Genomic DNA, 49,710 nt, shown 5'->3' on the forward strand with positions numbered 1-49,710 from the left:
CGTCGGCGCCCGAGCCGGACGTGCCCGTGGAGTACGACAGCATCGCGACCTTCGGGTCCACGCCGAACTGCGAGGCCGTGGCCGACGACGAGATGGCGATGTCGGCGAGCTGCTCCGCCGTCGGGTCCGGGATCACCGCGCAGTCGCCGTACACGAGCACCCGGTCGGTGAGGCACATGAGGAACACGGACGACACCACGGAGACGCCGGGCTGGGTCTTGACGATCTCGAACGACGGCCGGATGGTGTGCGCCGTCGTGTGCGCGGCGCCCGAGACCATCCCGTCGGCGAGGCCGAGGTGCACCATCATCGTGCCGAAGTACGACACGTCGGTGACGATCTCGCGGGCCCGCTCCACCGTCATGCCCTTGTGCGCGCGCAGTCGCGCGTACTCGGCGGAGAACTTCGTCACGTGCTCGGGGTCGGTGGGGGAGAGCACCGTGGCCGCCGCGATGTCGAGGCCGAGCTCGGCGGCGCGCGCCCGGATCGTCGTCTCGTCGCCGAGGATCACGAGGTCCGCGATGCCGCGGGCCAGCACGGTCGACGCGGCGCGCAGGATGCGGTCGTCGTCGCCCTCGGGCAGCACGACGCGGCGCCGGTCGGCGCGGGCGCGCTCGACGAGCTCGTACTCGAACATCAGCGGCGTCACGACGCGGGTGCGCGGCAGGTCGAGGCGCGCCAGCAGCGCGGCGCCGTCCACGTGCTGCTCGAACAGGGCCCGCGCCACGTCGACCTTGCGGGTCGAGGAGACGGTGACGTAGCCGTGCGTCTCGGCCGCGCGCCGGGCGGCGTGGAAGGTGTCCAGCCGCGTCGCGACCACCGGCACGCGAGGGCCGAGCGCCGCCAGGAGCTGCGCGATCACGCCGCGCGGCACGTACCCGCCGGTCAGCACGATGCCCGCCAGCGACGGGAACGTCGCCGCGGCGTGCGCGGACAGCAGCCCGAGGAGCACGTCCGAGCGGTCGCCCGGCAGGATGACGACCGCGCCGTCGGACAGGTGGTCGAGCACGTGCTCGAACGACATCGCCCCGACGATGACCTCCAGCGCCTCGCGGCCCAGCAGGTCGCGGTCGCCGAGCATGAGGGTGCCCTCGACCGCCTCGGCGAGCCGGCCCACCGTGGGCGCGTGCAGGAACGGCTCCTCGGGGATCGTCCACACGGGCAGGTCCAGGTCGCCGACCAGCGCCGTCGCGCCCGCGGCGAGGACCGCCGGGGTGCTCCGGTTCACGACGACCCCCACCGGCTGCGCGTGGTTGGCGCGCAGCTCGGCGACGCTGATCCGGACCAGGGCGCGCACGTCCTCCGACGAGCGGCCCCGCCCGGACGCCACGAGCAGCACCGGGGCGCCGAGGTTGGCCGCGACGCGGGCGTTGAACGCCAGCTCGGTGGCGCCCGCGACGTCCGTGTAGTCCGTGCCGACCACGACCACGGCGTCGCACCGCTCCGCCACCGCGTGGTAGCGGTCGAGGATCTTGGCCAGGGCGGCCTCGGGGTCGGCGTGCACGTCGTCGTACGTGACGCCGACCGCGTCCTCGTAGAACAGGTCCACGCCGTCGTGCTGGAGCAGCATCTCCAGCACGTGGTCCCGCGGGGCGTCGCCCCCCGCGTCCGACGCCGGCGGCGACGGCACGCGGGAGACGGCGCGGAACACCCCGACGCGGGAGACCTGCCGGACCAGCAGGTCCAGCACGCCCAGCGCGACCGTCGACTTGCCGGTCTCGCCCTCGGGGGAGGCGATGTAGATCGAGCGGGAGGAGCCGGTCACGCGAGGTCACCCGTCATTCGTGCGTCGCTGGTCATTCGTCGTCGCCTGTCATTCGTTGTCGCCGCCCGTCGCCGCCGAGGCGTCGTACTGCGGGCCGCCCTGCGCGGTGGCGGTGTCGCCCGCGTCCGGCCACACCCAGTCGCGCACCTCGGGGATGTCCTCGCCGTGCTCGCGGGTGTACTGCCGGGCCGTGAGCCGTGCGTCGACCATCTCCTGGCGCAGGCCCGCGTACCTCGAGCGCAGCGACGGCACCCGGTCGATGACGTCGATCACGAGGTGGAAGCGGTCGATGTCGTTGAGCATCGCCATGTCGAAGGGCGTCGTCGTCGTGCCCTCCTCCTTGTAGCCGCGCACGTGGATGTTGGCGTGGTTGGTGCGCCGGTAGGTCAGCCGGTGGATCAGCCACGGGTACCCGTGGTAGTTGAAGATCACCGGCCGGTCGGCCGTGAACAGGGTGTCGAAGTCCTTGTCCGACAGGCCGTGCGGGTGCTCCTTCTCGTCCTGCATCCGCATGAGGTCGACCACGTTCACCACGCGGATCTTGAGGCCGGGGATGCGGCGGCGCAGGATGTCGGCCGCCGCGAGCACCTCGAGCGTCGGGACGTCGCCCGCCGCGCCCAGCACGACGTCGGGCTCCGTGCCCTCCTCCTCCGTGCCCGCCCAGTCCCAGATGCCCAGGCCGCGCGTGCAGTGCGCGATCGCCTGCTCCATCGTGAGGAACTGCGGCGCCGGCTGCTTGCCCGCCACCACGACGTTCACGTACTGGCGGCTCTGCAGGCAGTGGCTGTAGGTGCTCAGCAGGGTGTTGGCGTCCGGCGGGAGGTAGACCCGGACGATCTCGGCCTTCTTGTTCACGACGTGGTCGATGAAGCCCGGGTCCTGGTGGCTGAAGCCGTTGTGGTCCTGGCGCCACACGTGGCTCGAGAGCAGGTAGTTGAGGCTCGCGACCGGCCGCCGCCACGGGATGTGGTTGGTGACCTTGAGCCACTTGGCGTGCTGGTTGAACATCGAGTCGACGATGTGGATGAAGGCCTCGTAGCTGGTGAACAGGCCGTGGCGCCCGGTGAGGAGGTAGCCCTCCAGCCAGCCCTGGCACTGGTGCTCGCTCAGCATCTCCATCACGCGGCCGGCGCGGGCGAGGTGCTCGTCGACGTCGGGCCCGTAGAACTCGGCGTTCCACTGCTTGTCCGTGACCTCGTACACCGCCTGGAGGCGGTTGGACGCCGTCTCGTCCGGGCCGAAGATCCGGAAGTTGTCCGGGTTGAGGCGCACCACGTCGGTGAGCCACAGACCGAGGACGCGCGTCGCCTCGGCGACCGAGCCGCCGGGGGCCGCGACCTCCACGGCGTAGTCGCGGAAGTCGGGCAGCCGCAGGTCCTTGAGCAGCAGGCCGCCGTTGGTGTGCGGGTTGCCGCTCATGCGCAGCTCGCCCTCGGGCGCCTGCTCGGCGATCTCCGGCAGCAGCCGGCCCTCGGTGTCGAACAGCTCGTGCGCCCGGTACGACTCCAGCCAGCCGCGCAGCACCTCCAGGTGCTCCGGGGTGTCGCGCGCGCTCGCGAGCGGCACCTGGTGGGCGCGCCACGAGTCCTCGGTCTTCTTGCCGTCGATGACGGGCGGGCAGGTCCAGCCCTTCGGCGTGCGGAAGACGATCATCGGCCAGGCCGGCCGCTCGTCGTTGCCCGCCGCGGCCTCGGCCTTGATCCGGGCGATGTGGTCCAGCACCTCGTCCAGGAGCGCCGCGAACCGGCGGTGCACCTCCGCGTGGTCCTCGCCGTCGAACCCGCCGACGAAGAAGTACGGGGTGTGGCCGTAGCCGATCATGAGGTCGCGCAGCTCGTCGTCGCTGATGCGCGACAGCACCGTCGGGTTCGCGATCTTGTACCCGTTGAGGTGCAGGATCGGCAGCACGACCCCGTCGTTGAGCGGGTTGACGAACTTGTTCGAGTGCCAGCTCGTGGCGAGCGGGCCGGTCTCGGCCTCGCCGTCGCCGACCACCGTCGCGACCAGGAGGTCCGGGTTGTCGAACGCCGCGCCGTACGCGTGGCTCAGCGCGTAGCCCAGCTCGCCGCCCTCGTGGATGGAGCCCGGCGTCTCCGGCGCCACGTGCGAGGGGATGCCGCCGGGGAACGAGAACTGGCGGAACAGGCGACGCAGCCCCTCGTCGTCCTCGGTGATGTCCGAGTACGTCTCGGAGTACGTGCCCTCCAGGTACGAGTTCGCGACGAGCCCGGGTCCGCCGTGGCCGGGGCCCGCGACGTAGATGGTGGACTGCTCGCGCTCCTTGATCGCCCGGTTGAGGTGCGCGTAGAGGAAGTTGAGGCCGGGCGTCGTGCCCCAGTGGCCCAGCAGGCGCGGCTTCACGTGGTCGCGCGTCAGCGGCTCGCGCAGCAGGGGGTTGTCCAGCAGGTAGATCTGGCCGACGGACAGGTAGTTCGCCGCTCGCCACCACCGGTCGATCCGGTCGATCGAGTCGGCCGAGAGCTCGGTGCCGTCGCCGGCGCGCCAAGGCGTGGGGCGGACGGACGGGGTGGTCGTGGTGCTCATCACACGCTCCTGTGGCTCGGGGGTAGGCCAGCGCCTTCATTCCACCGCACCCGGTGCCCGAATGCAGCACGACCGGCGAGGTCAGAGGGCGTGACGTCGATCTGGCGGGGTGTCAGGTGCTCCCGGCGCACGGATTCCTGGCGGGGGCCCCGGTCCGATTACGGTGGTGCCGTGCCCAGCCCGCAGCCCGCCCGCAGGTCGTTCTGGGCGGTGGCCCTCCAGCCCCGCATGATCGGGATCCTGCTCCTCTTCCTGCTCGCCGCCGCCGTCTGCGGCCGGCTCGGCGTGTGGCAGCTCGACCGCGCCTACCAGCGCGCCGCGGTCGCCGCACAGCAGGAGGCCGCGGAGAAGGCGGCCCACGGCCCGGAGGCGCTCGGCGACCTCCTGGAGCCGCAGACGTCGTTCCCGGGCGAGCTGGTCGGCACCGAGGCGTGGGTCACCGGCACGTACGAGCCGGAGGACCAGGTGCTCGTCGCCGGGCGCGCGCTCGACGGCCGCACCGGCTACCTCGTGCTCACGCCGCTGCGGGTCACCGACGACGGCACCGGCGGCGCGTCCTGGGCCGACCTGTCCGGCCCGCCCGTCCTGCCCGTCGTCCGCGGCTGGGTGGACTCGGCGACCCCCGACGCCGCCGCCCTCGACGTGCCCGAGGGCGAGGTGCGCCTCACCGGGTGGCTGCAGGCGTCGGAGTCCCTGCAGGAGGGCGGCGCGCCGCTGCCGGACAACCCGGACGGACCGCCGCTGGTGGACTCCATCTCCACCGGGTCGCTGGTCAACACCTGGGGCGGGCCCATCTACTCCGGGTACGTCGTGCTCACGACGTCCGACCCGGCGCAGGCGACAGCCGCCGAGGGCGGGCCCGCGCCGCTGCCGCGCCCCGTGCTCGAGGGCAGCGACGGCGTCAACCTGCAGAACCTGTTCTACGCGCTCCAGTGGTGGGTCTTCGGCCTGTTCGCCGTGCTGCTGTGGGTGCGCCTCGTCCGCGACGAGGCCGCCGGCACGCGCCGAGGCCGCACGCACGACGACTCCGACGACCCCGTGGGCACCGGTATCGCCGGCCTGCCCGGCTGACGGGTCGAGCCGCCTGTCGGTGGCCGCCGCCACCATGGGCGGATGGCGAGCATCGACCTCAAGCGCGAGCTGGGCGAGCAGTACCGCGCGACGACGACGCCGGCCCTCGTGACGGTGCCGTCGCGGCCGTTCCTCATGGTCGACGGCGCCGGCGACCCGAACACGGAGCCCGCGTACCGCGAGGCGGTCGAGACGCTCTACCCGCTCGCGTACGCGGTGCGGGCCGCGGTGAAGCGGGCCACCGGCGACGCCTACACCGTGCTGCCGCTCGAGGGCCTGTGGTGGGCGGACGACCTGAGCCGGTTCAGCGTGGACGCCAAGGACCGGTGGCGCTGGACGATGATGATCGGCCTGCCCGACGCCGTCCAGCACGTCGACGCCCCGGCGCTCGCCTCCCGCGTCGCGCGGGAGAAGGACCTGCCCGCCGGCCACCTCGTCCGCCTCGAGCACTACGGCGACGGCGACGCGGCGCAGGTGCTGCACGTCGGGCCCTTCGCCACCGAGGGGCCCACCGTCGCCGCGCTGCACGCGTTCATCGCCCAGCAAGGTCGTGAGCTGGCCGGCACGCACCACGAGGTCTACCTGTCCGACGCCCGCCGCGTCGACCCGTCCAGGTGGCGCACGATCGTCCGCCAGCCCGTCGCCCCCTGACCGCCAGATCGAGGTAGCCGTCGTCAGGTCGACCTTCGGTGGGTCGATCTCATGACAGGTCCCTCGATCTCGGAGGGCGTGATCGCAGCGCCGACCGGATGCGGGCGGTCAGGAGCTCGGGATGCAGCAGGTCCTCCCAGACGACGCGGAGGACGAGCCACCCGGCCTCCGCCAAGGCATCGTGCCTGAGCTTCTCGTCGAAGAGGCGCTGGGCCGGGTCGCCGTACTCGCCCCCGGAGTACTTCACGGCGCCGTCGAACTCGAGCGCCACCTTGCGGTCTGGCCACGCCAGGTCGAGCCAGAGGTCGCCGCGCCGGGTCGTGACGCGGTGCCCGGTCTCCGCGGCGGGCAGGCCGGCGTCGTGGACGATCCAGCGGAGCAGCGACTCGCCCGGTGACTCGGAACGTGGGTCGGCGAGCCCGATGACCTCGCGGGCCCGCCGGACGCCGCGCCCGCCCCTGGACTCGTCGAGGATCGCGTCGATCAGCGTGAGGTCGGCACCTCCTCGCAGCGCGGAGTCGGCGATCACGAGGCCTTGGTCGGGGGGCAGCGTCCGTGCACAGTCGACCACCGTCCGCTCGAGGCACGTGACGGGCAGTCCGTCCAGGTCGGTCCGGTCGCGCTCTGGTAGAGCGGCCCAGTGACGGCGGAGGTCCCGCTCGCGGGTCTGGTCGGCATTGGGCGGCCGCAGCTGGGTGACGTGGACCGTAGGGGAGAGCCGGACCGTCCAGCACCCGTGCAGCAGTGCCGCGGTCGCGTGCGAGTACCAGAACGCCGTCGAGAGCCGGACCTCGACGGCGCGGACCTGCCGGAGGATCTCGGCGTGCCTCGTGCGCGCCGGCCCCTCCGCCGCGACGGGTGCGAGGTAGACGCCCTTACGGACGCGCTCCAGCGCGCCACGCGCCGCCATGCCCGCGATCTCGCCGCGGCGGGCCTCGCTGAACAGAATGGCGGGTGGGACGGCCGGCGCGGTGAGCTCGCGACGGTCGCCGGGCCGCGGGGGCAGCGTCGTCATGCCGAGCGAGCGTGTCAGAAGCGGGCACCGCGCGGAGGGGACGTTGTGGACAACCCCACGAGATCGAGGCACCCGGCACGAGATCGACCTTGGGTGGGTCGACTTCGCAACGGGTGCCTCGATCTCGGCGGGCGGGCTACTCGTGCTGCCAGCTGTGCCAGAGCTTGGCGTAGTCGCCGCCGGCGGCGACGAGGTCGTCGTGCGGGCCGATCTCGGTGATGCGGCCGCCGTCGACGACGGCGACACGGTCGGCGTCGTGCGCCGTGTGCAGGCGGTGCGCGATGGCGACCACCGTGCGGCCGGTGAGCACGGCGTTGAGCGACCGCTCGAGGTGGCGGGCGGCGCGCGGGTCCAGCAGCGACGTCGCCTCGTCGAGGACGAGCGTGTGCGGGTCGAGCAGCACCAGCCGCGCGAGCGCGATCTGCTGCGCCTGCGCCGGGGTGAGGGTGTGCCCGCCCGACCCGACGGCCGTCTCGAGGCCCTCGGGGAGCGCGGCGGCCCAGCTCGCGGCGTCGACGGCGCCCAGCGCGCCCCACAGGGCGTCGTCGGTCGCCGACGTGTCCGCGAGCCGCAGGTTCTCCGCCAGCGACCCGACGAACACGTGGTGCTCCTGCGTCACCAGCGCGACGTGGTGGCGCAGGTCCTCCAGCGGCAGCTCGACGAGCGGCACGCCGCCCACGGTGACCGACCCGCCGGTGGGCGGGTGGATGCCCGCGAGCATGCGGCCCAGGGTCGACTTGCCCGCGCCCGACGGCCCGACCACGGCCAGCCGTTCGCCGGGCGCGAGGTCGAGGTCGATGCCGTGCAGCACGTCGTGCCCCTCGCGGTACGCGTACCGCACGGCACGGGCGCGCACGTCCTCCGACGTCGGCACCGCGATGCCGGCCGTGCGGTCCGGGCCGACGAGGCCGACGCCGACGACGCGGGCCAGCGCGACGGCCGCGACCTGCAGCTCGTCGAGCCAGAACACGAGGTCGAACACCGGGCCGCCCATCTGGTGCCCGTACATCGCGATCGTGGCGACCGTGCCCACCGTGGTGAGGTCCTGCGAGACGAGCCAGCCGCCCCACAGGATGACGACGATCGGCGCGATCGCGACCGCGGCGTCGAGCGACGGGATGAGCCGCAGCCGCAGGCCGAGGGTGTACGACTCGGCGTCGAACGCCTCGCGCAGGTCGCGGTCGATCCGCCGGCGCACGCGCCCGCCGAGGTGCAGGGCGTCGGTGGTGCGCGCGCCCTCGACGGCCTCGGTGATGGAGCCGTTGATGGTGGCGTAGGCCGCCGACTCGCGCAGGTAGCCCGGCGTGGCCCGCTTGAGGTACCAGCGGGTGGCCACGACGATCAGCGGCACGCCCGTCAGCAGGCCGATCGCGACCAGCGGGCTCGCGAGGAACGACGCGACCAGGGTCAGCGCGATCGTCACCACGCAGACCAGCACGCGGGGCACGCCGAACCGCACGGCGTGCTGCAGCTTGTTCACGTCGTTGGTGGTGCGCGCGACGAGGTCGCCGGTGCCGGCCTTCTCCACCGTGGACAGCGGCAGCCGCGTCACGGCGTCCATGAACTCCTCGCGCAGGTCCGCGAAGACCCGCTCGCCGAAGACCATGGACAGCCGCTGCGCGTACCGCGTGACGACGGCCTGCACGACGACGGCGCCGACGAGCACCATGGCGAGCGAGTCGACGGCCTCCAGGGTGGTGCCGGCGGCGACCTTGTCGATGATCCGGCCCAGGAGGAACGGACCGGCCAGGCCGGCCAGGGCGGCGAGCGTGTGCAGCACGGCGACGCCGCCGAGCTGGCCGCGGTGGCGCCGGAACAGGCGGCCCACGGTGCGGTTCACCTCGGCGCTGTCGGCGATCGGCAGCAGGTTCGGGTTGGCCGCGGGTGCGGCGGGGGCGCTCATCGCGCGGCTCCTTCCAGGTCGATCTCGTCGGTACCGAGCTCGTCGGTCTCCTCGTCCTCGGCCATGCTGCGGCCGACGACGGCGCGGTACGCCGCGCCGTGGGCGTCGCCACGGGCGAGCAGCTCGGCGTGCGTGCCGCTGGCGGCCACGGTCGCGTCGGCGTCCAGCAGGACGACCTCGTCGACGTGGTCGAGCACGAGCGGGCTCGCGGTGACCACCAGGGTGGTGCGGCCGCGGCGGACCTCGCTCACGCGCTCGGCGATCCGCGCCTCGGTGTGGGCGTCCACCGCGCTGGTGGGCTCCACGAGCACGAGGATCTCCGGCTCGGTGAGCAGGGCGCGTGCCAGCGCGACGCGCTGCCGCTGCCCGCCCGACAGGGAGCGTCCCTTCTCCGGCAGCTCGCCGGCGAGGCCGCCGGGCACGCTGTCGAGCACGTCGTGCGCGTCCGCGGTGACCATGGCGGCCAGCAGGTCGGCCTCGGTGGCGCGGCCGCGGGCGTCGAGCGCCTCGCCGAGCACGCCGGAGAACAGGTGCGGGGTCGCCTCGGAGACGACCACGCGGTGCCGCAGCGCCTCCTTGTCGAGGTCGGCCAGCAGCACCCCGCCGAGCCGGACCGGCGTGCCGGCCTCCGCCTCGTCGTCGAGCCGCCCGAGCCGCGTCGCGACCCGCGCCGAGGCGTCCGGGTCGGCGCTGACGAGGCCCACGACGCGGCCGTCGCGCAGCACGAGGCCGCTGGTCTCGTCGACCAGGTCGACGCCGGCGTCGGGCGCGTCGGCGGGAGCCTCGGCGGACGGCGTCGCCTCGGTGACCCGCAGCACGTCGAGGATCTTGCGCGACGAGATCACGGCCCGGATGACCATCTGCAGCATCTGCGTGGCCATCTGCACCGGCCAGGCGAGGAACGCGGCGTACCCGTAGAACGTCACGAGCTGCCCGCTGGTGATCTCGCCCCGGACGGCGGCGCGCGCGCCGAGCCACAGCACGAGCGCGGCGAGCAGGCCCGGCAGCAGCACCTGCAGCCCGTCGAGCACCGACTGCAGCACGGCCACGCGCACGCCCTGGTGGCGCACGTCCTGCGACTGGCGCGCGTACCGGGCGGCGAACTCGTCCTCGCCGCCGATGCCGCGCAGGATGCGCAGTCCGGAGACGGTGTCCGCGCCGAGCGACGTGAGCCGGCCGGTGGCCTCGCGCTGCGTGGTCTGGCGCGACTGCAGCGGCTTGACCAGCAGGCCGAGCACGACGGCGACCGCGGGGATGCCGAGCGCCAGGACCAGCCCGAGCTGCGCGTGCTGGGACAGCATGATCGCGACGACCACGACGTACGCGATCACGCCGCCGGTGAACCGGCCGGCCATGGAGAACATGTCGCCCACGCGGAGGGCGTCGTTCGCCACGGCGGACACCACCTCGCCGGTGGGGAGCTTGCGTGTGATCGCGTGCCCCGCGCGCGACGCCTTGTAGCCGACGAGCTGGGAGAACGACAGCGACGCCCGCACCCAGTTCTCGACGTCCCAGATGTGGTTGAAGATGCCGGCGACGACGATGACGAGCGCGGCGCCCAGCATCGCGCCGCACCACAGGAACAGCGGGCCGCCGAAGCCCTGCGACAGGCCCTCGTCGATGGCGCGACCGATCAGCAGCGGGGCCGCGGCCGACGCGAGCATCGCCACCACGCCCGCCACCAGGGACTTCGCCAGCACGTCGCGCTGGCGCCACCCCTGCCAGGCGAGGAGCTTGGCGGGGGACGTCAGAGGGGGGTTGCCCACGTCGGGGAGGGGGAGGGGTCGCACGGGGATCAAGCGTACGGAGCCGTACCGACACCGGGCGACGGAATAACGCGCGGGCGGGCGGGCCGTCGAGGTCCGAACCCCGCCTACGATGCTGGGGTGAGCACGCCGCAGCAGACCCCCGCCGCCAGCCAGGCCCAGGCCGAGACCGCCATCCGCAAGGCCCGCGGAGCCCTGAAGCGCTACCGGTTCATGGCGATCCTCACCGGTGTGATGCTGCTGATCCTGTGCTTCGAGCTGTTCTTCAAGTACGTGGTGAAGGTCGACGTCGTCGTCGACTACCTGGGCTGGGTGCCGTTCGCGCACGGCTGGATCTACGTGGTCTACCTCGTGAGCGTCCTCGACCTGTGGTCCAAGATGCGCTGGGGCTTCGGGCGGCTCGCCACGATGGTCTTCGCCGGCGTCGTCCCGGTGATGTCGTTCATCCTCGAGAAGCGCGTGCACGCCGGCGCGGACGCCAAGCTCGCCGCGCTCGCGGAGCGGTACTCGGCATGAGCGACCCGGCCGCCGTCGCCCTCGCCCCGCTCGTCGCGCCCGGCCCGGCGCTCGACGCCGCACGCCTCGCCCGGTACGCCCGGCACCTGCCGCTGCCGGGCGTCGGCGCGGAGGGGCAGCGGCGGCTCGCCGCGGCGCGCGTGCTGGTCGTGGGCGCGGGCGGCCTGGGCAGCCCGGCCCTGCAGTACCTCGCGGCGGCCGGGGTGGGCACGCTCGGCGTCGTGGACGACGACGTCGTGGACGTCTCCAACCTGCAGCGCCAGGTGGTGCACGGCACCGCCGACGTCGGTCGGCCCAAGGTCGACTCGGCCCGGGACCGCCTCGCGGACCTGGCGCCCGACGTCGCCGTCGTCGCCCACGCGGAGCGCCTGACCCCCGAGAACGTCCTCGACATCCTGCGCGGGTACGACCTCGTGCTCGACGGGGCCGACAACTTCCCGACGCGCTACCTCGTGTCGGACGCCGCGGAGGTCCTCGGCGTGCCGGTCGTGTGGGGCGCGATCCACCAGTTCGACGGGCAGGTGAGCGTCTTCTGGGGCGCGCCGCGGTCGGCCGACGGCTCCCGCGAGCGCGGCGCCACCTACCGCGACGTCTTCCCCGTGCCCCCGCCGCCCGGCACCGTGCCGGACTGCGCCACCGGCGGCGTGCTGGGCGCGCTGTGCGGCACCGTCGGGTCGGTCATGGCCACCGAGGCCGTCAAGCTGATCACCGGCGCGGGCACCACGCTGCTCGGCCGCATCGCGGTCTACGACGCCCTCGACCTCACGTGGCGGCAGCTCGCCGTCCGCCCGGACCCCACGCGCGAGCCCGTCACCGCCCTGCTCGCCGACGACGCCGCGTACGCGGCGTTCTGCGGCCTGCCCGCGCCGTCGGGCGGCGCCGCCGACGCGGGCATGGGCCCGGCGAGCGTCACCGCGCGCGAGGCGGCCGCGCTGCTCGCGGGCGACGCCCCCGTGGCGCTCGTCGACGTCCGCGAGGACTGGGAGGCGCAGGCCCTGCCCGTCGCCGGGTCGCGGCTCGTGCCGAGCGGCGTGTTCCTCGGGCCCGACGGCGCGGACGTGGCGCGCGCGGAGCTGCCCGTCGACCGCCCCGTGCTGCTGGTGTGCGCGGCCGGCGCCCGCTCGGCCCGCGTCGCCGACGTCGCCCGCGCGGCCGGGGTCGACGCCCGGTCCGTCGAGGGCGGCGCGCCCGCGCTCCTCCTCGCCGTCTGACGCCGAGGGGGTCCGCACACCTCGCGAGGTCGCTCGAGCACGGGCCCACCACGGCATGGTGCGGACCCTCGCACCGGGCGGGCGGGGCGGTCAGAGGGCGAGGTCGAGGCGGCCGTCGGGCGTCGAGCTGGCGAGGGCGCCCTCGCGCCGCGGGATGCGGCCAGCGCCGGCGGCGAGCCGGCCGGCCTGGACGGCCAGGCGCATGGCGTGCGCCATCCGGACGGGGTCCGCGGCCCGCGTGACGGCGGTGGCGAGCAGGACGCCGGCGCAGCCGAGCTCCATCGCGAGGGCCGCGTCGGACGCCGTGCCCACGCCCGCGTCGAGGATGACGGGGACCCGCGCGGCGGCGGCGATCGCCTCGATGTTGCGCGGGTTGAGCACGCCCAGGCCGGTGCCGATCGGAGCGCCCAGCGGCATGACGGCGGCGCAGCCGACGTCCTCCAGGCGGCGGGCCAGGATCGGGTCGTCGTTGGTGTACGGCAGCACGACGAACCCGTCGCGCACGAGCTCCTCGGCGGCCTCGACGAGGCCGAACGGGTCGGGCAGGAGGGTGACGTCGTCGGCGATCACCTCGAGCTTCACCCAGTCGGTGCCGCACGCCTCGCGGGCGAGCCGCGCGGTGAGCACCGCCTCGCGGGCCGAGAAGCAGCCGGCGGTGTTGGGCAGGGCGCGGATCCCGAGGCGCTCGAGCAGGCCCCAGATGCCACCGTCCTCAGCGCCCGCCCCGCCGGGCCGCACTGCGACGCGCCGCATCGCCACGGTGGTGAGCCCGGTGCCGGACGCGACCAGCGCGTCCTCGAGCGTCATGAGGTTGGCCGCCCCGCCCGTGCCCATGACGAGGCGCGAGCCGATCGTGGTGCCGGCGATCTCGAGCGGGTCGGCGAGGGTCGCGGTGCTGGTCATGGTTCCTCCTCAGCCGCCCTGGACGGCGGTGACGATCTCGACCCGGTCGCCGGGCGCGATCCGGGTGCCGGCCCACAGGCCGCGGGGGACGACGGCGTCGTTGACGGCGACGGCGATGCCCTGCACCGTGCCGTCGGCCACGAACGCGGGCACGAGGCCGGCGACGAGCGCCTCGACGCCGTCGCCGTGCGGCCCGTCGAGCGGGTAGGGCTCGCCGTTCACGACGGCGGTGGGGGCGGGGGGCGCGGCGGTCATCGGACGGCTCCTTCGGTACGGCGGGCGGGGGAGGGGGCGAAGCGCCGCGGGTCGGCGGCGGCCAGCGCGGGGTCGGGGGCGGGCGCGCCGGTGAGCGCGGCGACGACGGCGTCCGCGGTGAGCGGCGCGAGCAGCACGCCGTTGCGCCCGTGGCCGACGGCGGCCAGCAGACCGGGGGCCGCGGTGGCGCCGACCAGGGGCAGGTTGTCGGGGGTGGCCGGGCGGGCGCGCGGCGTGACGTCGACGAGCGCGGCCTCGTCGATGCCGGGCACGAGGGCGCGCGCGTCGCGCAGGAGGGCGAAGACGCCGCCGGCCTCGGCCCGGCGGTCGTCGGGTCGCTCCTCGCTGGTGGCGCCGACCACGACCTCGCGGTGCGCGGGCCCGCCGCCGGGGCCGGTCCCGGTGCCGGGCGCGCGCGGCACGAGGTACACCGGCCGTCCCTGCACGGTGCCGCGCACCACGTGCTCGAGGGCGAGCCCGGGGCCGGCGTCGAGCCGCAGGGTGATCCCCTTGACGGGCCGGACGGGCACGGGCGCCTCCGGGACGGCGTCGAGCAGCGCGGCCGCGGGGACGGCGCCCGTGGCCAGCACCACGGCGCCCGCGGCGTGGCGCGCGCCGGCGTCGTCCTGCACCGCGACGACCCGGCCCGCGCGGTCGCGCTCCAGCCGCACGGCGGCACGGGGGACCAGGGCGTCGCCGAGCGCGGCGCGCAGCGCGGCGTGGGCCCCGCGCGGGTCGACGGCGAGGTCGCCCTCGACCGCCGCCGCGCCCGCCAGGCGCGGGCCGAGGTACGGCTCGCGGCGGCGGGCGTCGGCCACGGTGAGCTCGGCCGAGCCGAGCCCCCATCCGCGGTGCAGCGTCAGGACGCGGCGGAGCAGGGCGAGGTCGTCGGCGTCGTACGCGACGGCGAGGGAGCCGGCCCGCTGCAGGGGGACCTCGCGGCCCGACGCGGCGGCGAGGTCGGCGGCGAAGCCCGGCCAGCGCGCGGCGGACGCGAGGTTGAGCCGCGTCAGCTCGTGCTCGCCGAAGTCGGCCTCCGCGACGGCGGCCAGCATGCCCGCGGCCGCGCGGGTCGCGCCGTCGCCGGGGGCGGGGTCGAGCACCGTGACGGACATCCCGGACGCGGCGGCGCGCCACGCGACGGCGAGGCCGACGATGCCGCCGCCCACCACGACGACGTCGCGGGGGGACGGAGGGACGGACGTGGGCATGTGCGCTCCCTTCGCTGGCATGACCCAGATCAGGTTCGACGGTCGGCTCCTGCGCCCTCTCAGCCCCGAGCGGGGCTCCCGTGCGCCGTCACTGTAACCCGGGCCGTGGTTACCCTGACCGGCGTGACCACGACCAGCGCCGCTCCCGGCACGACGCGCGCCCGCCTCGCCGCCGCCCGCCTGTACCTCTGCACCGACGCCCGCGAGGACCGCGGCGACCTCGAGGACTTCCTGCACGCGGCGCTCGCGGGCGGGGTCGACGTCGTGCAGCTGCGCGACAAGACCCTCGACGTGGCGCGCGAGCTCGAGCTGCAGGAGGTCGTGGCCCGCGTCGCGGCCGAGCACGGCGCGCTGTGGGCGGTGAACGACCGGGCCGACGTGGCGGCGGTGACGGGGGCGCCCGTGGTGCACATGGGGCAGCGGGACCTGCCCGTCCCGGCCGTGCGGGGGCTGCTCGGTGCGGCCCCGGTGCTGGGCCGCTCCACGCACTCGGCGGCGCAGGCGGCGCAGGCCGAGGCGGACCCCGAGGTCGACTACTTCTGCGTGGGCCCGCTGTGGGCCACGCCCACCAAGCCCGGCCGCGCCGCGGTGGGCCTCGACCTGCTGCGGGAGGTCGCCGCGACCCGTCCCGCCACGCCGTGGTTCGCGATCGGAGGCGTCGACGCAACCCGGCTCGGCGAGGTGCTCGACGCGGGTGCGGACCGGGTCGTCGTCGTGCGGGCGATCACGCAGGCGCCGGACCCGGAGCGTGCCGCGCGCGAGCTCCGCGAGCGCCTCGGCTGACGACCCTCTCCCCGTCGGGCGTGGGTCGCCGATGGGGAGGTCTCCCCGTCGAGACCTCTCGCCCCGGGCGGGCGGCCCGTGCCAGGGTGAGGCCGACCCCCCTCACGGCCGGCGACGGCCGCCCGGAAGACGGAGCATCCATGACCGCACGGCCCTTCGCCCGCGCCCGCACGGCCACCGCGCTCGCCCTCGCCGGCTCCCTCCTGCTCGCCGGGTGCACCGGCGAGGCGGACGACGACGCGACCGCCACGACGGGCGGCCCGGAGCTGGGCGCGGACGCCGAGCAGGCCGCGGCCGGCCCCGGCACGGCGACCGTCGCCGACCAGGCGATGGCCGAGCAGAAGCTCGCCACGCCGCACGGCTCGGACGCCGCCCCGGGCGGCGAGGTGACCGTCACGCTGCGGGCGGTCGAGGTGGGCGACGGCGTGATGACGGTCCGCTGGGCGCTGCGCTGGGACGACGACGCGGCACCGGCCGACGCGGGCGTCAGCTGGTACGACATGTCCGTCGAGCCCGCGACGACGGTGACCGACCGCGCGGGGCTCAAGGCCTACCGCCCGTTCTGCACCGAGGGCGCCTGGCAGGAGGACACCGACAGCGCGACCGACGCGGCCCTCGCGCAGATCCGGTGCCGCGAGTCGATGCTCGTGTCCCCGCTCGAGAAGCACTCCTTCGAGTTCCCCAACCACGGCGCGGTCGAGGTGTCCGCGGTGCTGCCCGCGCCGGAGGGCGAGCCCGCGACCGTCGACGTCCTGCCCGCCGAGGGCCTGCCGCTGTTCACGGACGCGACGGTCACCTACCGCGACGGCGCCGCCGAGTGAGCGTCCGCCGCGCCGTCGCCCCGCTCGCCGCGGCCCTCGCGCTCGTCGCCGCGGGTGCGGTGCCCGCCGCGGCGACGACGGACCCGTCCGCCTCGCCGGCGGCGACCGGCTCCGCGGCCGTGGCCGACCCCGACCTGCTGACGGCGGCCGAGGACGCGCTCGCGGAGGCCCGCGCGCGGGTGGCGGGAGCGGAGACCACCCCGGAGATGGCGGCCGACGCGGCGGTCGACCTCCGCGCGGCGGACTCCACGTTCGCGCTGCGGCCGGACGACTCCACCACCGTCCTGGAGAAGAAGCGGGAGAAGAAGGAGGACACCGTCGTCACGCTCACCGCCGACCTGCTGTTCGAGTTCGGCGAGGCCACCCTCACGCCGGAGGCGAGGGCGGCGGTGGCGGAGCTCGCCGAGGACGTCCCGCAGGGCGCGACGGTGCGCGTGGACGGGTACACCGACTCCGTGGGCACGGACGCGTTCAACCGGAGGCTCTCGGCGCAGCGCGCGACCGCCGTCGCCGACGTGCTCGGGGCCGAGCGCCCGGACCTGGCCCCGAAGGTCGAGGGGCACGGCGAGCAGGACCCGGTGGCGGAGAACGAGGTCGAGGGCGAGGACAACCCGGCGGGCCGAGCGCTGAACCGCCGCGTGGAGGTGACCTACCCGACGCGGTGAGCGGGCCGACGGCGGGTGGCGCGCCGCTACGATGGGTCGGTGACGTCTCCCGCCACCGACTCCCCCCGCCCGGTCCTGGTCGTCGACTTCGGCGCCCAGTACGCCCAGCTCATCGCACGCCGCGTGCGCGAGGCCAGCGTCTACTCCGAGATCGTGCCGCACACGTTCACCACGGAGCAGATGCTCGCCAAGAACCCGGCGGCGATCATCCTGTCGGGCGGGCCGTCGTCGGTGTACGCCACCGGCGCGCCGTTCGTCGACCCTGCGCTGTTCGAGGCGGGCGTCCCGGTGCTCGGCATCTGCTACGGCTTCCAGGCGATGGCCCAGGCGCTCGGCGGCACCGTGGCCCAGACGGGGCAGCGCGAGTACGGCGGCACCGAGGTCGAGGTCTGCGAGGCCGGCGTGCTGCTGGCCGGCACGCCCGACCACCAGACCACCTGGATGAGCCACGGCGACTCCGTGCACGCGGCGCCCGCCGGCTTCCAGGTGCTGGCCACGTCGTCCGGCTCGCCCGTCGCCGCCTTCGAGGACACCGGCCGCCGCCTGTACGGCGTGCAGTGGCACCCGGAGGTCAAGCACTCCGCCCACGGCCAGGCCGTGCTGGAGAAGTTCCTCTACGAGGGCGCCGGCCTGAAGCCCGAGTGGACGGCCGGGAACGTCATCGCCGACCAGGTCGCCGCGATCCGCGCGCAGGTCGGTGACGCCCGCGTCATCTGCGCGCTGTCCGGTGGCGTCGACTCCGCCGTCGCGGCCGCCCTGGTGCAGCGCGCCGTCGGTGACCAGCTCACCTGCGTGCACGTGGACCACGGCCTGCTGCGCGAGGGCGAGGTCGAGCAGATCGAGCGCGACTTCGTCGCCTCCACGGGCGTGAAGCTCATCATCCGCGACGAGAAGGAGCGGTTCCTCACCGCCCTCGCCGGGGTCAGCGACCCGGAGACGAAGCGCAAGATCATCGGCCGCGAGTTCATCCGCGTCTTCGAGGACGCGCAGCGCGACATCGTCGCCGAGGCGGGCGCGCACGGCGAGGAGGTCAAGTTCCTCGTGCAGGGCACGCTCTACCCGGACGTCGTGGAGTCGGGCGGCGGCGAGGGCGCGGCCAACATCAAGAGCCACCACAACGTGGGCGGCCTGCCGGACGACCTGCAGTTCGAGCTGGTCGAGCCCCTGCGCACCCTGTTCAAGGACGAGGTCCGCGCCGTGGGCCGCGAGCTCGGCGTGCCGGAGGAGATCGTCGCCCGCCAGCCGTTCCCGGGCCCCGGCCTGGGCATCCGCATCGTCGGCGAGGTCACGGCCGAGCGCCTGGCCACCCTCCGCAAGGCGGACGCCATCGCGCGCGAGGAGCTCACCAGGGCGGGCCTCGACGCCGAGATCTGGCAGTGCCCCGTGGTGCTGCTGGCCGACGTCCGCTCCGTCGGCGTGCAGGGCGACGGCCGCACCTACGGCCACCCGATCGTGCTGCGCCCGGTGTCGTCGGAGGACGCCATGACGGCCGACTGGACGCGCCTGCCCTACGACGTGCTGTCCGTCATCTCCACCCGCATCACCAACGAGGTGAGCGAGGTCAACCGTGTGGTGCTCGACGTGACGAGCAAGCCGCCGGGCACCATCGAGTGGGAGTGACACCCCGCGGCCCCGCCCCCCGGAAGGGGAGCGGGGCCGCGGTCGTTCCCGGGGTCGCGGTCAGGAGATCGCGAACGAGCTCGCCCGGTTGTCGAGCGCGCCGAGCCGGCCGGTGCGATCCACCCAGCCCGTGTGCGTGCCGTTCTTCGACGCGCCGTCGAACAGCTTGATGTCGCAGTGGTTGTACGTCCGGACCGACGTCACCTTGTTGGACATCGCGCCGAGGACGGAGCCGCCCTCGTTGTCGGTGGTCTTCGCCGTGCAGCCCACCTTGTACTTCGGGTTGAAGATGACGACCTGCCGGCCGGAGTAGTTCGCCCCGTCGTACAGGCGGGCGACGACCAGCCCCTTGCCGGGGGAGTACGGCTTGCAGCCGAACGTCCCGTCGAGGACGGCGCAGTACAACGTGCTCGACGACGCGGTCGCGGCGACGTCCTGGACGGTGACGGGCCTGTCGCTCGCCACCTTCTGGACCTGGACCGGGGCGGCGCCGTCGTCGGGCGCCGCCGTGGCGGCCGGGCCGGTGAGGCCCAGGGCCGCGATCGCCGCGAGCCCGCCGACGACGGCGGCGAGCCGTGCGCGGCGGGTGCGGGTGCGTGTCGTGATGGTCATCGTCGCTCCTCACGTCAGCCGGCGATCCCCTGGTCGCCGGTCTGCGAGTGACAGAGGGGGCCGCGTCCGCGGGTGATACGCCGGGGCATCGATCGGTGCGTGGCCAGGGCCGTCACCCCCGACGGGCCCGCGGGACCGACGTCAGCGGGCGAGCGCGGCGGCCCGGTCGTAGGCGGCGGCCACGTCGGCGAGCACCCGCGGCCACGACGTCGCGAGCTCGGCGGTGCGGTTGTGGGCGACGATCGCGTCGAGCAGGTCCGGGTCGTCGGCGAGCCGCACCAGCGCGTCGGCCAGCGCGGCGTCGTCGTCCACGAGCAGCGCGTCGCGGCCGTCGACGAGGCGCTCCGCCACGCCCGACTGCGACCGGCTCACCACCGCCAGGCCCGCGGCCTGCGCCTCCAGGGCGGCGATGCCGAACGCGTCCTGCACGGCCGGCGCGACGAACACGTCCGCGCGCACGTACAGGCGCTTGAGCTCGGTGGGGGTGAGCCGCCCGACCAGGCGCACGACGTCCGCCAGCCCGCGCTCGCGCACCCACCGGCGCGCCTCCGCGAGCTGCGGCCCGTCGCCGCCGATCGTCGCGACGAGGCGCCCGGGCGCGCGGTCGTGAGCCACGGCGATCGCCTCGAGCATGGGCAGCACCCGCTTGCGCGGCGCGAACCGGGTGGCGGACACGACGTGCACCTCGTGCCCCTCGGCCCGCTCGCCGCGCTCGACGCGCGGCAGGCGCCACGCCTCGACGTCGATGCCGTTGCCCAGCACCGACACCCGCTCCGCGGCCGCGGCAGGGCCGAGCCGGCGGCCGACGACGCGGCGCAGGGGAGCGGCCGTCATCTCGCTCACCGCGGACCACTGCACCGGCCACGCGGACCAGCCCGTCAACCGGTCGAGCCCCGCGAACGCGCGCTCCCAGCCGCCCCACACGCTGTGCACCGTGAGCAGGGCCGGCAGGCCCAGGCGGGTGACGGCGCGCAGCGACGCCTCCACGGTCGGGGCGAGCACGCCCATGTGCAGGTGCACGACGTCGGGCCGGCGACCGTCGGCCTCCAGGGCCCGCAGCCGCGCCACGACGTGCCGCGTCGCGCGCGGGTGCACGGGGTACCCGCCGGGGACCCGCGCCGCGACGCGGTGCACGACCACGCCGTCCTCGTCCCGCGCGGTGGTGACGCCGTGGGCCCCGCGCGCCGCGGGGGTCGTCGTGATCACCTCGACCTCGTGCCCCGCCTCCGCCTGCCGGCGGGCCAGCCGGGCCACCTGGGTCTCGATGCCGCCCAGCAGCGGCAGGTAGGAGTCGGAGACGTGGACGATGCGCACCGGGTCATCCTGCCATCGCGACCGGCGCGGTCACCTGCGGCTTCACCGAGCCGGTCGCGCGCGAGAGCGCTACCGTGCCAGGAGCAGTACCTGCGCATGCATCACGGCCCACCTCAAGGAGAAGGTGCGACATGTCGAGCACTGTCACCGTCCAACCCCCCAAGGGCGTCCGGGGCATCGGTCTGATCACCCTCATCGCCGGCATCGTCATGATCGTCGCCGGCGTCGTGGTCTGGATCGTCGTCTCGCAGACGCTCTCCGACGAGCAGATCACCGTGTCGGACGACGCGAGCATGTTCGCGGGCCAGCACGTGTCGGGCCCCTTCACGGCCTACGCGCAGGCCGAGGTGATCAACAAGCACGCCCTGGAGGCCTCGGGCGGGCAGACGTACGCGGAGCTCCCGCAGGACGACCCGACCCGGGACACGGTCATGCAGGCGTCCTTCCTGCGGGCGTCGCTGTTCACCTCGGTCGTGGCGTTCGGCGTCTGCGCCCTCGTCATCGGCCTGGGCATCGTGTTCCTCCTGCTCGGCAGCGCGCTACGCAGGCTCGCTGGCGGGCCGCAGATGGTGATCGACTCGGGGCCGGTCACCTCGGGCGGCGACCTCTCGCACGCCGCCCACCGCGCCGACCCGGTCGAGCCGGCACGGCCCAGCACCCCGGCCCCGCCGCCCGAGCGGCCGACCACCCGCCCCGCCCCCGAGGCGCCCCCGGCCGGGACCACACCCCCTCCGTCCACGTCGTCGACACCTCCGTCGACACCTCCGTCGACGCCCCCGGAGAACCCGCCGTCGGCCCCGCCGGCCGGGAGCAGCGGCTCGCCGACCGCCTGAGGTCCGCGGCCGCCCAGCACGACGACGCGGCGGTGACCCCCACCCGGGGGTCACCGCCGCGTCGTCGTGCTGCGCGTCAGCGGGCGGACGTCGTGCGGCGCCGGCGGCGCACCGCGCTCACCACCGAGCCGATGACGAGCAGCACGCCCGCGGCGGCGAGCAGCACGATGGCGGCGAGCTCGACGTCGATGTGCATCCCCGCGCCGTTGGCGACCAGGCCGACGCCGAACGCCACCACCAGGAAGCCCCACACGATCGTGCTGGCCCGCGGGCCGGGGCTCGGGGCGTGACGGTCGTCGACCGGGCCCGCCGCGGCCGCGGGTGCGTCCGTCGGCGTCGCGGGCGGCACGTCCGCCGCCGCGGCCGTCGCGGACCCGGCCGACTGGTCGTACGCCGGCTGGTCGTACGCGGGCTGGTCGTACGCGGGCTGGTCGTACGCCGGCCGGCCGGGGGCGGGCTGGCCGTACGCAGGCCGGTCCGGCTGGTCGAAGATCGACAGCGGGTCCTCGGGCCCGGCCACGGGCAGCGCCCGGGTGGCGTCCGTCGTCGCGAAGGCCTGCGTCTGGTCCGGGGACGGGAGGGCCTGCGTCTGGTCCGGGGACGGGAGGGCCTGCGTCTGGTCCGGGGACGGGAGGGCCTGCGTCTCGTCCGCGGCGGGGAGGGCCTGCGTCTCGTCGCCGCCGTCCGTGAGCCCGGGGTCGGGCGTCGTGGGCTTGTCGTCGCTCATCGGGACTCCTCGATGGTCAGGTCGCCGGCGCGGACGTCGACGTCGAGCACCAGGCGGGCGCCGCCCGCGGTGTGCACCTCGTCGGTGGTGAACCGCGCCGGGCCGTTGGTGTAGGTGTTCACGGAGTTGTCCTGACCGTCGGCGCGCCAGGTGGCGTTGCCGGCGATGACCTGGACGTCGGCCTGGACGGCCTGGTCGGCGGGGATCAGCACCTGCGTGCTGCCCGCGGCCATGGAGATCGGCACGACGACGGGGTCGCCGGGGGTGACGGAGCCGAGGTCCAGCTCGGTGAGGTCGACGACGGCGCTGCCGAACCGCACGTTGACGCCGTCCTCCGCCTCCTCGATCGACCGCGGGGTGACGGTGCCGTCGCTGACGACGGTCGCGGAGCCCGACTCCTGCGGGCCGGCGTCCCAGAAGTCCCACGAGCCGCGGGTACCGGCGAACGGCCAGGTGATGACCCCGGCGATCAGGGCGAGGATCGCGAAGAAGGTCAGCGTGCCGCCGCGGCGGCCGCGCAGCCCGGTCACGACGAGCCCGACCCCGAGGACGACGATCGAGATGCCCAGCCAGGTGGGGCCGAGCGGCAGCCCGAGGTTGTTCGTGCGGTCGGCGACGAGCAGGAGCGCGCCGGCGAGGAGCACCAGGCCGAGGACGATGCCCACGGCGCCCGCACCCGGCCCGCGGCGCACGGGGCGCGGCGGCCGCGGCGGTGCCGGGGGAGCGAGCGGTGCCGGGGCAGCGAGCGGCGCGGCGGGGGCCGGCGCCGCCGCCCAGGAGCCCGTGGCTGCCGGGGCGGGCGGCTGCGGCAGGGTGGGCGCGGCCAGGTACGGCGCGGGGGGCGCCGGGGCGAACGAGTCCGTGGGCACGGCGCCGGACGGGCCGCCGGCGCCGTACGGCATCCCGGTGTCGGAGGTGCCGCCGCCGGCGATGCCCGACGGGGCCGGGACCGCGGTCCCGGGGGCCGGCGTCGAGGCGTACGGCGTCGCCGGGTACGGCGTCGCGGGGTACGGCGGGGCGGGCGGCACGTTCGGGCCGCCGGAGCGCGGCTTGCGGTCGCGGATCAGCTTGACGATCAGCCAGACGATGGCGACCCAGACGGCCACCCAGAGGATGCCGGCGACCCAGTCGAAGAAGCGTCCGCCGCCCCACGACCAGAAGCCGTCGCCCCACGCGAAGCCGACGATCAGCGCGACGACCGCCCCGAGCAGCGCGACGTCGAAGTCGCCGCGGAACGCCTGCTGGAGGTGGATCCGTCCGTCCCGCTCCGGGAGCAGCGCCCACGCGATCGCGTAGATGACGATGCCCGCGCCGGTGAGGAAGAAGCTGAGGATCAGCAGCCCGCGCACCAGCAGGGGGTCGAGGCCGAACCGCTCGGCCACACCGCCCGCGACGCCGCCGACCCACCGGTCGTCGGACCGGGTGACGCCGAGGCGGCGGATGGAGTCGAAGAAGCCGTCGCCGCTGCGGGGCGGCACGGGCCCGCCCGTGGCGGGGGCGCCGCCGGCGCCGGGCTGCGGCCCGGGCGGCTGGGGGAGGTCGTCGGTGCTCATGGCTCCATCCTGACGACCGGGGTGGCGTCGCGGCATCGGGTGCTGCCCTGAGGGGACCCTGATTCACCGGGCCCGGCCACCCTGAAACCTCGGGATCCCGCGCCCGGGGGCGCCCCTGACGTGCCAGGATCGGGAGGGTGAGCACCGACCGTCCCCCGCGCCTCCCGCTGCGCCGGCCCCCGCGGGGCCGGATGCTCGGCGGCGTCGCCGCGGGCCTCGCCGCGCACCTGGGCCTCCCGGTCCTCGTGGTGCGCCTCGCCTTCCTCCTGCTCACCCTGGCGGGCGGCGCGGGCGCGGTGGCGTACGTGTTCTGGTGGGTGACCGTGCCGTCTGGCGACCCGAGGCTGGCCGCGGACACCACGCCGACGTCGCTGCAGCGGCTCGCGCCGCGGCTGCGCCTGCGGGGCCCGGTCGCCGCGCTGCCGGTGCGGGACGTCCTCATCGGGGCGGCCCTCATCGCGGGCGCGTTCATCCTGGTCGCGATCCGCGCGGGCTGGGACGTGGGCGCGTCGTGGGTGCTGCCGGCCCTCGTCGCGGTGGGCGGGCTGGCCCTCGCCTGGAGCCAGCTCGACGCGGCGCAGCGCGGTCGCACGGGGGACGGCGGCGGGCACGCGCGGCGCCCCACGCTCGTGCTGCGCCTCGTGGGCGGCGTCGTGCTCGTCATGGTCGGCGTCCTGCTCCTCATCGGCCAGGACGCCCCGGTGCCGGTGCTGCTGCAGGCGGGCGCGGCGTCCCTCGCGGTGCTGGCGGGCGCGGCGCTCATGCTGGCGCCCTGGTGGCTGCGGCTGGTCCGCGAGCTCGGCGACGAGCGCGCGGCGCGCGCCCGGGAGGCCGAGCGCGCCGACATCGCGGCCCACCTGCACGACTCGGTGCTGCAGACCCTGGCCCTCATCCGCTCGCGCGCGGACGACCCGGAGGCGGTGGCGCGCATGGCCCGCGCCCAGGAGCGCGAGCTGCGGGAATGGCTCTACACGGACCGGACCGCCCCCGGCACGTCGCTCGCGGCCGAGCTGCGGGCCCTCGTCGCGGAGGTCGAGGACGGCCGCGCCGTCGAGGTCGAGACGGTCGTGGTGGGCGACTGCGTGCCCACCGAGGAGACGTCGGCGCTGCTGCAGGCCTCGCGCGAGGCCCTGGTCAACGCCGTCGTGCACGGCCGGCCTCCCGTGACCGTCTACCTCGAGGTGACCGACGGCGCCGTCGAGGTGTTCGTCCGTGACCGCGGCGACGGCTTCGAGATGGACGACATCGCGCCGGACCGGTTCGGGGTGCGAGAGTCCATCCTGGGCCGCGTGCACCGGCGCGGCGGCACGGCGGACGTCACCAGCCGCGAGGGCTGGGGCACCGAGGTGCGGCTGCGCATGCCGCGCGACGGCCAGGCCTCGCCCGCCGCTCCCGCGCCGTCCACCCCGCCGGCCGAGGACGGGACGCCCGCCCCGACCGCGGTGCCGACCGGCACGACGACCAGTGACACCGACGAAGGAGCACGCACGTGAGCGCCACGCCCGACGCCCCCCAGCCGCCCACGGGGCCGGTCCCGGTCGTCCTCGTCGACGACCACCACATGTTCCGCACCGGCGTGCGCGCCAGCCTGGACGGGCGGGTGGACGTGGTCGGCGAGGCGGCCGACGTCGACCAGGCCGTCGCCGTCGTGCACGAGCTGCGGCCCCCCGTGGTGCTGCTCGACGTGCACCTGCCCGGCGGCAACGGCGGCGGCGGCGCCGAGGTGGTGCGGAGGTGCGTGGACCTGCTGGGCGGCACGAAGTTCCTCGCGCTGTCCGTCTCGGACGCCGCGGAGGACGTCGTGGCCGTCATCCGCGCGGGGGCGCGCGGGTACGTCACGAAGAACATCTCGGCGTCGGACCTGTCCGGCGCGGTGGTGCGGGTGGCCGGCGGCGACGCGGTGTTCTCGCCCCGGTTGGCGGGCTTCGTGCTCGACGCGTTCGGCACGGCGGCGGGCGACGTCGCGGTGGCCGACGACGAGCTGGACCGGCTGTCCAAGCGCGAGCAGGAGGTCATGCGCCTCATCGCGCGGGGCTACTCCTACCGCGAGGTGGCGAGCGAGCTGTTCATCTCCATCAAGACGGTGGAGACCCACGTGTCCGCCGTGCTGCGCAAGCTGCAGCTGTCCAGCCGCTACGAGCTCACGCGGTGGGCCGCCGCCCGGCGCCTGCTCTGACCTCGTCGAGGTAGCGGTCGACGACGACCTCGACCAGCTCGGCGGGCGCCTCCGCGCCCGCGACCAGCAGCGGCGCGGTCGTGACGTCGCCGCCGGCGCGCGCGGCGAGGTCCGCGAAGAAGCCGGGCGCGAGCAGGTAGGTCGCGACGACGACGCGCCCGGGGGCGCCGGCGCGGGCCGCGGCGACGGCCTCGGCCGCCCGCGGTGTCGCGTTCGCGATGTACCCGACGGTGACGGGCCGGCCGACCCGCGCCGCGAGGCGGGCCGCGGTGGTCTCGCAGTCGGCGACGGCTCGGGCGTCGCTGGACCCGGCGGCCGCGAGCACCACGGTGTCGTCGGCGCGCAGGCCGACCTCGTCGAGGCGCCGCACCAGCAGGTCGACGAGCCGGTCGTCCGGGCCGAGCGCGCCGCCGAGGACGACGTCGTCGCCGGCGCCGGCCGCCGCGTCGACGTCCTCGCGCAGGTCCACGTGCACGTGGTACCCGGCGGACAGGAGCAGCGGCACGACGACCGTCGCCGCGGCGGCCGGGTCGTCACGCAGCCCCGCGAGGCAGGTGGGCACGTCCGGCTGCTGCACGTCGACGAAGCCCGCGCGCACGGGGACGCCGGGGACGCGCGCGGCCACCGCGTCGACCAGCCTCGCGACGGCCGCCGCCCCGGTGGCCGAGTCCGTGCCGTGGGAGATCGCGAGCAGGGCGGGCTCGGGCTGGTGCGCGGTCACGGGCGCGACGCTACGCGGCGCGTCGGTCGGCGCGGTTGCGGCCGCGTGAACCACCGTCACGACGACCTCACGGCGGGCGCCTGCCCGGCGTGAGCCGCGACGGCAGCGGTCGGGACGGCGCCGTGGTCGGGCAGGGCGTCGGCCCACGCGGGGCTGCGCCGCACGACGTCGCCCACGACGGTCACCGCGGGCGCCCGCACGCCGACGGCGAGCGCCCGGTCCGCGATGTCCGCGAGGGTGCCCACGGTGGTGCGCTGGCGCGGGCCGAAACCGTCCTCCACCACGGCGACCGGCGTGGCCGCGGGCCGTCCGGCCGCGACGAGCGCGCGGGCGGTCTCGGCGAGCCGGGTGACGCCCATGAGCAGCACGAGGGTGTGGTCGGTGCCGCCGGGGACCTGCCCGACGTCGTCGTGCCCGGTGAGGACGCTGAACCCGCGGGCCAGGCCACGGTGGGTGACGGGGATGCCGGCGGCGGCCGGCACGGACACCGCGGAGGTGACCCCGGGCACGACCTCCACCTCGATGCCGGCGGCGCGGCAGGCGTCCAGCTCCTCGCCGCCGCGGCCGAACACGTAGGGGTCGCCGCCCTTGAGGCGCACGACGTCCCGCCCGGCGAGGGCGTGCTCCACGAGCAGGGCGGAGATCTGGTCCTGCGGCACCGGGTGGTGGCCGGACGTCTTGCCGACGTCGACCACCTCCACGTCGTCGCCGAGGCCGGCGAGCAGGGCGCGGGGCGCGAGGCGGTCCACGACGACGACGTCCGCGGTCGCGAGGAGCCGGCGGCCCCGCACCGTGACGAGGCCGGCCGCGCCGGGCCCGCCGCCCACGAGGGCCACCCGCCCGCGCCGCGAGGGCGCGTCGTCCGCCGGTGCCGCGTCGTCGGCGGGGCGCACCGCGCGCAGGGGCAGGCTGCCGTCGTCGAGCCCGACGACGACGGCGTCGCGCACCCGCACCGCGCGCCGCGGGTCCCGCGCCGCCGTGACGGCGACGGTGAGGTCGCCCGCCGGGCGGCCCGCGGCGTCCGTGACGGGCGTGCGGGCCACCGCCGGCACCCACGCGCTGCCGAGGCCGGCGTCGCCGGCGGTGACGCAGAACGTGCGCAGCTGCTCGGCGTCGCCCGCCACGCGGGCGTCCACGTCGGGGTCGCCGGTGGCCGTGTGCACGAGCCAGGCGCCGTCGAGGTCGCCGTCGCAGTACCCGCGCGTGACGCGCTCGATCGTGCCCGCGGAGACCAGCGCCGCCAGGTCGGGCACGACGTCGGGCGCGATCACCCGCACGCGGGCGCCCGCGGCGAGCAGGCCGCGCACGCGGCGCAGGGCCACCGGCCCGCCGCCCACCACGATGACGAGGCGGCCGGCGACGCGCAGGCCCAGGGGATAGGTGTCGTGCGGCGCCGCGGGCCGCGCTCCACGGGTTCCGGCCACCGTCGTCCTCCGCTCGGTCATAGGTGCAGCCCGCACTCGGTCTTGTCGCGCCCGGCCCAGCGCCCGGCGCGGGCGTCCTGCCCGGCCTCGACGCGCTGGGTGCACGGCTCGCAGCCCACCGACGGGTAGCCGTCGCTGAGCAGCGGGTTGACGACGACGCCGTGCTCCCGTGCGTACTCCTCGACCTCCTCGTCGGTCCAGGCCGCGAGGGGGTTGATCTTCACGACGCCGTTCTTGTCGTCCCAGGCGACGAGCGGCGCGTTGGCGCGAGCCGCGGTCTCGCCGCGCCGCACGCCGGTCGCCCATGCCTCGTAGCCCCGCAGCGCCTGGCGCATGGGCGCCACCTTCCGCATGGCGCAGCAGGCCTCGGGGTCGCGGTCGTGCAGGCGCGGGCCGTGCTCGGCGTCCTGCTGCGCGACCGTGAGCTCGGGGCGCACGTCGACCACGTCGACGTCCATCTCGATCTCGACGGCGCCGCGCGTGCCGAGCGTCTCCGCGAAGTGGTAGCCGGTGTCGCCGAACAGGACGTCGACGAACGGGAGCTGCCGGGACACCAGGTGCGCCAGCACGAGGTCCTGCATCGACGACGCGACCGCGAGGTAGGGGCCGAACTCCCGCACCGCCCAGGCCACGACCTCCACGGCCGTGGCCTCGGGCCGGTCGCCGTCGGCGTGCAGCTGGGCCCGCCCGCGCTCCACGACGTGGCGCAGCTCCTCGGGGGAGCGGCGGTGGCGCGCGGCGCGGGCGTGCTGCCGGGTCTCGCGCGCGGAGTCGCGCGCCTCCGCCCGGGCCCGGACCTGCGCGAGCCGGTCGGTCCCGGAGCCCGCGGGGGACAGGAGCGTGACGGGGGACGCGACGTCGACGGCGGTCATCGCAACGCCTCCTCGTCGGCCCGGTGCGCCCACTGCGCGAACGTCTCGTCGCCGGCGTGCTCGGCGTCGTAGCGCCGCACGACGCGCTCCACGTAGTCGCCGACCTCCGCGGCCGGGACCTTGAGGCCGCGCACCGTGCGGCCCAGCTCCCCGGCGTCGCGGCCGGCGCCCACGAGGCCGCCGCCCAGGTGCACCTGGAAGCCCGGCATCTGCTCGCCGTCGACCGTGATGATCTGGCCCTTGAGCCCGATGTCGGCGGTCTGGATCCGGGCGCACGAGTTGGGGCAGCCGTTGACGTTGAGCTCGATGGGCCGCCCGAGACGCGCGGTGACGTCGCCGAGCCGGTCCTCCAGCTCGCCGATGACGCGTGCCGCGGTGTCCTTGGTGTCGACGATCGCGAGCTTGCAGAACTCGATGCCCGTGCAGGCGATGGTCGAGCGGCGGAAGAGGCTGGGGCGGGCGGTGAGGCCCAGCGGCTCCAGCCCGTCGAGCAGCTCGTCCACGCGGTCGGCCGGGACGCCCAGGACCACGACCTTCTGGTGCGCCGTGAGCCGTGCCCCGTCCGCGCCCACCCGCTCGACGAGGTCCGCCAGCCCCGTGAGGGTGTTGCCGCCGACCCGCCCGACGACGGGCGCGGCACCCACGTAGAACCGGCCGTCCTTCTGCTCGTGCACGCCGACGTGGTCGCCGGGGCGGGTGGCCGGGGCGGGCGCCGGGCCGTCGGGCAGCGCGTAGCCGAGGTACTCGCTCTCCAGCACCTCGCGGAACTTCTCGGTGCCCCAGTCCGCGAGCAGGAACTTCAGGCGGGCCTTGTTGCGCAGCCGGCGGTAGCCGTAGTCGCGGAAGATGCGGATGACGCCGTGCCAGACGTCGGGAGCCTGCTCCTCGGTGACGAACACGCCGAGCCGCTCGCCGAGCCGCGGCGTCGTCGACAGCGCCCCGCCGACCCACAGGTCGTAGCCCGGGCCGAGCTCCGGGTGCACGACGCCGACCAGCGAGATGTCGTTGATCTCGTGCACTACGTCGAGGCTCGGGTGGCCGGTGATCGCCGTCTTGAACTTGCGCGGCAGGTTCGCCAGCTCGGGGTCGCCGATGTAGCGGCGCTTGATCTCGAGGATCACGGGCGTCGGGTCGATGATCTCGTCCGCCGCGATGCCCGCCACCGGGCTGCCGAGGAAGCCGCGGGGCGAGTCGCCGCACGCCGTCGTCGTCTCCAGGCCCACCGTGTCGAGGCGGCGCCAGATCTCCGGCATGCTCTCGATCTCGATCCAGTGGTACTGGATGTTCTGCCGGTCGGTGATGTCCGCCGAGCCGCGCCCGAAGTCCGCCGAGATGCCCCCCAGCACCCGCAGCGCCGCCGGGTCGAGCAGCTGTCCGTCCGAGCGCACCCGCAGCATGAAGTAGCGGTCCTCGAGCTCGTGCGGCTCGAGCGTGGCGGTGCGGCCGCCGTCGATCCCGGGCTTGCGCTGCGTGTACAGGCCCCACCAGCGGAAGCGGCCGTGCAGGTCGTCGTCGGCGATGGAGTCGAAGCCGTCGCGCGCGTAGATCGTCTCGATGCGCTCGCGGACCCCGAGCGGCGCCGCCTCCTGCTTGAACACCTCGTTGTGGTTGAGGGGCTCGGAGCCGTCGATCTTCCACTGGCCGTTCGGGCGGGTGGCGCGCGGCGGGCGCACGCGGGCGGAGGGGGCGTTGTCGCTGGTGGCGGTGGGTGCGGTGGCGGTGGTCTGCGTCGTCATCTGGGGGAGTTCCTCGGTCCTCGGGGGCGGGGACGCGCGACGACGAGCGACTCAGCAGGGGTGGGCCGAGGACCGACGGCGCGCGCCGGTGCTCAGGAGCCGCGGGGTGGCGGCGGGGCTGAGGTAGGGCGCGATCAGCGACAGCAGCACAGACAGCTGCGCATGCTGCGACGCACGCACGCCGGCATCTCGTGACGAGTCGTCACGAGGAGGCGGTGCGCGGCCGTGGTCATGGCGACGACGGTAACCGGTCGAGGGCGGGTTGCGCGAGACCGGGTCCACATCGTGGGACCACATGCTGGGACGGCCGGTGAGGCGCTTGCGCCGGGCCGCCCGGGTGTGACATGTGACCGGTTGCGGACACCCGTGTCAGATCCCTGTCCCCGCGCGGATAGGGTGGCGGCATGGAGTTCCTCTACCACGTCTTCGTCGCCCTCCACTTCGTGGGCTGGGCGATCGTCCTCGGCGGCTACATCGCGTCGATCAAGGGTCCCGGCCTGTACCGCGGGGTCTTCCATGGCGCGGCGACGGCCCTCGTCGCGGGCGTCGTCATGGTCGGCATCGCCGAGATGGGCGACCTCTGGGCCGACGGCGGCCCGAGCATGGCCAAGATCGGCGTCAAGCTCGTGATCGCGCTGATCATCACCGTCCTCGCCTTCCTCGCCCGGCGCCAGGGCGCCAAGGGCGACAACGGCACGGGTGCGGTCAGCCCGGCCCTCAAGCACTCGATCGGCGCGCTGACGCTGGTCAACATCCTGGTCGCCGTCTTCTGGTGAGCCGTTGAACCTCCTCGGTGAGGTGCTGGTCGGGCTGGCGATCGCCGTCGGCCTGGTCGGCATCGTCGTCCAGGTGCTCCCCGGCAACGTGCTCGTGCTGGGGAGCATCCTCGTGTGGGCGTGGGTCACCGGCGGCACGACGGCGTGGGTGTGCTTCGCCGTCGCCGCCGTGGCGGTCGTGCTCGCCGAGACCGGGCAGTGGCTGCTCGCCGGCCGGCACATGCGCCGCGCGGCCGTGCCCTGGAGCACCCTCGCGATCGCCGGCGTCGCCGGGGTCGTCGGGTTCTTCGTCGTGCCCGTCGTCGGGCTCTTCCTCTTCTTCGCCGGCGCGGTGTTCCTCGTCGAGCTCGCCCGCCGGCGCGACGCCGCGGTGGCCTGGTCCGCCACGCGCGCCGCGCTCAAGGCCACCCTCATCACGATCGGCGTGCAGCTCGCCGGCGGGCTCGTCGCCACCGTCGCCTGGGTGGTCGGGCTCGTCCTCACCTGAGCCCGAGCGGAGCGCCCGCCGCTCAGTTCGCCGGAGCCGGGCCCGCGACCCGGAACTGCACGAGGTCGACCACGTCGCCGTCGCCGATGCCCGGGTAGTGGTGCGTGCGCAGCGCGTCGCGCAGCTGGTCCGCCGTGCAGTTCTCCGGGGCGGCCTGCTCGTCGGTGATCTCGGCGAACCGCACCTGCTCCACGGACTCGACCGTGCCGCGCAGGGAGCGAAGGCGGTCGTCGAACTCGAACAGGAGGGTCACGGGCCCGGGGCGCGACGGGTCCCGGAACCGGGTGGTGGCAGTCTTCGTCCCGGCGACGACGGCGTCCCAGTGCCGGGCGGCGAACCGCAGGAGGCGGGGCGGGGCCGCCTCGCGGCGCTCGTAGGCGTACGGCAGCAGCTCGCGGGCGCGAACCACGACCAGGTCCGCGCCGTCGGGCACGATGACGAGCGCGTCGGGGTGCTGGTCGACCAGCACCTGGCGGCACCGTCCGCACGGCGCCAGGACCCCGCGCCCGCCGTCGCCGACCGCGACGATCCCGGCCACCGGGAGGGCTCCCGCGGCGGCCGCGACGCCGAGGGCGACCATCTCCGCGCACGGTCCTCCCGTGAAGTGGTGCACGTTGACGCCCGTGTGCACGCGGCCGTCCACGTCCATGACGGCGGCCGCGACGGTGTGCAGCCCCGTGCCGTCCTCCGGCAGCCGGCGCGCGGCGACCACGGCGGCGTCGAGGAGGAGCTTCTCGGGAGGGAAGAGCACGCGACGGACCGTACACCGCCCACCCGTCGACGTCGCCGGGTGGATGCTCCGACGTGAGGCGGGGAGGTCCCGAGGCGCGTGACGAGCAGGGGCGAGCGGAGCCCGCGCCGTCAACCGGCGGGGTTCTCCGAGACGTAGAGCGTGTTGCCGTCGGGGTCGCGGAACGAGAACATCGGCGGCGCCGAGTCCCAGAGCAGCAGGTCGCCGACGTCCGCGCCGGCGCCCGCCAGCGCCGCGTGGGCGGCGGGCGCGTCGGGCGTCACGAGCCGGATGCCCGTGTCGACGCCGGCGGGCAGGCCGTCGCCGGCGCGCACCAGGGCGAGCGAGGTCGGGGCGCCCGGGGCGGCGACGTCGATCCAGCGGAAGCCGGGCTGCAGCTCGGCGTCGAAGCGGACCTCGAGGCCGAGCGCGCCGGTGTAGAAGGCGAGCGCCGCGTCCTGGTCGCGGACGGGGACGGCGACCGTGTGGACGCCGGTGAATCGGGCGGTGGGCATCGGTGCTCCTCTGTTCCGGCCGCGCCCGGGCACGGGGCGGCTCCTCGTCCCTTCGACGTCGCGGAGGGGGCGGACTCATCGGTGGGGTGCGGCCGGGCCGGCGGCGCTTAGGGTGTCCGACGCAAGGACGGTGCGGGCGAGGGAGCGGTGATGGTGCAGGACGGCGGGACCCAGGGTGCGGGCGGTCACGACGAGCGGTGGGTGGTGCGCGTCGCGACGCTCGACGAGCTGGACGCGCGGACCGGCTACGAGGCGTGGCGGCTGCGCCAGGACGTGTTCGTCGTCGAGCAGGCGTGCGCGTACCCCGACCTGGACGGCCGTGACGCGGAGCCCGGCACCCGGCACGTCGTGCTGCTCGACGAGGAGCGGGGCGGCCGCGTGGTCGCCACGGCGCGCGTGCTCGACGACGGCGACGTGCAGCGCATCGGCCGCGTCGTCTGCCACCCCGACGTGCGGGGCACCGGGGCGTCCGGCGTCCTCATGCGGGCCGCGCTGGACGTGGCCACCGCCGCTGCGCCCCGGGCGGACGTCGTGCTCGGCGCGCAGTCCCCGCTGACCGGCTTCTACGGGCGCTTCGGGTTCGCGCCGGACGGGCCGGAGTACCTCGAGGACGACATCCCGCACACCCCGATGCGCCTGCGCCGGTAGTCAGGCGCCACGAGCGCCGGGACGGGCATGATCGGCCGGGCGCCCCGCCCACGCGGTCAGTGCTTCGGCGAGCCCGTCCGCGGAGTCCTGCCCGACCCACGCCACGTGGCCGTCGGGGCGCACCAGGACGGCGGTCGGCGCCTCGACGGCGCCCAGCACGGGCAGCACCCACGGTCCGTCGGAGGTCGCCCGCACGTGCCGGACCCGGCCGGACCAGGGACCGGCGTCCAGGGCAGGGCCGCCGAGCTCCAGGAGCACCGGCCACGCCCGGTGCAGCAGCTCGAACACCCGACGCGCGCCGGCACCGCCGTCCGGCGCCGACAGATCGAGGTCCGGCATCCGCCGCCCCCGCAGCGGGTGCCCCTCGCCGAGGTCGTAGGTGACGTCCAGCCCGGTGACCAGACCCGCGACCGGGGTGCCCGCCCCGTCGACGGCGAGCACCGCGTCGAGCAGGTCGCGCAGCGCCTCCTGCCGGGGGTCCGACCGCTGGAACAGCGACTGCGCCATCGTGTAGCCGAGCGCCCGGGCCCCGGCAGGGTGGCGCTCTGCGTGGTAGCTGTCGAGCAGCTCCTCGCCGGCGACGCCGCGCACCACCTGACCGAGCTTCCAGCCGAGGTTCACGGCGTCCTGGACCCCGAGGCCGATGCCCTGCCCGCCCGTGGGGGAGTGCACGTGCGCCGCGTCCCCGGCGAGCAGCACCCGGCCGACGCGGTACGACGCAGCCTGCCGGGTGGCGTCGGTGAAGCGCGACAGCCAGGACGGGTCGCGCACGCCGAAGTCCGTGCCGAACACGTCGGCGAGCCCGCGGCGCAGGTCCTCCAGGGTGGGTTCGGCGGTCGACGGCGCGGCCTCGGTCAGCACGACCCGCACCGTGCCGTCGTCCATCCGGAAGAGCCCGTGCGTGCCGCGCTCGTCGACCCTGCCGGTGCGCTCCAGGTCGCCGTCGACCCGGACGTCGGCGATGAGCGTGCTGCGGGTCGCGTCGGGCCCCACGAGGTGGATCCCTGCCGCGCGCCGGACGGTGCTGCGCCCGCCGTCGGCCCCCACGACGTACCGAGCCCGCACCGCCTCGCCGGAGCCGAGCAGGACGCGGGCGCCCTCGTCCTGCTGCGCCACGTCCTCGACCTCCGCGTCGCGCCGGACCGGCGCCGCGAGCTCCTCGGCCCGAGCGAGCAGGAGGCGCTCGATGCGGCCCTGGGGCAGCGCCAGCGTGTACGGGTGGCGGGTGGGCAGGCCGCCCAGCGGCAGGCGGGTGCCGCCGAACGTCACCGCCGGGACGGTGGTGCCCTCGGCGAGGAACCTGTCGGCGATGCCGCGCTGGTCGAGGAGCTCGATCGTGCGCGCGTGGAACCCGCCGCCGCGGGAGCCGACGAGGTCCTGCGTGGAGCGGCGCTCGAGGACGACGACGTCGGCCCCGGCGAGCCGCAGCTCAGCAGCGAGCATCAGCCCCGTCGGCCCGCACCCGACCACCGCGACGTCGTGCATCGTGATCCCCCGATCGCTCGCCTCCCGCCATCGTGCCTGGTTCCCCGGGTGTCGGCCGCGGAGCCTAGTCTTGGTCCACGATGACCTCCCTGTTCGACAGCCTGTCCCTGCCCGGGTTCGACCACGCCGCGAAGGACGACACCGCACGCCTGCCGTCCACCGCCCCGCGCTGGGACGACGACGCCGCCGACCCGTCGTCGGGCGCGCCCGCGTGGGTGCGCGACGCGGCGTCGGAGGCGCACGACGGCGGGGGCGAGGACGGGCGGCCGCGGTCGCGCGGGGCGTTCTCCCACCTGGACCCGGACGCGCTGGTGGAGGGCCTCAACCCGCAGCAGCGGGCCGCCGTCGAGCACCACGGGTCGCCGCTGCTCATCGTCGCGGGCGCGGGGTCGGGCAAGACGCGCGTGCTCACGCACCGCATCGCGCACCTGCTCGCGACGGGCCGGGCGCGCGCGGGGGAGATCCTCGCGATCACCTTCACCAACAAGGCCGCCGCGGAGATGCGGGAGCGCGTCGAGCACCTGGTGGGCCCGGCGGGCGGGCGGATGTGGGTCTCGACGTTCCACTCCGCGTGCGTGCGGATCCTGCGCAAGGAGGCCAAGACCCTCGGCCTGCGCTCCAGCTTCTCCATCTACGACGCGGCGGACTCCCAGCGGCTCATCACGCTGGTGACGCGCGAGCTGGACCTGGACCCGAAGAAGTACCCGGCGCGCTCCCTGGCGCACAAGATCAGCGACCTGAAGAACGAGCTGATCGACCCGGACACCTACGCGCGGCAGTCGGGCGCCGACACGGCCGAGCACGCCGACGCCGCCGAGCCGCCCGCCGCGGGCTGGCGCGCACGGGCCGCGGGCGGCGGCCTGGCCGACGGCGGGGCGCCCGAGTTCGACACGGTGCTGGCCGACGTCTACCGGCGCTACCAGCAGCGGCTGGCGCAGGCCAGCGCCCTCGACTTCGACGACATCATCATGACCACGGTGAACCTGCTGCAGGCGTTCCCCAACGTGGCCGAGCACTACCGGCGCCGGTTCCGGCACATCCTCGTGGACGAGTACCAGGACACGAACCACGCGCAGTACATGCTGGTGCGCGAGCTCGCGGGGGCGACCGCCGACGGACCCGGCGTCGACGGCCTGGACCCGGCCGAGCTGACGGTGGTGGGCGACGCCGACCAGTCCATCTACGCGTTCCGCGGCGCCACGATCCGCAACATCGTGGAGTTCGAGGAGGACTACCCGGACGCCACGACCATCCTGCTCGAGCAGAACTACCGCTCCACGCAGACGATCCTGTCCGCCGCCAACGCCGTCATCTCGCGCAACCCCGACCGCAAGCCGAAGCGGCTGTGGACCGACGCGGGCGCGGGGGAGAAGATCGTCGGCTACGTGGCCGACGACGAGCACGGCGAGGCGCGGTTCGTCGCGGAGGAGATCGACCGGCTCGGGGACGCCGACGGCGTGCGCCCCGGCGACGTCGCGGTGTTCTACCGCACCAACGCCCAGTCCCGGGCGCTGGAGGAGGTGCTGATCCGCGTCGGCCTGCCCTACAAGGTGGTGGGCGGCACCCGGTTCTACGAGCGCCGCGAGATCAAGGACGCCATCGCCTACCTGCGCGCGCTCGCGAACCCCGACGACGACGTCAACCTGCGCCGCGTCCTCAACGTGCCCAAGCGCGGGCTGGGCGACAAGGCCGAGTCGCTGGTCGCGTCGTTCGCGGACCGGGAGCGGCTGTCGTTCGGGGCGGCGCTGGAGCGCGCCGACGAGATCGGCGGCATGACGACCCGCACGTCCAGGCCCCTCATGGCGTTCCGCGACATGATGCGCGACCTGCGCGCGCTGGTGGACGACGGCGAGCCGCCCGCCACGATCCTCGGCGCGGTGCTGGACCGCAGCGGCTACCTCGCCGAGCTGCGCGCGTCGGACGACCCGCAGGACGCGTCGCGCGTGGAGAACCTCGCCGAGCTGCACGCCGTCGCGGCCGAGTTCAGCGAGCTGGACCCCGAGGGCGACCTCACGGACTTCCTCGAGCGCGTGTCCCTGGTGGCCGACGCCGACCAGATCCCCGACGAGGACGTCGCCGACGGGGAGGCGGAGCAGGAGCCCAAGGAGGACCAGGGCGTCGTCACCCTCATGACGCTGCACACCGCCAAGGGCCTGGAGTTCCCGGTCGTCTTCCTCACGGGCATGGAGGACGGCACGTTCCCGCACATGCGCTCGCTGCACGACGACTCCGAGCTCGCCGAGGAGCGGCGGCTCGCGTACGTCGGGATCACGCGCGCGCGCCAGCGGCTGTACGTCACGCGCTCGGCGGTGCGGTCGGCGTGGGGCATGGCGAACGAGTTCCCGCCCAGCCGGTTCCTCGAGGAGGTCCCCGAGGAGCTGTGGGACTGGCGGCGGCGCGAGTCGTCCACCCAGTACCTGCGGCGCGGCGGTTCGGCCTGGGGCGGGTCGGGTCGCGACCGGCGTGGTGGCGGCTCCGGGAGCACCTGGTCGCCGGAGCGGCGGTCGTCGGGCGGCACCTCGGGCGGCACGTCGGGCGCGGGCGAGCGTCGCTCGCCGTCGTCGGGCGTGGGCGCGCGGCTCGGCCGGCCCAAGGACGGAGCGGCGGCGGGTACGGGCGCGACGTTCGGCTCGGCCACGCCGCGCAAGGACGCGGACGTCCCGTCGCTGGACGTCGGCGACAAGGTCACGCACGACGCGTACGGCGTCGGCACGGTCGTCTCCCTGGAGGGCAGCGGGCCCAACTCCGTCGCGCGCATCGACTTCGGCGCGGACGGCACCAAGCGACTGCTGCTGCGGTACTCGCCGGTCACGAAGCTCTGACGTCGCCGGGCGGGGGCGCGCCGCCGCTGGCATCGTGACCGTGTGCTGCTGGACGCGAGGACGCTGCGCGGTCTGGCCGACGGGACGGTGACCCACACCTACCGCCGGTGGGCCGTGGTGCGGGTGCACGCCGGGTCGACGATGCGCACGCGGGTGGGCGTGGTCGAGGTGACGGCCGTGGACCCGGTGCCCCTGGAGACGGTGGACGACGCCGACGCCCGCGGTGCGGGATTCCGCACGGGGACGACGGCCCGCGCCTGGATCGAGCGGCGCGGCGAGGGCGACCTGTACCGCGTGGGGCTGCGCCTGGCGGGGCCGGACCCGCGCGTCGCGCTGCGGGAGGACGACGACCTCGACGACGACGCCGTGGACGCCATCCGCACCCGGCTCGCGCGCATGGACCGCGCCGCGCCCGCGCCGTGGACCCGCGACTACCTGGAGCTCATCGAGGCGCGGCCCGCCGTCGTCGCGCGCACGCTCGCCGAGGGGCTGGGCATGGAGCGCGACCCGTTCAAGATCCGGGTGCGGCGGCTCAAGGAGCTGGGCCTCACGGAGAGCCTCGACGTCGGCTACCGGCTCTCGCCACGCGGGCGCGCCTACCTGGGGCGGACCGGGCGCCGGTAGCCGGGTGGTCGGGCCGCCGGCAGGCGGTGCGCCGTCCTGCTGCCCCGGCCCGCGGCCTCAGGCCGCGCGGTCCTCCCGCGCGGCAGCGTCGCGGAGCGCGGGGACGTCGGTGCCGGCGTCGCGCAGGGCGGTCTCCAGCACCCGGCCGCCGGGGCAGTCGGCGCGCAGGACGCCGAGCAGCAGGTGGCGCTCGTCGATGCCCTTGTCGCCGAGGCGGACCGCCTCGCGGAGCGCGAGCTCGAGCGCCTTCTTCGCGTCGGGGGCGAACGGGTGGTGCGACCGCTGCCGCCGCGGCTTGCCGGCGCGGTCGAGGGCGCCGCGGCCGAAGACCTCGTCGGTGCGCTTCCGGACCTCGTCGAGGTCGACGCCGACGGAGGCCAGCGCGGCGCCGTCGAGGGTGTCGTCCGACTCGACGGCGCGCCGGCAACGGGCCTCGACGTCGGCCGGCTCCAGCCCGGCGGCCCGGAGGGCGGCGGCCGCGGAGCCCCCGCGACGGGCCAGGGCGACGACCAGGTGCCGGGTGTCGATCGTCGCGGTGCGCAGGTCGACCGCTACCTCCTGGGCGTCGACGACGACGGCGCGTGCGTCCTTCGTGAACCTCTCGAACATCAGATCCTCCTGCCGTGCTTCTTGTGGACGGCCTGCTTGGTCACGCCGAGCGCGTCCGCCACGTCCTGCCACGACCAGCCGAGCGTCCGGGCCCGCTCCACCTGGAGCGTCTCGAGCCGGTCGGCCAGGTCCCGCAGCGCGCGGACGGCCCGCAGGCCCTCTCCCGGGTCGTCGCCGGCGGCTGCACCGACGAGCGTCTTCTCCGTCATGGCGTCAACTATGGTTGACGCTTCCGATGGTGTCAACCCTGGTTGACGCCGACCTGGCAGGATGAGCGCCGGGCATGCCCGACGAGCCCCCTGACGCGTCGGGCGGCGCGGTGTGGGATCGGTCACCCGCGGCGGAGGATCGGGGGGCTGATGTTCCGGCGGTGCGCGGGTCGGACTACCCTGTTCGGGGATGTCTTGATGTCGAGACATCCGTTCGTGCCGGCCTCTGCCGACCCAGGGGCACCACCGATGGAAGGACGCAGCAGGGTGGACCTGTTCGAATACCAGGCTCGCGACATCTTCGAGAAGCACGGCGTGCCCGTGCTCGGCGGCGTCGTCGCGACGACGCCCGAAGAGGCTCGCGCAGGTGCAGAGAAGCTCGGCGGCGGGACCGTCGTCGTCAAGGCCCAGGTGAAGGTCGGTGGCCGCGGCAAGGCCGGCGGCGTCAAGCTGGCCCACTCCCCGGCGGAGGCCGAGGAGAAGGCCACCGAGATCCTCGGGATGGACATCAAGGGCCACACGGTCCACCGGGTGATGATCGCGCAGGGCGCCAAGATCGCCGAGGAGTTCTACTTCTCCGTGCTCCTGGACCGCGCGAACCGCAACTACCTCGCCATGTGCTCCGTCGAGGGCGGCATGGAGATCGAGCAGCTCGCCGTTGAGCGCCCCGAGGCGCTCGCCAAGGTCGCCGTCGACCCGATCGTGGGCATCGACGAGGCCAAGGCGCGCGAGATCGTCGACGCCGCGAACTTCGCCGAGGAGCTCAAGGCCCCCGTCGCCGACGTCATCCAGAAGCTCTGGACCGTCTTCACGGCCGAGGACGCCACCCTCGTCGAGGTCAACCCGCTGGTCCGCACCGAGGACGGCTCGATCGTCGCCCTCGACGGCAAGGTCACGCTGGACGACAACGCCTCCGAGGTGCGCCACCCCGACCACGAGGCGCTCGAGGACAAGGCCGCGGCGGACCCGCTGGAGGCCAAGGCCAAGGAGAACGGCCTCAACTACGTCAAGCTCGACGGCGAGGTCGGCATCATCGGCAACGGCGCGGGGCTCGTCATGAGCACCCTCGACGTGGTCGCCTACGCCGGCGAGGCGCACGGTGGCGTCAAGCCCGCCAACTTCCTCGACATCGGCGGCGGCGCGAACGCCACCGTCATGGCGAACGGCCTCGACGTCATCCTCAACGACCCGCAGGTCAAGAGCGTGTTCGTCAACGTCTTCGGCGGCATCACCGCCTGCGACGAGGTCGCCAAGGGCATCGTCGGCGCGCTGGAGATCCTCGGTGACGAGGCCAGCAAGCCGCTGGTCGTGCGCCTCGACGGCAACAACGTGGACCTCGGCCGCGCCATCCTGCGCGAGGCGAACCACCCGCTCGTCACCCTCGCCGAGACCATGGACGGCGGCGCCGACAAGGCCGCCGAGCTGGCCAACGCCTGACCCGCCGCCGGACCGCAGAGAGCAGAGACTAGAAGAGCCATGTCGATCTACCTCAACAAGGACTCGAAGATCATCGTCCAGGGCATCACCGGCGGGATGGGTGCCAAGCACACCGCCCTGATGCTCGACTCCGGCGCGCAGATCGTGGGCGGCGTCAACGCCCGCAAGGCCGGCACCACCGTGAGCCACAAGGACCACCAGGGCAACGACGTCACGCTCCCCGTCTTCGGCACCGTCAAGGAGGCCATGGCGGAGACCGGCGCGAACGTGTCGGTCCTGTTCGTGCCGCCGGCGTTCACCAAGGACGCGGCGATCGAGGCCGTCGACGCCGAGATGCCGCTGATCGTCGTCATCACCGAGGGTGTCCCGGTGCAGGACTCGGCCGAGGTCTTCGCCTACCTCCAGGGCAAGAAGACCCGCATGATCGGCCCGAACTGCCCCGGCGTCATCACGCCGGGCGAGTCGCTCGCCGGCATCACGCCGCACACCATCACGGGCAAGGGCCCGATCGGCCTCGTGTCGAAGTCGGGCACGCTGACCTACCAGATGATGTACGAGCTGAAGGACCTCGGGTTCTCGACCGCCATCGGCATCGGCGGCGACCCGGTCATCGGCACCACGCACATCGACGCGCTCGAGGCCTTCGAGAACGACCCGGAGACCAAGGCGATCGTCATGATCGGCGAGATCGGCGGCGACGCCGAGGAGCGTGCCGCGGCGTACATCGCCGAGCACGTCACCAAGCCGGTCGTCGGCTACGTCGCGGGCTTCACCGCCCCCGAGGGCAAGACCATGGGCCACGCCGGCGCCATCGTCTCCGGCTCGGCGGGCACCGCCCAGGCCAAGAAGGAGGCCCTCGAGGCCGTCGGCGTCAAGGTCGGCAAGACGCCGTCCGAGACCGCCGAGCTCATGCGGGAGATCCTGCAGGCGCTCTGACGACGCCGAGCACGCTGCGCGCGACGGCGCCCGTCCCTCCGGGGGCGGGCGCCGTCCGCGTGTCCGCGGGGTCCTGTGTGTCTGCGCGGTTCCGCCCGGCGCCCGGGTGACGATGGCCCCGTGAGCGCACCGTCCGGAACCCGATCCACCCGCACCGGCCGCACGGTCGAGGGCGGCGCCCCGGCCCGGCGCCCCGGCCGCGGGGGAGAGCGGTTCGCCGCGTCGACGTCCGGCGCCTGGGCCGCCCTGCAGGGGATCGTGCTGTCCGGCGCGGTCGTCGTGCTGCTCGCCGTGGTCGGCGTGCTCGGCGGCTCGCCCGACTCCGCCTGGACGGGCGCCGTCGGCGTCGCGACCGGGCTCTGGCTGCTGGGCCACGGCGTGCCGCTGGCCGCCGGGACCGGCGTGGTCACGCTCGTCCCGCTCGGGATCGGGGCCCTCGCGGTCTTCACGACGTACGTCTCGGTCAAGCGCTCGGCGCTGCCCACGCTCGCGGCCTGGGTCGGTGCGGCGACCGCCTATGCCGTGGTGACCTGTGCGCTCGCGATCGCCACCGCCGGCGTGGCCGGCGGGGACGGGCTGGCCGCGACCGGGCCGCGGCTCGCGCTGGCGGCGCTCGGCGGACTCGTCGTCGGGGGGACGGGCGCCGCGCTCGGGATCCTCGTGCCGCCGGATCGGCCCGTCGTCGTCGCGCCCGGCGGGCTCCTCGACCGCGCCGTGCCCGACGTCGTGCGGCTCGGGATGCAGGCGGGCACCGTCGCGCTGGTGGCGCTGGTGGGCCTCGGCGCCGCGCTCACGGGGGTGTGGGTGGTGGCCGGGCGCGCCACGTCGGAGGACGTGGTCACGGGCCTCGACCCCGGCTGGATCGGCGGCGTGGTGTTCGCGGTCGCGCAGCTCGCCCTGCTGCCCAACCTCGTGCTGTGGGCGACGGCGTGGATGGCGGGGCCCGGGTTCGCCGTCGGGCAGGACACCCTGTTCGCCCCCGGCGGCACGACGACCGGTCCGCTGCCCGCCGTGCCCCTGCTGGGCGCGCTGCCGGGGCCGGACTGGTCGGGCACGGCGGCGACGGTGGCCGGCCCGCTGGCGGTCGTGGCCTGCGGGCTGCTCGCGGGGTGGTTCGCGTGGCGCCGGCTCGACCCGGAGCGGGTGCGCTGGCCCGACGTCGCGCAGGTGCTGCTGGGCGTGGTGCTGCTGGCCGGCGTCGTGACGGGGCTGCTGCAGCGGTGGGCCGGGGGAGCGGTCGGTGCCGGCCGCCTGGCGCAGGTCGGCGCGGACCCGTTGCTCGTCGGCGCGGTGGTGGCCGTCGAGGTCGGGGTCGGCGCCGCGGTGGTGCTGGTGGGCGCGTACCTGGACGTGGGGGCCCGGCTGCGGCGCGAGTAGGGGCCGCCGGTAGGGTGGGCGTCGTGCAGACCCCGTCCGGCCACCCCGTCGCGTCCACGTCGGCCCAGGAGACGGCCCAGGCCCGGCTCGTCGTCCTCGCCTCCGGCGGGGGATCCAACCTCGCGGCGCTGCTCGCGGCCCACGACGACGCCGCCTACGGGGCCCGCGTCGTCGGCGTGGTCTCCGACAAGCCGGACGCGGGCGCCCTCGACCTGGCCCGCGACGCCGGCGTGGCGTCCGTCGTCGTCTCCCCGCGGGACTTCGACGACCGCCCGGCCTGGAACGTCGGCATCGCCGAGGCGGTGGCCGTCTTCCGGCCGGACTACGTGGTGCTCGCGGGGTTCATGCGCATCCTCGCGCCGTCGTTCGTCGAGCGCTTCGCGGGGCGGGTCGTCAACACGCACCCCGCCCTGCTGCCGTCGTTCCCGGGCGCGCACGGCGTGCGCGACGCCCTCGCCTACGGGGTGAAGGTCACGGGGTGCACGGTGCACGTCGTGGACTCCGGCGTCGACACCGGCCCGATCCTCGCGCAGGCCACCGTGCCCGTGCTCGAGGCCGACGACGAGTCGGCGCTGCACGAGCGGATCAAGGTCGCCGAGCGCACCCTCCTCGTGGAGACCGTGGGACGCGTCGCCCGCGAGGGCCTGCGCGTCGAGGGTCGCCGCGCGACCCTCGGCTGAGTCCCCTGCCCCTCGTCGGCTCGGTCCCTCGTCGGCTCAGCCCTTCGGCGCCTCGGCGCCGTCGTCGTCCGCCGGCGTGTCGTCGCGGGGTCCGAGGACCGTGACCACCTGGTAGGTCCCGCGGGGGACGTCGGCGTCCTCACGGGCCTTCGCGAGGTTCTCCTGGCTCCACCGGTCGATCAGCGAGGACAGCTCCTGCGCCATCTCGTCCGCCTCGTCCTTGGTGAGGAGGAGCGTGGTGAGCAGGAACTGCCGCCGGGCGGTGCCGTCGTCCCGTTCCTCGAACGAGAAGACGTCGGAGATCCAGCGCAGGGCCGGCCGCAGGATCGCCGTCCCGGCCGCGGGGGAGTTGGACCTGATCTGGAAGGTCTCCGCCACGTTGGTCCACACCCGGTCGCGCTTGTCGCGCGCGTGCTCGGGCGCCTCGACGATGAGCCCGGCCTTGGCGAGCACGCGCAGGTGGAAGCTGACCGAGTTGGCGGGCTGCCCGATCGCCTCCGCGAGGTCGGCGGCGCGCGCGTGCCCCACCACGGACAGCTGCATGAGGATCCGCTGACGGACCGGGTTCGCGATGGCGCGCAGCGCCTCGGGCTCGCTGATCTCCATGGTTTCCAGCACGGGGACGAGCCTAGCAAGATTCCCGCAACATCAGATGCGCAATAACTATTGCGCAACAAGAGTTGCGGGTCTAACGTCGTGCTCATGACCGAGACCCTGACGGCCGCAGCGCCGTCCACCGCGAGCGAGACCGTCACCGTCGACGCGACCGAGGCGCTCGCGCCCCTGCGCCGCAACCGGCCTTACATGCTGCTGATGACGGGTCTCACGACACAGTCCCTGGGCGGCAGCATCACCAAGTTCGCGGTGCCCCTCCTGGCGCTGCAGCTCACGGGCTCGCCGACCGCCGCGGGCGTGGTGGCGGCGGTGGGGCAGACCGGCGCGCTGCTCGCGGCGCTGCCGGCCGGCGTCGTCGCCGACCGCACGGACCGGCGCCGGCTGGTCGTCGTCGCCGCGAGCGTCGCGGCCCTGCTGTGGGCGACGGTCGTCGTCGCGGGGGTCGTCGGCGGGCTCACCGCGTGGCACCTCGCCGCGGTCCTCTTCGGCGCGGCGGTCGCCACGGCCTTCCTCGACCCGGCGATCAGCGGCGCGTTCCGCGCCGTCGTCCCGCAGCCGCAGCTGCCCACCGCCTACGCCGCCGCGCAGGGGCGCGACGCCGTCGCCGGGATGCTCGGGGGGCCGCTGGGCGGCGCGCTCTACGGCGTCGCGCACGTCGTGCCGATGGTCGGGGCCGTCGTGGGCCAGGCCGCCACGGCCGCCTGTGCCTTCTTCGTCCGGGAGCCCCTGGGCGGTGACGACGCCGCGGCCCGCGCCACCCGACCGCTGGACTCCCTGAAGCAGGGCCTGCGCTTCGTGTGGGCCGTGCCGCTGTTCCGTGCCTGCATCGGGCTGTTCGTCATGGTCAACGTCGCGCTGGGCGGCATGATGATCGGCATCAGCCTCGAGCTCGCCGCGACCGGGACCTCGCCGGTGCTGATCGGCGTGTTCAACATGGTCGCCGCGGCGTCGATGCTGCTCGGTTCCCTGATCGCGCCGCGGCTCGTCGCGCGGCTGCGGCTCGGCGCCGTGACCGTCGTGTCCCTCGGGCTGCTGGTGGTCGCGTTCGTGGGCATGGCCCTGGTGCAGACCTACCTCGCGTACGTCGTCCTCATCGGCGTGGGCGTGCTGCTCGTCCCGGCGGTGAACGCCGCGATGGCGGGCTACACCGCGGCGATCACGCCGGGGGAGATGCAGGGGCGGCTGGCCTCGGTGCTCGGGCTCAGCGGGGTGGCCGCGATGCCGTTCGCGCCGCTGGTCGGCGGCAGCCTCCTCGGGGCGGGCGGCATCGGCGTGGTGCTGTGGACCCTCGTGGCGCTGCTCGCCGCGACCGTCGTCGGGCTGGCCCTGGTGCGGTCCCTGTGGCGGGTCGGCACCCCGGACGCCTGGGCCGACGACGCCCTCCCGATGCCCGCGGAGTGATCTCGCGACACGTCGGAGCCAGGGCGGGGTGGGTCCCGCCCTGGCTCCGACGCGTCGTGGGGGTCAGACGGCGGACCAGCCGCCGTCCGACGCGACGACCGCGCCGTTGAGGTTCACGGCGTCCGTCGACAGCAGGAACGTGATGGACGCGGCGAGCTGCTCCGCCGTCGCGATCCCGGGGATGTTGCCCATGAACCGGCCGAGGCGGGCGGCGCCGAACTCGGCCTGGCCCGGCACCTGGATGCCGGTGGCCACCCCGCCCGGCGCGACGGCGTTCACCTGCACGCCCGTGCCCGCGTACATCACGGCGGACGACTTGGTGAGGCCGACGACGGCGTGCTTGGACGCCGTGTACGCGGCGCCCGCGGCGGACCCGCGCAGCCCCGCCTCGGAGGCGACGTTGACGATCCGGCCGCGGCCGGCGGCGAGCATGCCGGGCAGCACGGCGCGCATGAGGCGCATGGTGCCGTCCACGTTCACGCGCATCACGCGCTCCCACATCGCGTCGGTGAGCTCGTGCACCGCGCCCATGTCGTCCATGATCCCGGCGACGTTGGCGAGGGCGTCGACCCGGTCGCCGGCGGCGCGGACGATCTCCTCGACGGACTCGGGCGAGGTGATGTCGCCGGCGACGGGGACGACCTCTGCGCCCCCGAGGGACGTGGCGAGCTCGTCCAGCTTCTCCTTCGCGAGGTCGACGGCGACGACGCGCCCGCCCTCGCGCGCCACGCGCGACGCGACGGCCCGGCCGATGCCGGACGCGGCGCCCGTGACGACCACCGTCTGGCCGGCGAAGCGGCCGGGGGTGACCTGCTCGGCCCAGGGGGCGGGCGCGCCGGTCGTCCCGGGGTCGTCGGAGCCGGCGGCGTCGTCGGGCGCCTGCTCGCGGTAGGCGGCGACGAGGCCGTCGACCATCTCTGCGGGGAACTGGCCGTTCGACAGGGTGACGAGCTGCTCGAGCGGCAGGCTGCGGGCCGGGGCGAGAGCCTCGGCGGACGCGCCGGCCTGCTCCAGGACGGCGCCGAGGATGCGGCCTCCGACGGGGTGGTCGAGCCACTCGCCGACGGTCGAGGATGCGGTCAGGGCCATGGTGCTCTCCTTGCTGGCGGTTCCCTCGCGGGCTGGTGCGTCGCCTCTCGACGACCTAACCGGACAACACTGTCCGGTTGCTAGTGTATTCCGGTGCCCACCGTCCCGAGCAAGTCCGGCCCGCCCGCCCGGAGCAACCCCGGCCCCGCGGCGGCTGCGCGCAACCGCGCCGCCCTCCTCGAAGCCGCGCACACGGTCTTCGCCGAGTCCGGCACGGCGGCGCCCCTGAGCTCCGTCGCGCGCCTGGCGGGGGTCGGGCAGGGGAGCCTCTACCGGCACTTCCCGGACCGCGTCGCCCTCGTGGCCGCCGTCGTCGAGGAGAACGTCGCCGCCGTCGAGGAGCTCGCCGCCGACGGCGCGGCCGCCCTCCCGGACGTGCTCGGCCTGCTCACGACGCACGCCGTCGAGTCCGTCGGGGTCGTCGACCTCCTCGTCGAGGGGCGGCCGCAGCGGCTGGCGGAGCTGCGCGACCGCGTGGAGCGGGTCCTCGCCGACCGGCTGGGCCCGGCGCTCGAGGCCGGCGACGTCCCCGCCGGCACCACCGTGGCCGACGTCATGCTCGGCGTCGAGCTCGTGGCGGGCGCGCTCACCCGCCGCCCGCCGGCCGAGCGGCCCGGCCTGGCGACCCACGCGTGGCGGCTGCTGGGGTACGTCGTGCGGCTGCCCGCCGGGCGCGGAGTTCGATAGACTCGCCGCGGCCGTGACTGGCGAGGGTGGGTCACCACCGGGGAGCGGCCGCCCCCAGATCGACCCGCTGTGCGCGCCGCCCGCCTGGGTGCCAGGGTCTTCGAGAGACGACTTTCGAGGAGACCTTCATGTCCGGCGCACCGTCCGACTCCCACGTCACCGCCCCTGACGTCCAGCTCGCCGACGACGCCCAGCGTCCCGTCCGGCGCGCGCTGCTGAGCGTCTACGACAAGACCGGCCTGGTCGAGCTGGCCACCGCCCTGCACGCGGCCGGCGTCGAGCTCGTCTCGACCGGCTCCACCGCCGGGAAGATCGCCGACGCCGGCATCCCCGTCACGCGCGTCGAGGAGCTCACGGGCTTCCCCGAGTGCCTCGAGGGCCGCGTCAAGACGCTGCACCCGCGCGTGCACGCCGGCATCCTGGCCGACACCCGCAAGGCCGACCACCTCGCCCAGCTCGCCGACCTCGGCATCGAGACGTTCGAGCTGGTCGTCGTGAACCTCTACCCGTTCGCGGCCACGGTCGCGTCGGGCGCCGGCCCCGACGAGGTCGTCGAGCAGATCGACATCGGCGGCCCGTCCATGGTGCGTGCGGCGGCCAAGAACCACCCGAGCGTCGCGGTCGTCGTCGACCCGGCCCGCTACGAGGACGTCGTCGCGGCCGTGCAGGGCGGCGGCTTCACGTTCGCGCAGCGCAAGCGCCTCGCCGCCGCCGCGTTCGCGCACACCGCGCAGTACGACGTCGCGGTCTCCTCCTGGTTCGCGAGCGCCTACGCTCCCGACGAGGTCGCGCTCGAGTCCCACATGCCCGACGTCGCGGGCGCCACGTTCGAGCGCGCCGCCGTGCTGCGCTACGGCGAGAACCCGCACCAGCGCGCCGCCCTCTTCACGCGGACGGACGGGTCCACCGGCCTCGCCCAGGCCACGCAGCTGCACGGCAAGGCGATGAGCTACAACAACTACGTCGACGCCGACGCGGCGTGGCGCGCCGCGCACGACCACGAGGGCCCGGCCGTCGCGATCATCAAGCACGCCAACCCCTGCGGCATCGCCGTCGGCGACGACGTCGCGCAGGCGCACGCCCGCGCGCACGCCACCGACCCGGTCTCCGCGTACGGCGGCGTCATCGCGGCCAACCGCGTCATCACCCGGGCCGCGGCCGAGGGGATCGCGCCGGTCTTCACCGAGGTCGTCGTGGCCCCCGGGTTCGAGCCCGAGGCGCTCGAGATCCTGCAGAAGAAGAAGAACGTGCGCCTGCTCGTCGTCGACTCCCCGCCGCGCGCCGTGGCCGAGAACCGCCCGATCTCCGGCGGCATGCTCGTCCAGGAGGTCGACCGGTTCCAGGCCGAGGGCGACGACCCCGCGGCCTGGACCCTCGCCGCCGGCGAGGCGGCCGACGAGGCCACGCTGGCCGACCTCGCATTCGCGTGGAAGGCCGTGCGCGCCGCGAAGTCGAACGCCATCCTGCTCGCCGCGGACGGCGCCGCCGTCGGTATCGGCATGGGCCAGGTCAACCGCGTCGACTCCTGCCGCCTGTCGGTCGAGCGGGCCAACACCCTCGCCGAGGGCGAGTCCGGCCCGGTGGAGCGGGCGCGCGGCTCCGTCGCCGCCTCCGACGCGTTCTTCCCGTTCGCCGACGGCCTGCAGGTGCTGCTCGACGCCGGCGTGCGCGCCGTCGTCCAGCCGGGCGGGTCCATCCGCGACGCCGAGGTGATCGAGGCCGCCCAGGCCGCCGGCGTGACGATGTACCTCACCGGCACGCGCCACTTCGCGCACTGACCGGAGCCCGAGCCGGAGCCTGACCCCCGCAGCATCGAGCGTGCTGGCTTGATCCTCGAACCGGGCCGTGGGGGGTCAAGCCCGCACCCGCGCTGGGGCGGGGCGGGGCGGGGCCGGCGGGCCTGAGGCGGCCGGGG

The 49,710-nt window shown here is 75.3% G+C and carries 46 protein-coding genes and 1 riboswitch (1 of these 47 cut by a window edge); of the genes, 23 read left to right on the plus strand and 23 right to left on the minus strand.

The window, feature by feature from the left end; all coding sequences use genetic code 11:
• Together pta and ACFU9A_RS07815 are read right to left on the minus strand one after the other, a co-directional pair.
• On the minus strand, window positions 1–1,765 hold the 5' portion of the coding sequence (gene pta / locus ACFU9A_RS07810; protein ID WP_430574661.1) for a phosphate acetyltransferase. 374 nt of this gene lie to the left of the window's left edge; only the first 1,765 of its 2,139 coding nucleotides appear in the window; the start codon lies at window positions 1,763–1,765; its stop codon lies off the left edge, out of view.
• A 48-nt stretch (window positions 1,766–1,813) separates the two neighbouring features.
• Window positions 1,814–4,309, minus strand: a complete 2,496-nt coding sequence (locus ACFU9A_RS07815; protein ID WP_430574662.1) for a phosphoketolase — start codon at window positions 4,307–4,309, stop codon at window positions 1,814–1,816.
• 171 nt (window positions 4,310–4,480) lie between these two features.
• On the opposite strand from ACFU9A_RS07815, the gene ACFU9A_RS07820 reads away from it, so the two are divergent.
• Together ACFU9A_RS07820 and ACFU9A_RS07825 are read left to right on the plus strand one after the other, a co-directional pair.
• Window positions 4,481–5,380: an SURF1 family protein gene (locus ACFU9A_RS07820; protein ID WP_430574663.1), complete on the plus strand. Its 900-nt coding sequence runs from the start codon at window positions 4,481–4,483 to the stop codon at window positions 5,378–5,380.
• Window positions 5,381–5,422: 42 nt separating this feature from the next.
• Window positions 5,423–6,031: a GyrI-like domain-containing protein gene (locus ACFU9A_RS07825; protein WP_430574664.1), complete on the plus strand. Its 609-nt coding sequence runs from the start codon at window positions 5,423–5,425 to the stop codon at window positions 6,029–6,031.
• 49 nt (window positions 6,032–6,080) lie between these two features.
• On the opposite strand, the gene ACFU9A_RS07830 is transcribed toward ACFU9A_RS07825, so the two are convergent.
• The 3 genes from ACFU9A_RS07830 to ACFU9A_RS07840 all read right to left on the minus strand — a co-directional run bounded on the left by ACFU9A_RS07830 (window position 6,081) and on the right by ACFU9A_RS07840 (window position 10,745).
• On the minus strand, window positions 6,081–7,046 hold the full coding sequence (locus ACFU9A_RS07830; protein WP_430574665.1) for a hypothetical protein: 966 nt from the start codon (window positions 7,044–7,046) through the stop codon (window positions 6,081–6,083).
• A gap of 136 nt (window positions 7,047–7,182) precedes the next feature.
• On the minus strand, window positions 7,183–8,949 hold the full coding sequence (locus ACFU9A_RS07835; protein WP_430574666.1) for an ABC transporter ATP-binding protein: 1,767 nt from the start codon (window positions 8,947–8,949) through the stop codon (window positions 7,183–7,185).
• On the minus strand, window positions 8,946–10,745 hold the full coding sequence (locus ACFU9A_RS07840) for an ABC transporter ATP-binding protein (RefSeq protein WP_430575359.1): 1,800 nt from the start codon (window positions 10,743–10,745) through the stop codon (window positions 8,946–8,948). The genes ACFU9A_RS07835 and ACFU9A_RS07840 overlap by 4 nt, the downstream gene beginning before the upstream one ends.
• Window positions 10,746–10,835: 90 nt before the next feature.
• Here ACFU9A_RS07840 and ACFU9A_RS07845 point away from each other — a divergent pair, with 90 nt between their 5' ends.
• Complete coding sequence (locus ACFU9A_RS07845) at window positions 10,836–11,231, plus strand: DUF3817 domain-containing protein (RefSeq protein WP_430574667.1); 396 nt, start codon at window positions 10,836–10,838, stop codon at window positions 11,229–11,231.
• Window positions 11,228–12,442 (plus strand): ThiF family adenylyltransferase, encoded by a 1,215-nt coding sequence (locus tag ACFU9A_RS07850; protein ID WP_430574668.1) that lies wholly within the window; start codon window positions 11,228–11,230, stop codon window positions 12,440–12,442. Before ACFU9A_RS07845 ends, ACFU9A_RS07850 begins: the two co-directional genes overlap by 4 nt.
• A gap of 90 nt (window positions 12,443–12,532) precedes the next feature.
• Here ACFU9A_RS07850 and ACFU9A_RS07855 read toward each other — a convergent pair whose 3' ends face one another.
• The 3 genes from ACFU9A_RS07855 to thiO form a co-directional block, all read right to left on the minus strand.
• Complete coding sequence (locus tag ACFU9A_RS07855; RefSeq protein ID WP_430574669.1) at window positions 12,533–13,345, minus strand: thiazole synthase; 813 nt, start codon at window positions 13,343–13,345, stop codon at window positions 12,533–12,535.
• A 9-nt stretch (window positions 13,346–13,354) separates the two neighbouring features.
• Window positions 13,355–13,600 (minus strand): sulfur carrier protein ThiS, encoded by a 246-nt coding sequence (thiS, locus tag ACFU9A_RS07860; protein WP_430574670.1) that lies wholly within the window; start codon window positions 13,598–13,600, stop codon window positions 13,355–13,357.
• A complete protein-coding gene (gene thiO, locus ACFU9A_RS07865) occupies window positions 13,597–14,811 on the minus strand; it encodes a glycine oxidase ThiO (protein ID WP_430574671.1) in 1,215 nt (404 codons plus the stop codon). The genes thiS and thiO overlap by 4 nt, the downstream gene beginning before the upstream one ends.
• A riboswitch (TPP riboswitch) is annotated at window positions 14,801–14,903 on the minus strand. (Overlaps the previous gene by 11 nt.)
• A 31-nt stretch (window positions 14,904–14,934) precedes the next feature.
• Between thiO and thiE the strand changes: the two genes are divergently transcribed.
• From thiE to guaA, 4 genes are all read left to right on the plus strand, one after another.
• On the plus strand, window positions 14,935–15,594 hold the full coding sequence (gene thiE, locus ACFU9A_RS07870; protein WP_430574672.1) for a thiamine phosphate synthase: 660 nt from the start codon (window positions 14,935–14,937) through the stop codon (window positions 15,592–15,594).
• Between the two features lie 140 nt (window positions 15,595–15,734).
• Entirely contained in the window at window positions 15,735–16,415 is a 681-nt protein-coding gene (locus ACFU9A_RS07875) for a hypothetical protein (RefSeq protein ID WP_430574673.1), read from the plus strand.
• Window positions 16,412–17,080 (plus strand): OmpA family protein, encoded by a 669-nt coding sequence (locus ACFU9A_RS07880; RefSeq protein ID WP_430574674.1) that lies wholly within the window; start codon window positions 16,412–16,414, stop codon window positions 17,078–17,080. The genes ACFU9A_RS07875 and ACFU9A_RS07880 overlap by 4 nt, the downstream gene beginning before the upstream one ends.
• Before the next feature lie 39 nt (window positions 17,081–17,119).
• On the plus strand, window positions 17,120–18,700 hold the full coding sequence (gene guaA / locus ACFU9A_RS07885; protein ID WP_430574675.1) for a glutamine-hydrolyzing GMP synthase: 1,581 nt from the start codon (window positions 17,120–17,122) through the stop codon (window positions 18,698–18,700).
• A gap of 60 nt (window positions 18,701–18,760) precedes the next feature.
• Here the strand turns inward: guaA and ACFU9A_RS07890 are convergent, their stop codons facing one another.
• Both ACFU9A_RS07890 and ACFU9A_RS07895 read right to left on the minus strand, forming a co-directional pair.
• Entirely contained in the window at window positions 18,761–19,312 is a 552-nt protein-coding gene (locus ACFU9A_RS07890; RefSeq protein ID WP_430574676.1) for a hypothetical protein, read from the minus strand.
• Between the two features lie 141 nt (window positions 19,313–19,453).
• The gene (locus tag ACFU9A_RS07895; RefSeq protein ID WP_430574677.1) at window positions 19,454–20,626 is read right to left on the minus strand and encodes a glycosyltransferase family 4 protein; all 1,173 of its coding nucleotides are present in this window, start codon (window positions 20,624–20,626) and stop codon (window positions 19,454–19,456) included.
• A 131-nt stretch (window positions 20,627–20,757) separates the two neighbouring features.
• Between ACFU9A_RS07895 and ACFU9A_RS07900 the strand changes: the two genes are divergently transcribed.
• The gene (locus ACFU9A_RS07900) at window positions 20,758–21,459 is read left to right on the plus strand and encodes a hypothetical protein (RefSeq protein ID WP_430574678.1); all 702 of its coding nucleotides are present in this window, start codon (window positions 20,758–20,760) and stop codon (window positions 21,457–21,459) included.
• A gap of 76 nt (window positions 21,460–21,535) precedes the next feature.
• Here ACFU9A_RS07900 and ACFU9A_RS07905 read toward each other — a convergent pair whose 3' ends face one another.
• Both ACFU9A_RS07905 and ACFU9A_RS07910 read right to left on the minus strand, forming a co-directional pair.
• The gene (locus ACFU9A_RS07905; protein ID WP_430574679.1) at window positions 21,536–22,186 is read right to left on the minus strand and encodes a hypothetical protein; all 651 of its coding nucleotides are present in this window, start codon (window positions 22,184–22,186) and stop codon (window positions 21,536–21,538) included.
• The gene (locus ACFU9A_RS07910; RefSeq protein ID WP_430574680.1) at window positions 22,183–23,739 is read right to left on the minus strand and encodes a PspC domain-containing protein; all 1,557 of its coding nucleotides are present in this window, start codon (window positions 23,737–23,739) and stop codon (window positions 22,183–22,185) included. The genes ACFU9A_RS07905 and ACFU9A_RS07910 overlap by 4 nt, the downstream gene beginning before the upstream one ends.
• Window positions 23,740–23,876: 137 nt before the next feature.
• On the opposite strand from ACFU9A_RS07910, the gene ACFU9A_RS07915 reads away from it, so the two are divergent.
• Entirely contained in the window at window positions 23,877–25,232 is a 1,356-nt protein-coding gene (locus ACFU9A_RS07915) for a PspC domain-containing protein (protein ID WP_430574681.1), read from the plus strand.
• 68 nt (window positions 25,233–25,300) lie between these two features.
• A complete protein-coding gene (locus tag ACFU9A_RS07920) occupies window positions 25,301–25,915 on the plus strand; it encodes a LuxR C-terminal-related transcriptional regulator (protein WP_430575360.1) in 615 nt (204 codons plus the stop codon).
• Here the strand turns inward: ACFU9A_RS07920 and ACFU9A_RS07925 are convergent.
• Genes ACFU9A_RS07925 through ACFU9A_RS07940 form a run of 4 tightly spaced genes read right to left on the minus strand, consistent with a single transcriptional unit; the run spans window position 25,881 to window position 30,668 of the window.
• The gene (locus ACFU9A_RS07925; RefSeq protein WP_430574682.1) at window positions 25,881–26,636 is read right to left on the minus strand and encodes a sirohydrochlorin chelatase; all 756 of its coding nucleotides are present in this window, start codon (window positions 26,634–26,636) and stop codon (window positions 25,881–25,883) included. The genes ACFU9A_RS07920 and ACFU9A_RS07925 overlap by 35 nt on opposite strands.
• A gap of 56 nt (window positions 26,637–26,692) precedes the next feature.
• A complete protein-coding gene (cobA, locus tag ACFU9A_RS07930; RefSeq protein ID WP_430574683.1) occupies window positions 26,693–28,081 on the minus strand; it encodes a uroporphyrinogen-III C-methyltransferase in 1,389 nt (462 codons plus the stop codon).
• Entirely contained in the window at window positions 28,078–28,932 is an 855-nt protein-coding gene (locus ACFU9A_RS07935; protein WP_430574684.1) for a phosphoadenylyl-sulfate reductase, read from the minus strand. Before ACFU9A_RS07935 ends, cobA begins: the two co-directional genes overlap by 4 nt.
• Window positions 28,929–30,668, minus strand: coding sequence for a nitrite/sulfite reductase (locus tag ACFU9A_RS07940; protein WP_430574685.1), 1,740 nt, complete (start codon window positions 30,666–30,668; stop codon window positions 28,929–28,931). Before ACFU9A_RS07940 ends, ACFU9A_RS07935 begins: the two co-directional genes overlap by 4 nt.
• A 404-nt stretch (window positions 30,669–31,072) precedes the next feature.
• Between ACFU9A_RS07940 and ACFU9A_RS07945 the strand changes: the two genes are divergently transcribed.
• Together ACFU9A_RS07945 and ACFU9A_RS07950 are read left to right on the plus strand one after the other, a co-directional pair.
• Window positions 31,073–31,444, plus strand: coding sequence for a hypothetical protein (locus tag ACFU9A_RS07945; RefSeq protein WP_430574686.1), 372 nt, complete (start codon window positions 31,073–31,075; stop codon window positions 31,442–31,444).
• A gap of 4 nt (window positions 31,445–31,448) precedes the next feature.
• Window positions 31,449–31,931, plus strand: coding sequence for a DUF456 domain-containing protein (locus ACFU9A_RS07950; RefSeq protein ID WP_430574687.1), 483 nt, complete (start codon window positions 31,449–31,451; stop codon window positions 31,929–31,931).
• Between the two features lie 22 nt (window positions 31,932–31,953).
• Here ACFU9A_RS07950 and ACFU9A_RS07955 read toward each other — a convergent pair whose 3' ends face one another.
• Both ACFU9A_RS07955 and ACFU9A_RS07960 read right to left on the minus strand, forming a co-directional pair.
• A complete protein-coding gene (locus ACFU9A_RS07955; protein WP_430574688.1) occupies window positions 31,954–32,682 on the minus strand; it encodes an ASCH domain-containing protein in 729 nt (242 codons plus the stop codon).
• A 110-nt stretch (window positions 32,683–32,792) separates the two neighbouring features.
• A complete protein-coding gene (locus ACFU9A_RS07960) occupies window positions 32,793–33,176 on the minus strand; it encodes a VOC family protein (protein WP_430574689.1) in 384 nt (127 codons plus the stop codon).
• 150 nt (window positions 33,177–33,326) lie between these two features.
• Here ACFU9A_RS07960 and ACFU9A_RS07965 point away from each other — a divergent pair, with 150 nt between their 5' ends.
• Window positions 33,327–33,824 (plus strand): GNAT family N-acetyltransferase, encoded by a 498-nt coding sequence (locus ACFU9A_RS07965; protein WP_430574690.1) that lies wholly within the window; start codon window positions 33,327–33,329, stop codon window positions 33,822–33,824.
• Here the strand turns inward: ACFU9A_RS07965 and ACFU9A_RS07970 are convergent, their stop codons facing one another.
• Complete coding sequence (locus ACFU9A_RS07970; protein ID WP_430574691.1) at window positions 33,825–35,309, minus strand: FAD-dependent monooxygenase; 1,485 nt, start codon at window positions 35,307–35,309, stop codon at window positions 33,825–33,827.
• An 80-nt stretch (window positions 35,310–35,389) separates the two neighbouring features.
• Between ACFU9A_RS07970 and ACFU9A_RS07975 the strand changes: the two genes are divergently transcribed.
• Both ACFU9A_RS07975 and ACFU9A_RS07980 read left to right on the plus strand, forming a co-directional pair.
• Complete coding sequence (locus tag ACFU9A_RS07975; RefSeq protein ID WP_430574692.1) at window positions 35,390–38,131, plus strand: UvrD-helicase domain-containing protein; 2,742 nt, start codon at window positions 35,390–35,392, stop codon at window positions 38,129–38,131.
• A 42-nt stretch (window positions 38,132–38,173) separates the two neighbouring features.
• Window positions 38,174–38,755, plus strand: a complete 582-nt coding sequence (locus ACFU9A_RS07980; protein ID WP_430574693.1) for an ASCH domain-containing protein — start codon at window positions 38,174–38,176, stop codon at window positions 38,753–38,755.
• Between the two features lie 57 nt (window positions 38,756–38,812).
• Here the strand turns inward: ACFU9A_RS07980 and ACFU9A_RS07985 are convergent, their stop codons facing one another.
• Together ACFU9A_RS07985 and ACFU9A_RS07990 are read right to left on the minus strand one after the other, a co-directional pair.
• Window positions 38,813–39,364 carry a Clp protease N-terminal domain-containing protein gene (locus ACFU9A_RS07985; protein ID WP_430574694.1) on the minus strand — a complete coding sequence of 184 codons (552 nt, stop codon included), beginning with the start codon at window positions 39,362–39,364 and terminating at the stop codon, window positions 38,813–38,815.
• Window positions 39,364–39,573 (minus strand): RNA polymerase subunit sigma-70, encoded by a 210-nt coding sequence (locus ACFU9A_RS07990; RefSeq protein WP_380320433.1) that lies wholly within the window; start codon window positions 39,571–39,573, stop codon window positions 39,364–39,366. Before ACFU9A_RS07990 ends, ACFU9A_RS07985 begins: the two co-directional genes overlap by 1 nt.
• Before the next feature lie 267 nt (window positions 39,574–39,840).
• Between ACFU9A_RS07990 and sucC the strand changes: the two genes are divergently transcribed.
• From sucC to purN, 4 genes are all read left to right on the plus strand, one after another.
• Window positions 39,841–41,010 carry an ADP-forming succinate--CoA ligase subunit beta gene (gene sucC, locus ACFU9A_RS07995; protein ID WP_430574695.1) on the plus strand — a complete coding sequence of 390 codons (1,170 nt, stop codon included), beginning with the start codon at window positions 39,841–39,843 and terminating at the stop codon, window positions 41,008–41,010.
• Between the two features lie 39 nt (window positions 41,011–41,049).
• Window positions 41,050–41,946: a succinate--CoA ligase subunit alpha gene (gene sucD, locus ACFU9A_RS08000; RefSeq protein ID WP_430574696.1), complete on the plus strand. Its 897-nt coding sequence runs from the start codon at window positions 41,050–41,052 to the stop codon at window positions 41,944–41,946.
• Window positions 41,947–42,066: 120 nt separating this feature from the next.
• On the plus strand, window positions 42,067–43,323 hold the full coding sequence (locus ACFU9A_RS08005) for a DUF6350 family protein (RefSeq protein ID WP_430574697.1): 1,257 nt from the start codon (window positions 42,067–42,069) through the stop codon (window positions 43,321–43,323).
• Window positions 43,324–43,346: 23 nt separating this feature from the next.
• Window positions 43,347–44,003: a phosphoribosylglycinamide formyltransferase gene (purN, locus tag ACFU9A_RS08010; RefSeq protein WP_430574698.1), complete on the plus strand. Its 657-nt coding sequence runs from the start codon at window positions 43,347–43,349 to the stop codon at window positions 44,001–44,003.
• A gap of 36 nt (window positions 44,004–44,039) precedes the next feature.
• Here purN and ACFU9A_RS08015 read toward each other — a convergent pair whose 3' ends face one another.
• On the minus strand, window positions 44,040–44,621 hold the full coding sequence (locus ACFU9A_RS08015) for an ArsR/SmtB family transcription factor (protein ID WP_430574699.1): 582 nt from the start codon (window positions 44,619–44,621) through the stop codon (window positions 44,040–44,042).
• Window positions 44,622–44,705: 84 nt separating this feature from the next.
• Here ACFU9A_RS08015 and ACFU9A_RS08020 point away from each other — a divergent pair, with 84 nt between their 5' ends.
• On the plus strand, window positions 44,706–46,019 hold the full coding sequence (locus ACFU9A_RS08020; protein WP_430574700.1) for an MFS transporter: 1,314 nt from the start codon (window positions 44,706–44,708) through the stop codon (window positions 46,017–46,019).
• A gap of 63 nt (window positions 46,020–46,082) precedes the next feature.
• Here the strand turns inward: ACFU9A_RS08020 and ACFU9A_RS08025 are convergent, their stop codons facing one another.
• A complete protein-coding gene (locus ACFU9A_RS08025) occupies window positions 46,083–47,108 on the minus strand; it encodes an SDR family NAD(P)-dependent oxidoreductase (RefSeq protein WP_430574701.1) in 1,026 nt (341 codons plus the stop codon).
• 93 nt (window positions 47,109–47,201) lie between these two features.
• Between ACFU9A_RS08025 and ACFU9A_RS08030 the strand changes: the two genes are divergently transcribed.
• Both ACFU9A_RS08030 and purH read left to right on the plus strand, forming a co-directional pair.
• Window positions 47,202–47,795, plus strand: a complete 594-nt coding sequence (locus tag ACFU9A_RS08030) for a TetR/AcrR family transcriptional regulator (RefSeq protein ID WP_430574702.1) — start codon at window positions 47,202–47,204, stop codon at window positions 47,793–47,795.
• Window positions 47,796–47,923: 128 nt separating this feature from the next.
• Window positions 47,924–49,573 carry a bifunctional phosphoribosylaminoimidazolecarboxamide formyltransferase/IMP cyclohydrolase gene (gene purH / locus ACFU9A_RS08035; protein WP_430574703.1) on the plus strand — a complete coding sequence of 550 codons (1,650 nt, stop codon included), beginning with the start codon at window positions 47,924–47,926 and terminating at the stop codon, window positions 49,571–49,573.
• Window positions 49,574–49,710: the final 137 nt, after the last annotated feature.

The sequence above is a fragment of the Isoptericola sp. NPDC057653 genome (assembly GCF_042799955.1).
Classification (GTDB): Bacteria; Actinomycetota; Actinomycetes; order Actinomycetales; family Cellulomonadaceae; genus Isoptericola.

Excerpts from the sequence above, each read along its gene's own strand:
- ACFU9A_RS07985 (WP_430574694.1), bottom strand. The coding sequence starts at position 39,364 with ATGTTCGAGAGGTTCACGAAGGACGCACGCGCCGTCGTCGTCGACGCC.
- ACFU9A_RS07835 (WP_430574666.1), bottom strand. The coding sequence starts at position 8,949 with ATGAGCGCCCCCGCCGCACCCGCGGCCAACCCGAACCTGCTGCCGATC.
- ACFU9A_RS07905 (WP_430574679.1), bottom strand. The coding sequence starts at position 22,186 with ATGAGCGACGACAAGCCCACGACGCCCGACCCCGGGCTCACGGACGGC.
- ACFU9A_RS07935 (WP_430574684.1), bottom strand. The coding sequence starts at position 28,932 with ATGACCGCCGTCGACGTCGCGTCCCCCGTCACGCTCCTGTCCCCCGCG.
- ACFU9A_RS07815 (WP_430574662.1), bottom strand. The coding sequence starts at position 4,309 with ATGAGCACCACGACCACCCCGTCCGTCCGCCCCACGCCTTGGCGCGCC.
- ACFU9A_RS07910 (WP_430574680.1), bottom strand. The coding sequence starts at position 23,739 with ATGAGCACCGACGACCTCCCCCAGCCGCCCGGGCCGCAGCCCGGCGCC.
- ACFU9A_RS07900 (WP_430574678.1), top strand. The coding sequence starts at position 20,758 with ATGTCGAGCACTGTCACCGTCCAACCCCCCAAGGGCGTCCGGGGCATC.
- ACFU9A_RS07825 (WP_430574664.1), top strand. The coding sequence starts at position 5,423 with ATGGCGAGCATCGACCTCAAGCGCGAGCTGGGCGAGCAGTACCGCGCG.
- thiS (WP_430574670.1), bottom strand. The coding sequence starts at position 13,600 with ATGACCGCCGCGCCCCCCGCCCCCACCGCCGTCGTGAACGGCGAGCCC.
- ACFU9A_RS07875 (WP_430574673.1), top strand. The coding sequence starts at position 15,735 with ATGACCGCACGGCCCTTCGCCCGCGCCCGCACGGCCACCGCGCTCGCC.
- thiO (WP_430574671.1), bottom strand. The coding sequence starts at position 14,811 with ATGCCCACGTCCGTCCCTCCGTCCCCCCGCGACGTCGTCGTGGTGGGC.
- ACFU9A_RS07830 (WP_430574665.1), bottom strand. The coding sequence starts at position 7,046 with ATGACGACGCTGCCCCCGCGGCCCGGCGACCGTCGCGAGCTCACCGCG.
- ACFU9A_RS07920 (WP_430575360.1), top strand. The coding sequence starts at position 25,301 with ATGTTCCGCACCGGCGTGCGCGCCAGCCTGGACGGGCGGGTGGACGTG.
- ACFU9A_RS07850 (WP_430574668.1), top strand. The coding sequence starts at position 11,228 with ATGAGCGACCCGGCCGCCGTCGCCCTCGCCCCGCTCGTCGCGCCCGGC.
- ACFU9A_RS07945 (WP_430574686.1), top strand. The coding sequence starts at position 31,073 with ATGGAGTTCCTCTACCACGTCTTCGTCGCCCTCCACTTCGTGGGCTGG.
- purH (WP_430574703.1), top strand. The coding sequence starts at position 47,924 with ATGTCCGGCGCACCGTCCGACTCCCACGTCACCGCCCCTGACGTCCAG.
- ACFU9A_RS07990 (WP_380320433.1), bottom strand. The coding sequence starts at position 39,573 with ATGACGGAGAAGACGCTCGTCGGTGCAGCCGCCGGCGACGACCCGGGA.
- ACFU9A_RS07960 (WP_430574689.1), bottom strand. The coding sequence starts at position 33,176 with ATGCCCACCGCCCGATTCACCGGCGTCCACACGGTCGCCGTCCCCGTC.
- ACFU9A_RS07890 (WP_430574676.1), bottom strand. The coding sequence starts at position 19,312 with ATGACCATCACGACACGCACCCGCACCCGCCGCGCACGGCTCGCCGCC.
- sucD (WP_430574696.1), top strand. The coding sequence starts at position 41,050 with ATGTCGATCTACCTCAACAAGGACTCGAAGATCATCGTCCAGGGCATC.
- ACFU9A_RS07970 (WP_430574691.1), bottom strand. The coding sequence starts at position 35,309 with ATGCACGACGTCGCGGTGGTCGGGTGCGGGCCGACGGGGCTGATGCTC.
- ACFU9A_RS07940 (WP_430574685.1), bottom strand. The coding sequence starts at position 30,668 with ATGACGACGCAGACCACCGCCACCGCACCCACCGCCACCAGCGACAAC.
- ACFU9A_RS07965 (WP_430574690.1), top strand. The coding sequence starts at position 33,327 with ATGGTGCAGGACGGCGGGACCCAGGGTGCGGGCGGTCACGACGAGCGG.
- ACFU9A_RS08025 (WP_430574701.1), bottom strand. The coding sequence starts at position 47,108 with ATGGCCCTGACCGCATCCTCGACCGTCGGCGAGTGGCTCGACCACCCC.
- cobA (WP_430574683.1), bottom strand. The coding sequence starts at position 28,081 with ATGACCGAGCGGAGGACGACGGTGGCCGGAACCCGTGGAGCGCGGCCC.
- ACFU9A_RS07855 (WP_430574669.1), bottom strand. The coding sequence starts at position 13,345 with ATGACCAGCACCGCGACCCTCGCCGACCCGCTCGAGATCGCCGGCACC.
- ACFU9A_RS08020 (WP_430574700.1), top strand. The coding sequence starts at position 44,706 with ATGACCGAGACCCTGACGGCCGCAGCGCCGTCCACCGCGAGCGAGACC.
- ACFU9A_RS07975 (WP_430574692.1), top strand. The coding sequence starts at position 35,390 with ATGACCTCCCTGTTCGACAGCCTGTCCCTGCCCGGGTTCGACCACGCC.